The organism is Dysgonomonas sp. UBA7710 (assembly GCF_002482385.1).
Lineage (GTDB): Bacteria > Bacteroidota > Bacteroidia > Bacteroidales > Dysgonomonadaceae > Dysgonomonas.
In genome coordinates, this window is record NZ_DLFW01000035.1 from 57,672 (window position 1) to 115,342 (window position 57,671).

The 57,671-nt window shown below is 39.4% G+C and carries 62 protein-coding genes and 1 pseudogene (2 of these 63 cut by a window edge); 35 read left to right on the forward strand and 28 right to left on the reverse strand.

Going from position 1 to position 57,671, the window contains the following annotated elements; all coding sequences use genetic code 11:
* The 3 genes from B3317_RS10715 to B3317_RS10725 all read left to right on the forward strand — a co-directional run.
* A protein-coding gene (locus B3317_RS10715; protein WP_291111329.1) for an efflux RND transporter periplasmic adaptor subunit crosses the window boundary here: on the forward strand, positions 1 to 31 show its 3' portion. The gene continues 1,073 nt to the left of window position 1, outside the view; 31 of the gene's 1,104 nt are visible here — the last part of the coding sequence; its start codon lies off the left edge, out of view; it ends in the stop codon at positions 29 to 31.
* A 97-nt stretch (positions 32 to 128) separates the two neighbouring features.
* Positions 129 to 3,188, forward strand: coding sequence for an efflux RND transporter permease subunit (locus tag B3317_RS10720; RefSeq protein ID WP_291111331.1), 3,060 nt, complete (start codon positions 129 to 131; stop codon positions 3,186 to 3,188).
* A gap of 21 nt (positions 3,189 to 3,209) precedes the next feature.
* Positions 3,210 to 4,538 carry a TolC family protein gene (locus B3317_RS10725; RefSeq protein ID WP_291111333.1) on the forward strand — a complete coding sequence of 443 codons (1,329 nt, stop codon included), beginning with the start codon at positions 3,210 to 3,212 and terminating at the stop codon, positions 4,536 to 4,538.
* A gap of 48 nt (positions 4,539 to 4,586) precedes the next feature.
* On the opposite strand, the gene B3317_RS10730 is transcribed toward B3317_RS10725, so the two are convergent.
* Positions 4,587 to 5,348, reverse strand: coding sequence for a TIGR03915 family putative DNA repair protein (locus B3317_RS10730; RefSeq protein WP_291111335.1), 762 nt, complete (start codon positions 5,346 to 5,348; stop codon positions 4,587 to 4,589).
* Between the two features lie 35 nt (positions 5,349 to 5,383).
* A complete protein-coding gene (locus B3317_RS10735) occupies positions 5,384 to 6,646 on the reverse strand; it encodes a putative DNA modification/repair radical SAM protein (RefSeq protein WP_291111337.1) in 1,263 nt (420 codons plus the stop codon).
* A 300-nt stretch (positions 6,647 to 6,946) separates the two neighbouring features.
* On the opposite strand from B3317_RS10735, the gene B3317_RS10740 reads away from it, so the two are divergent.
* From B3317_RS10740 to B3317_RS10765, 6 genes are all read left to right on the forward strand, one after another.
* On the forward strand, positions 6,947 to 7,852 hold the full coding sequence (locus tag B3317_RS10740; protein ID WP_291111339.1) for a sugar phosphate nucleotidyltransferase: 906 nt from the start codon (positions 6,947 to 6,949) through the stop codon (positions 7,850 to 7,852).
* Positions 7,853 to 7,970: 118 nt separating this feature from the next.
* Positions 7,971 to 8,966 carry a class II fructose-bisphosphate aldolase gene (locus tag B3317_RS10745; RefSeq protein ID WP_291111341.1) on the forward strand — a complete coding sequence of 332 codons (996 nt, stop codon included), beginning with the start codon at positions 7,971 to 7,973 and terminating at the stop codon, positions 8,964 to 8,966.
* A 945-nt stretch (positions 8,967 to 9,911) separates the two neighbouring features.
* The gene (gene nadA / locus B3317_RS10750) at positions 9,912 to 10,916 is read left to right on the forward strand and encodes a quinolinate synthase NadA (RefSeq protein WP_291111343.1); all 1,005 of its coding nucleotides are present in this window, start codon (positions 9,912 to 9,914) and stop codon (positions 10,914 to 10,916) included.
* A 102-nt stretch (positions 10,917 to 11,018) separates the two neighbouring features.
* Positions 11,019 to 12,599: an L-aspartate oxidase gene (gene nadB, locus B3317_RS10755; protein ID WP_291111345.1), complete on the forward strand. Its 1,581-nt coding sequence runs from the start codon at positions 11,019 to 11,021 to the stop codon at positions 12,597 to 12,599.
* The gene (nadC, locus tag B3317_RS10760) at positions 12,596 to 13,456 is read left to right on the forward strand and encodes a carboxylating nicotinate-nucleotide diphosphorylase (protein WP_291111347.1); all 861 of its coding nucleotides are present in this window, start codon (positions 12,596 to 12,598) and stop codon (positions 13,454 to 13,456) included. The genes nadB and nadC overlap by 4 nt, the downstream gene beginning before the upstream one ends.
* A gap of 234 nt (positions 13,457 to 13,690) precedes the next feature.
* Positions 13,691 to 14,350, forward strand: coding sequence for a hydrolase (locus B3317_RS10765; RefSeq protein WP_291111349.1), 660 nt, complete (start codon positions 13,691 to 13,693; stop codon positions 14,348 to 14,350).
* A 74-nt stretch (positions 14,351 to 14,424) separates the two neighbouring features.
* On the opposite strand, the gene B3317_RS10770 is transcribed toward B3317_RS10765, so the two are convergent.
* Both B3317_RS10770 and B3317_RS10775 read right to left on the reverse strand, forming a co-directional pair.
* Positions 14,425 to 15,111 carry a DUF421 domain-containing protein gene (locus tag B3317_RS10770; RefSeq protein ID WP_291111351.1) on the reverse strand — a complete coding sequence of 229 codons (687 nt, stop codon included), beginning with the start codon at positions 15,109 to 15,111 and terminating at the stop codon, positions 14,425 to 14,427.
* Positions 15,112 to 15,728: 617 nt separating this feature from the next.
* Positions 15,729 to 16,109, reverse strand: coding sequence for a hypothetical protein (locus tag B3317_RS10775; protein ID WP_291111353.1), 381 nt, complete (start codon positions 16,107 to 16,109; stop codon positions 15,729 to 15,731).
* Between the two features lie 347 nt (positions 16,110 to 16,456).
* On the opposite strand from B3317_RS10775, the gene B3317_RS10780 reads away from it, so the two are divergent.
* From B3317_RS10780 to B3317_RS10790, 3 genes are all read left to right on the forward strand, one after another.
* Positions 16,457 to 17,068, forward strand: coding sequence for a metallophosphoesterase (locus tag B3317_RS10780; RefSeq protein ID WP_291111355.1), 612 nt, complete (start codon positions 16,457 to 16,459; stop codon positions 17,066 to 17,068).
* A gap of 84 nt (positions 17,069 to 17,152) precedes the next feature.
* On the forward strand, positions 17,153 to 17,557 hold the full coding sequence (locus tag B3317_RS10785; RefSeq protein ID WP_291111357.1) for a group III truncated hemoglobin: 405 nt from the start codon (positions 17,153 to 17,155) through the stop codon (positions 17,555 to 17,557).
* Between the two features lie 131 nt (positions 17,558 to 17,688).
* Positions 17,689 to 17,934: a hypothetical protein gene (locus B3317_RS10790; protein ID WP_291111359.1), complete on the forward strand. Its 246-nt coding sequence runs from the start codon at positions 17,689 to 17,691 to the stop codon at positions 17,932 to 17,934.
* 142 nt (positions 17,935 to 18,076) lie between these two features.
* On the opposite strand, the pseudogene B3317_RS10795 reads toward B3317_RS10790, so the two are convergent.
* From B3317_RS10795 to B3317_RS10805, 3 genes and pseudogenes are all read right to left on the reverse strand, one after another.
* Positions 18,077 to 19,290 (reverse strand): annotated as a pseudogene (locus B3317_RS10795) (NAD(P)/FAD-dependent oxidoreductase).
* Positions 19,291 to 19,405: 115 nt separating this feature from the next.
* Positions 19,406 to 19,663 (reverse strand): GlsB/YeaQ/YmgE family stress response membrane protein, encoded by a 258-nt coding sequence (locus B3317_RS10800; RefSeq protein ID WP_291111361.1) that lies wholly within the window; start codon positions 19,661 to 19,663, stop codon positions 19,406 to 19,408.
* A gap of 148 nt (positions 19,664 to 19,811) precedes the next feature.
* On the reverse strand, positions 19,812 to 19,985 hold the full coding sequence (locus tag B3317_RS10805) for a DUF3008 family protein (protein ID WP_291111363.1): 174 nt from the start codon (positions 19,983 to 19,985) through the stop codon (positions 19,812 to 19,814).
* A gap of 438 nt (positions 19,986 to 20,423) precedes the next feature.
* On the opposite strand from B3317_RS10805, the gene B3317_RS10810 reads away from it, so the two are divergent.
* From B3317_RS10810 to B3317_RS10870, 13 genes are all read left to right on the forward strand, one after another.
* On the forward strand, positions 20,424 to 21,674 hold the full coding sequence (locus tag B3317_RS10810; RefSeq protein ID WP_109568714.1) for a site-specific integrase: 1,251 nt from the start codon (positions 20,424 to 20,426) through the stop codon (positions 21,672 to 21,674).
* 457 nt (positions 21,675 to 22,131) lie between these two features.
* Complete coding sequence (locus B3317_RS10815) at positions 22,132 to 22,527, forward strand: single-stranded DNA-binding protein (protein WP_291111367.1); 396 nt, start codon at positions 22,132 to 22,134, stop codon at positions 22,525 to 22,527.
* Between the two features lie 45 nt (positions 22,528 to 22,572).
* The gene (locus B3317_RS10820) at positions 22,573 to 23,646 is read left to right on the forward strand and encodes a DUF932 domain-containing protein (protein ID WP_109568716.1); all 1,074 of its coding nucleotides are present in this window, start codon (positions 22,573 to 22,575) and stop codon (positions 23,644 to 23,646) included.
* 52 nt (positions 23,647 to 23,698) lie between these two features.
* Positions 23,699 to 23,905: a DNA-binding protein gene (locus tag B3317_RS10825; protein ID WP_109568717.1), complete on the forward strand. Its 207-nt coding sequence runs from the start codon at positions 23,699 to 23,701 to the stop codon at positions 23,903 to 23,905.
* 10 nt (positions 23,906 to 23,915) lie between these two features.
* The gene (locus B3317_RS10830; RefSeq protein WP_109568718.1) at positions 23,916 to 24,110 is read left to right on the forward strand and encodes a hypothetical protein; all 195 of its coding nucleotides are present in this window, start codon (positions 23,916 to 23,918) and stop codon (positions 24,108 to 24,110) included.
* A 12-nt stretch (positions 24,111 to 24,122) separates the two neighbouring features.
* A complete protein-coding gene (locus B3317_RS10835; RefSeq protein WP_109568719.1) occupies positions 24,123 to 24,734 on the forward strand; it encodes a PRTRC system protein E in 612 nt (203 codons plus the stop codon).
* Between the two features lie 17 nt (positions 24,735 to 24,751).
* Positions 24,752 to 24,970: a PRTRC system protein C gene (locus B3317_RS10840; RefSeq protein ID WP_124986857.1), complete on the forward strand. Its 219-nt coding sequence runs from the start codon at positions 24,752 to 24,754 to the stop codon at positions 24,968 to 24,970.
* Positions 24,971 to 24,987: 17 nt separating this feature from the next.
* Entirely contained in the window at positions 24,988 to 26,154 is a 1,167-nt protein-coding gene (locus tag B3317_RS10845; protein WP_291111373.1) for a hypothetical protein, read from the forward strand.
* Positions 26,154 to 26,876 carry a PRTRC system protein B gene (locus B3317_RS10850; RefSeq protein ID WP_109568721.1) on the forward strand — a complete coding sequence of 241 codons (723 nt, stop codon included), beginning with the start codon at positions 26,154 to 26,156 and terminating at the stop codon, positions 26,874 to 26,876. Before B3317_RS10845 ends, B3317_RS10850 begins: the two co-directional genes overlap by 1 nt.
* Complete coding sequence (locus B3317_RS10855; protein WP_291111375.1) at positions 26,876 to 27,682, forward strand: PRTRC system ThiF family protein; 807 nt, start codon at positions 26,876 to 26,878, stop codon at positions 27,680 to 27,682. Before B3317_RS10850 ends, B3317_RS10855 begins: the two co-directional genes overlap by 1 nt.
* Positions 27,683 to 27,996: 314 nt before the next feature.
* On the forward strand, positions 27,997 to 29,148 hold the full coding sequence (locus tag B3317_RS10860; RefSeq protein WP_291111377.1) for a HEPN-associated N-terminal domain-containing protein: 1,152 nt from the start codon (positions 27,997 to 27,999) through the stop codon (positions 29,146 to 29,148).
* Positions 29,149 to 29,724 carry a hypothetical protein gene (locus B3317_RS10865; RefSeq protein ID WP_109568724.1) on the forward strand — a complete coding sequence of 192 codons (576 nt, stop codon included), beginning with the start codon at positions 29,149 to 29,151 and terminating at the stop codon, positions 29,722 to 29,724. It begins immediately after the preceding gene.
* Between the two features lie 30 nt (positions 29,725 to 29,754).
* On the forward strand, positions 29,755 to 30,735 hold the full coding sequence (locus B3317_RS10870; protein WP_291111381.1) for a bacteriophage abortive infection AbiH family protein: 981 nt from the start codon (positions 29,755 to 29,757) through the stop codon (positions 30,733 to 30,735).
* Here B3317_RS10870 and B3317_RS10875 read toward each other — a convergent pair.
* The 17 genes from B3317_RS10875 to B3317_RS10955 form a co-directional block, all read right to left on the reverse strand.
* The gene (locus tag B3317_RS10875; protein WP_109568726.1) at positions 30,732 to 31,181 is read right to left on the reverse strand and encodes a response regulator transcription factor; all 450 of its coding nucleotides are present in this window, start codon (positions 31,179 to 31,181) and stop codon (positions 30,732 to 30,734) included. The genes B3317_RS10870 and B3317_RS10875 overlap by 4 nt on opposite strands.
* A gap of 277 nt (positions 31,182 to 31,458) precedes the next feature.
* Positions 31,459 to 31,758: a helix-turn-helix domain-containing protein gene (locus tag B3317_RS10880; protein WP_109568727.1), complete on the reverse strand. Its 300-nt coding sequence runs from the start codon at positions 31,756 to 31,758 to the stop codon at positions 31,459 to 31,461.
* Positions 31,739 to 32,050: a helix-turn-helix domain-containing protein gene (locus B3317_RS10885; protein ID WP_291111384.1), complete on the reverse strand. Its 312-nt coding sequence runs from the start codon at positions 32,048 to 32,050 to the stop codon at positions 31,739 to 31,741. Before B3317_RS10885 ends, B3317_RS10880 begins: the two co-directional genes overlap by 20 nt.
* A 170-nt stretch (positions 32,051 to 32,220) precedes the next feature.
* Positions 32,221 to 33,510 carry a hypothetical protein gene (locus B3317_RS10890; RefSeq protein ID WP_291111386.1) on the reverse strand — a complete coding sequence of 430 codons (1,290 nt, stop codon included), beginning with the start codon at positions 33,508 to 33,510 and terminating at the stop codon, positions 32,221 to 32,223.
* 86 nt (positions 33,511 to 33,596) lie between these two features.
* Complete coding sequence (locus tag B3317_RS10895; protein ID WP_109568729.1) at positions 33,597 to 33,869, reverse strand: molybdenum ABC transporter permease; 273 nt, start codon at positions 33,867 to 33,869, stop codon at positions 33,597 to 33,599.
* Between the two features lie 139 nt (positions 33,870 to 34,008).
* Positions 34,009 to 34,458: a DUF3872 domain-containing protein gene (locus B3317_RS10900; RefSeq protein WP_291111388.1), complete on the reverse strand. Its 450-nt coding sequence runs from the start codon at positions 34,456 to 34,458 to the stop codon at positions 34,009 to 34,011.
* Positions 34,459 to 34,469: 11 nt separating this feature from the next.
* Positions 34,470 to 35,030, reverse strand: coding sequence for a conjugal transfer protein TraO (locus B3317_RS10905; protein ID WP_291111390.1), 561 nt, complete (start codon positions 35,028 to 35,030; stop codon positions 34,470 to 34,472).
* Between the two features lie 21 nt (positions 35,031 to 35,051).
* Entirely contained in the window at positions 35,052 to 35,951 is a 900-nt protein-coding gene (traN, locus tag B3317_RS10910) for a conjugative transposon protein TraN (protein ID WP_109568732.1), read from the reverse strand.
* Positions 35,952 to 35,975: 24 nt separating this feature from the next.
* Complete coding sequence (gene traM / locus B3317_RS10915; protein ID WP_291111392.1) at positions 35,976 to 37,316, reverse strand: conjugative transposon protein TraM; 1,341 nt, start codon at positions 37,314 to 37,316, stop codon at positions 35,976 to 35,978.
* Positions 37,303 to 37,590 (reverse strand): nitrogen regulatory IIA protein, encoded by a 288-nt coding sequence (locus B3317_RS10920; RefSeq protein WP_291111393.1) that lies wholly within the window; start codon positions 37,588 to 37,590, stop codon positions 37,303 to 37,305. Before B3317_RS10920 ends, traM begins: the two co-directional genes overlap by 14 nt.
* 19 nt (positions 37,591 to 37,609) lie before the next feature.
* Positions 37,610 to 38,038, reverse strand: coding sequence for a hypothetical protein (locus B3317_RS10925; RefSeq protein ID WP_291111394.1), 429 nt, complete (start codon positions 38,036 to 38,038; stop codon positions 37,610 to 37,612).
* 10 nt (positions 38,039 to 38,048) lie between these two features.
* Positions 38,049 to 38,672, reverse strand: a complete 624-nt coding sequence (traK, locus tag B3317_RS10930) for a conjugative transposon protein TraK (RefSeq protein ID WP_109568736.1) — start codon at positions 38,670 to 38,672, stop codon at positions 38,049 to 38,051.
* A gap of 19 nt (positions 38,673 to 38,691) precedes the next feature.
* Complete coding sequence (gene traJ, locus B3317_RS10935) at positions 38,692 to 39,687, reverse strand: conjugative transposon protein TraJ (protein ID WP_109568737.1); 996 nt, start codon at positions 39,685 to 39,687, stop codon at positions 38,692 to 38,694.
* A gap of 2 nt (positions 39,688 to 39,689) precedes the next feature.
* A complete protein-coding gene (locus tag B3317_RS10940; RefSeq protein ID WP_291111396.1) occupies positions 39,690 to 40,322 on the reverse strand; it encodes a DUF4141 domain-containing protein in 633 nt (210 codons plus the stop codon).
* A 27-nt stretch (positions 40,323 to 40,349) separates the two neighbouring features.
* Positions 40,350 to 42,854, reverse strand: coding sequence for a TraG family conjugative transposon ATPase (locus tag B3317_RS10945; protein ID WP_291111397.1), 2,505 nt, complete (start codon positions 42,852 to 42,854; stop codon positions 40,350 to 40,352).
* Positions 42,851 to 43,183, reverse strand: a complete 333-nt coding sequence (locus B3317_RS10950) for a DUF4133 domain-containing protein (RefSeq protein ID WP_078690881.1) — start codon at positions 43,181 to 43,183, stop codon at positions 42,851 to 42,853. The genes B3317_RS10945 and B3317_RS10950 overlap by 4 nt, the downstream gene beginning before the upstream one ends.
* A gap of 11 nt (positions 43,184 to 43,194) precedes the next feature.
* Positions 43,195 to 43,500 carry a DUF4134 domain-containing protein gene (locus tag B3317_RS10955; RefSeq protein WP_078690882.1) on the reverse strand — a complete coding sequence of 102 codons (306 nt, stop codon included), beginning with the start codon at positions 43,498 to 43,500 and terminating at the stop codon, positions 43,195 to 43,197.
* Positions 43,501 to 43,676: 176 nt separating this feature from the next.
* Between B3317_RS10955 and B3317_RS10960 the strand changes: the two genes are divergently transcribed.
* From B3317_RS10960 to B3317_RS10990, 7 genes are all read left to right on the forward strand, one after another.
* Positions 43,677 to 43,973 (forward strand): helix-turn-helix domain-containing protein, encoded by a 297-nt coding sequence (locus B3317_RS10960; RefSeq protein WP_245896536.1) that lies wholly within the window; start codon positions 43,677 to 43,679, stop codon positions 43,971 to 43,973.
* Between the two features lie 7 nt (positions 43,974 to 43,980).
* Entirely contained in the window at positions 43,981 to 44,877 is an 897-nt protein-coding gene (locus tag B3317_RS10965; RefSeq protein ID WP_124986853.1) for a hypothetical protein, read from the forward strand.
* Complete coding sequence (locus tag B3317_RS10970; RefSeq protein ID WP_124986852.1) at positions 44,874 to 45,164, forward strand: hypothetical protein; 291 nt, start codon at positions 44,874 to 44,876, stop codon at positions 45,162 to 45,164. The genes B3317_RS10965 and B3317_RS10970 overlap by 4 nt, the downstream gene beginning before the upstream one ends.
* Positions 45,154 to 46,929: a DUF2326 domain-containing protein gene (locus B3317_RS10975; RefSeq protein WP_291111406.1), complete on the forward strand. Its 1,776-nt coding sequence runs from the start codon at positions 45,154 to 45,156 to the stop codon at positions 46,927 to 46,929. The genes B3317_RS10970 and B3317_RS10975 overlap by 11 nt, the downstream gene beginning before the upstream one ends.
* Complete coding sequence (locus tag B3317_RS10980; protein ID WP_291111409.1) at positions 46,930 to 47,736, forward strand: endonuclease; 807 nt, start codon at positions 46,930 to 46,932, stop codon at positions 47,734 to 47,736. It abuts the gene before it with no gap.
* Positions 47,737 to 47,763: 27 nt separating this feature from the next.
* Entirely contained in the window at positions 47,764 to 47,886 is a 123-nt protein-coding gene (locus B3317_RS10985) for a DUF5710 domain-containing protein (protein ID WP_291111411.1), read from the forward strand.
* Between the two features lie 132 nt (positions 47,887 to 48,018).
* Positions 48,019 to 48,417, forward strand: coding sequence for a hypothetical protein (locus tag B3317_RS10990; protein ID WP_291111413.1), 399 nt, complete (start codon positions 48,019 to 48,021; stop codon positions 48,415 to 48,417).
* 14 nt (positions 48,418 to 48,431) lie between these two features.
* Here B3317_RS10990 and B3317_RS10995 read toward each other — a convergent pair whose 3' ends face one another.
* Genes B3317_RS10995 through B3317_RS11005 form a run of 3 tightly spaced genes read right to left on the reverse strand, consistent with a single transcriptional unit; the run spans position 48,432 to position 50,280 of the window.
* Positions 48,432 to 49,067, reverse strand: coding sequence for a conjugal transfer protein TraD (locus B3317_RS10995; RefSeq protein ID WP_291111415.1), 636 nt, complete (start codon positions 49,065 to 49,067; stop codon positions 48,432 to 48,434).
* Positions 49,068 to 49,070: 3 nt separating this feature from the next.
* Positions 49,071 to 49,508 (reverse strand): DUF3408 domain-containing protein, encoded by a 438-nt coding sequence (locus tag B3317_RS11000; RefSeq protein ID WP_109568744.1) that lies wholly within the window; start codon positions 49,506 to 49,508, stop codon positions 49,071 to 49,073.
* A 4-nt stretch (positions 49,509 to 49,512) separates the two neighbouring features.
* Positions 49,513 to 50,280, reverse strand: coding sequence for a ParA family protein (locus B3317_RS11005; RefSeq protein ID WP_109568745.1), 768 nt, complete (start codon positions 50,278 to 50,280; stop codon positions 49,513 to 49,515).
* Between the two features lie 724 nt (positions 50,281 to 51,004).
* On the opposite strand from B3317_RS11005, the gene mobA reads away from it, so the two are divergent.
* From mobA to mobC, 3 genes are all read left to right on the forward strand, one after another.
* Positions 51,005 to 51,436, forward strand: a complete 432-nt coding sequence (gene mobA / locus B3317_RS11010) for a conjugal transfer protein MobA (RefSeq protein WP_066440844.1) — start codon at positions 51,005 to 51,007, stop codon at positions 51,434 to 51,436.
* Between the two features lie 8 nt (positions 51,437 to 51,444).
* Positions 51,445 to 52,731 (forward strand): conjugal transfer protein MobB, encoded by a 1,287-nt coding sequence (mobB, locus tag B3317_RS11015; protein WP_291111418.1) that lies wholly within the window; start codon positions 51,445 to 51,447, stop codon positions 52,729 to 52,731.
* Positions 52,732 to 52,832: 101 nt separating this feature from the next.
* Positions 52,833 to 54,830 (forward strand): conjugal transfer protein MobC, encoded by a 1,998-nt coding sequence (mobC, locus tag B3317_RS11020; protein ID WP_109568746.1) that lies wholly within the window; start codon positions 52,833 to 52,835, stop codon positions 54,828 to 54,830.
* 65 nt (positions 54,831 to 54,895) lie between these two features.
* On the opposite strand, the gene B3317_RS11025 is transcribed toward mobC, so the two are convergent.
* Positions 54,896 to 57,671, reverse strand: the 3' portion of a protein-coding gene (locus B3317_RS11025; protein ID WP_291111421.1) for an N-6 DNA methylase. The gene runs 2,663 nt beyond the window's last position; the window shows 2,776 of its 5,439 coding nt (coding positions 2,664-5,439); its start codon lies beyond the right edge, outside the window; its stop codon occupies positions 54,896 to 54,898.

Genomic DNA, 57,671 nt, shown 5'->3' on the forward strand with positions numbered 1-57,671 from the left:
GACAATAGATAATTTTGTGGACAATAATTAATCGGCAAATTTGAGAATTAGCAGATATATAAATGGTGCAAAGCAACAGATACAGGAACATATAAATAATCTGCTAATTTGCTAATTGAATTTAAAATATGACAATATCCGAAATAAGTATCAAACGCCCCGTACTGGCAACAGTATTTGTACTGGTCATCTTCCTCTTGGGGATGATTGGGTACACATATCTGGGCGTACGTGAATATCCTAATATAGACAATCCCATTATCTCGGTTAACGTTACCTATCCCGGAGCGAATGCCGAAATTATAGAGAATCAGATAACTGAACCGCTGGAACAGAATATAAACGGTATTCCGGGTATCAGGTCGCTGACCAGTAGCAGTAGTCAGGGCTCGTGTCGTATTACAGTAGAATTTGAACTTACGGTGGATTTGGAAACGGCGGCTAACGATGTGCGTGACAAAGTATCACGTGCACAGCGTTATCTGCCCCGCGATTGTGATCCGCCTACCGTATCGAAAGCAGATGCCGATGCGAACCCGATTATTCAGATCAGTATCCAGAGTGAAAAACGTTCATTACTGGAACTCAGTGAAATCGCTGAACTTACAGTAAAAGAACGTTTGCAGACAATACCAAATGTGAGTGCCGTGGAAATATGGGGGCAAAACCGTTATTCGATGCGTCTTTGGCTCGATCCTGTAAAGATGGCTGCGTATGGTATTACTCCTATGGATGTAAAAAATGCCGTAGACCGCGAAAACGTGGAATTACCTTCGGGAAGTATAGAGGGCGATGCCCTGGAGCTTACTATCCGTACACTGGGTTTGATGCAGACACCGGAAGAGTTTAATAACATGATTATCAAGGAAGATAATTTTAATGTGGTGCGCTTCAAGGATGTGGGTACTGCCGAACTGGGAACGGAAGATCAGCGCAGCCTCATGCGCCGCAATGGGGTACCGGCTGTGAGCACCGTCATCATACCTCAACCGGGTGCAAATCAGATAGAAATATCTGACGAAGCAATGGTACGTCTCGAACAACTGAAAAAAGACTTGCCTGAAGATGTATTTATCGATGTGGCTTTTGATAATACTAAATTTATACGCGCGTCGATAGCCGAAGTGGAAGAAACCGTATATATCGCTTTTGCCCTTGTGGTTATCATTATCTTCCTCTTTCTGCGCGACTGGCGTGTGACCCTTGTACCATGCGTGGTGATACCCGTATCGCTGGTAGGTGCATTTTTCGTTATGTATATAGCCGGATTTTCCATCAATGTACTATCCATGCTTGCCGTAGTGCTTGCCGTGGGGCTGGTGGTTGACGATGCTATTGTGGTCACGGAGAACATATATCTGAAAATAGAAGAAGGAATGTCCCCTAAAGAGGCCGGGATAGAAGGCTCGAAGGAAATATTCTTTGCTGTGATATCTACGACTATTAGTGTTGTAGCCGTGTTTTTTCCTATCGTATTCCTTGAAGGAATGACAGGGCGGCTTTTCCGTGAATTTAGCTTCGTAATTGCTGGGGCCGTGCTGATTTCAGCATTCGTAGCCCTGACATTTACCCCGATGCTCTCTACCAAATTGTTGAAGAAAGAGGACAAGCCTAATTGGTTTTATCGGAAGACCGAACCGTTTTTCAACGGGTTGATGAACGGATACCATAATGCCCTGCATAAGTTTCTGAGCATCAAAGTTATCATATGGCCTATTATTATCATTACATTGGTGTCAATTGTATATCTGATGAAGGTCATCCCTTCCGAAATGGCTCCTTTGGAAGACCGTTCACAAATAACAATCAGAACCAGCGGGCCGGAAGGCTCTACTTATGAATATATGAGAAACTATACGGAAAAAATAGCTACTATAGCCGATTCCGTAGCACCCGAAAGACTTATAAATACGATGCGTGTATGGACCGGAGGGGGTAACGTGAACCTCAACCTGTCCGGTATCAAAGACAGGGACAGGAGCCAGATGGAAATAGCTGACGAACTCTCCAAAGCTGTAAGGAAGGAAACGGGTGCCCGTACCTTTGTTCAGCAGCAATCTACATTCGGAGGCCGGCGTTCCAGTATGCCTATACAATATGTGCTGCAGGCGCCTAATATTGCCAAACTGGAAGAATTTATCCCTGTATTTATGCAGAAGGTGCAGGAAAGTCCTTTATTCCAAATGGCCGATGTAAACCTCAAATTCACGAAACCCGAAACGCGGATAATCATCGACCGTAATAAAGCTGCCGTATTGGGTGTCAGCACGAGAGATATCGGGCAAACACTCCAGTATGCGCTCAGCGGGCAGCGTATGGGCTATTTCTATATGAATGGAAAACAATACCAGATACTCGGCGAGATAAACCGCCAGCAACGGAATACACCGGTTGATTTGAAATCGATATACCTCAAAAACCTTACGGGCAGTATGATTCAGTTGGGCAATCTGGTAAAATTGGAAGAAAGCGTGGCTCCTCCGCAGCTTTATCGTTACAATCGATTCAACTCGGCCACAATATCCGCCGGACTCTCTCCGGGTGTGACTATAGGTGCCGGACTCAACGAAATGGACCGCATAGCCAAAGAAACACTCGATGATACTTTCCGTACAGCATTGGCCGGAGACTCGAAAGATTTCAGGGAAAGCTCATCCAGTCTGATGTTTGCATTTGTATTGGCTATATTGCTAATATTCCTTATTCTGGCGGCGCAGTTCGAAAGTTTTAAGGACCCGTTTGTTATCATGCTTACAGTTCCGCTGGCTATTGCCGGGGCGCTGCTGTTTATGTATATAAAAGACATATCGATGAATATTTTCAGCCAGATCGGGATCATCATGCTTATTGGTCTGGTAGCCAAAAATGGTATTCTTATCGTTGAGTTTGCTAACCAGCGGCAGGAAGCCGGTATGAGCAAACTGGAAGCTATACAGGGAGCATCTGTGCAGCGTCTCCGTCCGATCCTTATGACTAGTTTTTGTACTGTGCTGGGGCTGTTGCCTCTTGTATTTGCAAGTGCTGAAGGTGCAAACGGGCGTATGGCGATGGGAGTGGCTGTTATCGGCGGGATGTTGGTATCTACGTTGCTAACCATATTTATTGTGCCTGCCATGTATTTGTATATTTCGACAGACAGGGGAAAGAAGAAAGAAAAAGAAGACGCAAAGATTGCTCTTAATGGTTAATGTATTATATTACAATTGTATATGAAAAAATATTTATCTGCTATATTACTGCTATTTATATTGCCTGCTGTATCTGAAGCCCAGAATATATATGATCTGAACAGGTGTATACAGGAGGGGTTGATGAATAACTATGATATCCGTATATCAAGAAATAATCAGGAAGTATCCGATAATAATATGACTATCGGTAATGCCGGATATTTACCCACGGTAGATCTTACAAGCGGCTACTCGGGTACATCGAACAATGTAAAGCAGAAACTGGAGTCGGGAGAGTCGAATACAAACAACGGAGTGAATAATCAGAATCTCAACGCGGGTATAAACCTTAACTGGACTATCTTTGACGGATTTAATATACAGACAAATTACAACCGTCTGAAAGAGTTACAGCAAGTGGGCAAACTTGATACACAGCTCACTATCGAAACTTTTATCGCAGACATTACCTCCGAGTATTATAATTATATACAGCAAACCATCCGCCTGAAAAACCTGAAATCGGCAGTAAAACTATCGAAAGAACGCTTGCGGATAGTAGAAGCCCGTTACGAAATAGGAGCAGGCTCACGGTTGGATATGCAACAGGCGCGTGTAGACTTCAACAGTGACAGTTCTCAGCTTATCAAGCAATATGAGGTGCTATACACATCCCGTGTATTGCTGAATAAATTGATGGCTCAGGAAAAGATAGACCAGATGATAGAGACCAAAGATTCAGTCATTATATACAACGAGTTTCTCGATCAGAACGATATAATGCAGGGTATGCTTTCGAACAATACATTCCTGCTGCTATCCGACAAAAATAAGAAACTAAGTGTATTGGATTTGAAGACTGCCCGGAGCGAGAATTATCCATATCTGAAGTTCAACGCCGGGTATGGGATTACAAAGAATATTTACAATACGGGAACCATTGATAATCAGCGGATATTAGGCCTTAATTATGGATTTACTGTAGGGCTTAACTTATTCAGTGGTTTCAACCGCAAGAGAAAGCAGCGAAATGCCAAAATCGAAATAGAAAACAGGCAATTGGAATACGAACAAACGACCCTTTCACTGAAGGCTGATCTGGCTAATATGTGGATGGCTTACCGTAACAATATAGAGTTGACCAATCTGGAAAAGGAGAATGTAGAAACCGCCCGTGAGAACCACGAGATAGCAATAGAACGCTATAAGCTTGGAGACTTGTCCGGGATAGAACTCCGGGAGGCGCAAAACAGTTTGCTGGAAGCTGAAGAACGTTTGGTTCAGGCTGAATTCAATACGAAACTGTGTGAAATTTCCCTGATGCAAATCAGTGGTCAGGTTTTGAAGTATATGGATTCTGGTAATTGACCTTAAATTTGAGCGCTTTAGAATAGATAGGGTTTGCGAATGTGCAGATCATTGTTTTTCGGTCAGATATTTCCAAAAACGCTTTGGCATATGCTGACGTTGCAGTTTCAGGTTGATCCGTTCTTTTATTGTCATTGATTTGAAGTATCCTTTCCATAATTCCTGAAACATCTTCTCATCTTCTGCCATTAAGTTTTCATCCAGTTTGCCGCTTAACAGATGTTCGTCATTATCGAGAGTCATTTCCACTACTGTGTGCAGATCGTAGTAAAAACCATATCTGCGTTTCAGATCGTAAATAACCCATTTCTGGTCCGAAAAACGGTCTCTGAAATGTTCTATCGCCAGAGGCAGTGCATTATGACGGGGCGATATAGCAGAGAAGAAAATATCGTCAGCTGCCTTCTGAAAGCGTACGAATTGTTTTATATACAATTGTTCATGAGAGACCTTTCTGGCCAGTTGATGCAGTTTGAGGACATCCTCATCCCCAAAATTGGTTTCGATTGATATTTTACTGTCAAATGATTTTCGGATAAACCGGAACAGTAGTTCGTCACTTCCTTCTTCTTCCGATAACCAGGCATATGTGACCATATTCTGCGCTCCTTTACTCAGTTTATTTTGCAGGGAAGTCCATACGCGGGTAGCTTTATCTTCCTGAGTGGTTATGGTATGACAGTCTTCCGTAAACATAGGTGCAATCTCTCCTTCACCTAATAGTCTGTCGGGAAAAGTTTTCCGGCTATAGGCGTCGAAGATTGCGGTAAGCAAACCTTCAAATGTTTTATCGTAAAAAAAAACGAGCAATTTTTTAATTAAGAATTAAGATTGTTAGTATGATCCTAATCCGGAAAAAGAATTGACAACTGTTTATCATCTATTTTCTTTTTCTTCGGTTCTGTAAGGATTTTGCGAATATATTCCGGTGTCGCTTCATTGACAGTGTACATTGGCAGTTCATTGCATGTAATAAAATATTGTGCCTTCTTCATTACCACACCTATCTTTTTCAGTTGCGATGCATTTATCCGGCCATGCCTGCGCGACATCACGATAAATTGCGCGGACTTTACGCCGATACCCGGCACACGCAGAATCATTGCATAATCCGCCTTATTTATATCTATCGGGAATGCTTCGGGATGCCGGAGCGCCCAAGACAGTTTAGGATCGATTTCTAAGTCGAGGTCGGGATAAGCATCATCTACAATTTCATCGGCACGGTATTGATAAAACCGCATAAGCCAGTCGGCCTGATAGAGACGGTTTTCTCTCACCAGGGGAGCCTGTTTCAGGGCAGGTAAACGGCTGTCGTAGCTATTCACCGGAATGAACCCCGAATAATAAACCCTCCGCATCTGCGTCTGCTGATAGAGGATGGACGATACACGCAGAATGTCCTTATCCTTTTCGTTTGTGGCACCCACAATCATCTGTGTGCTTTGTCCTGCCGGAACAAAACGGGGTGCAGAACGGAATTTGCGACGGTCTTCAATACTTTGCTGCATACCTATTTGTATATAACGCATCGGTTTATATACGCTACGGTGGTCTTTTTCGGGAGCCAGCAGTTTCAGGTTTGCTTCGGTGGGTATTTCCAGATTCACACTCATACGATCGGCATAAAGCCCGGCTTCACTTATCAGCTCCTGGCTTGCTCCGGGGATACTTTTCATATGTATGTACCCGTTGAAGCGGTGTACTGTGCGCAGGTCTTTGACCACCCGCACCATACGCTCCATTGTATAGTCGGGATTATTGATGACGCCCGAACTAAGGAAAAGCCCCTCTATATAATTGCGACGGTAGAATTCGATGGTGAGTTCCACCAATTCCTGTACGGTAAACGTTGCCCGGCGAATGTCGTTTGTCCTGCGGTTTATGCAGTATGCACAATCATAGATACAAAAGTTTGTAAGCATGATTTTGAGCAGGGAAACACATCGTCCATCTTCTGTAAAACTATGACAAATACCCATTCCGCCAACAGTATTTCCCAGCCCGCCCGCTTTGTTTTTGCGGACAGTGCCACTGGAAGAACAGGAAACATCGTACTTCGCCGATTCTGCCAATACTTTTAGTTTTTCGAGTACATTATCATTCATCTTATTACAAAGAAAAGCATTTAAGATGACAGATTTGTATCAAATAATATTAAAAATTAATGTGATGTTGAAAAGTAAACAGGCTTATATTATTGTCATTATTTTATCTATGCGGATCAACTGTTAAATAATAAAAGTAGTTATACCCGCAAAAGCGTAAAAGACAGTTTTATCAATATTTTATAAGAATAATATTTACCTTTTTGACAGATGAAAGTTCAATAATTGTGGAAATTTATCAGATTTAAACCTTAAAAGTTTATCTTTGTGACTTCAAAAATTTAACTGAAAATATTTATTATGAAACCTACTTTGTATGTACTAGCTGCCGGTATGGGAAGCCGCTATGGCAGCCTTAAACAAATGGACGGGCTCGGGCCTAACGGCGAAACGATCATGGATTATTCCATTTATGACGCCCTTAGAGCGGGATTCGGGAAAGTTGTTTTTGTCATCCGTAAATCATTTGACAAGGACTTCCGTGAAAAAATCGTTTCTAAATATGAAAACCATATTCCGGTAGAAGTAGTTTATCAGGAACTGGACAATCTGCCGGAAGGATTTGAACTGCATCCCGACAGACAAAAGCCATGGGGTACGAATCATGCCGTAATGATGGCTAAAGATGTTATCAAAGAACCATTTGCTGTGATTAATGCCGACGACTTTTACGGCCGTGAGAGTTATGCTATTCTGGCTGAGCAGTTAAATAAAATGAACGGTACCGAAAACCATTATTGCATGGTAGGCTATCGTTTGAGCAATACATTGTCTGAAAGCGGGGCAGTAGCCAGAGGTGTTTGTGAAACAGATGACAATCATTTTCTGAAAAGCGTGGTTGAACGTACGCATATCGAACGTAAAGACGGAAAGATTCAATATAAAGATGCCGAAAATTATTGGTTCGAACTGCCTGAAAATGCTCCTGTATCGATGAATATGTGGGGATTCACACCGGATTATTTCGAACATTCCGAAAAATATTTTATCAAATTCCTCGAACAAAACGCCGGTAATCACAAGGCTGAATATTTTATCCCGTTGATGGTGGACCACCTTATAGTAAATAAGACAGCCGATGTGAAGGTTTTGGATACTCCTTCCAAATGGTTTGGTGTCACATATGCCGAAGACAGGGCAGGGGTAGTGGAAAAATTACAAAAGCTGGTAGAAAAAGGAGAGTATCCAAGCCCATTGTGGAAATAATGCGGATTAGGTTATTTTATCTTTTTTAGGTACTTAATATCGTATAAATTTGTTACTTTTGTAACGATTAAAGGATTTATTCTATTCATAATTATTATAAATAAAAAATTCAAAAACAATGGTAAGTTACAAAGACTTGGGATTAGTGAACACTAAAGAAATGTTTGCTAAAGCAGTAAAAGGCGGATATGCAATTCCTGCGTTCAATGTTAACAACATGGAGCAGTTGCAGGCTATCGTACAGGCTGCTGCTGAAACAAAGTCACCGGTTATCGTACAGGCATCTAAAGGTGCCCGTCAATATGCAAATCCTATCTTGTTGCGTTATATGCTTCAAGGTGCTGTAGAATATGCAAAAAGCTTAGGTTGGGAAAAACCGCAAATCGTACTTCACTTAGACCATGGCGATACTTTCGAAACTTGTAAAGACTGTATCGATTCAGGATTTTCTTCTGTGATGATCGACGGTTCTCACCTTCCATATGATGAAAATGTAGCACTTACTAAAAAAGTAGTGGAATACGCTCATCAGTTCGATGTAACAGTTGAAGGTGAACTAGGAGTATTAGCCGGTGTAGAAGACGAAGTGTCTGCAGAACACCACACCTATACAAAACCTGAAGAAGTAGTAGACTTCGTTACAAAAACAGGATGTGATTCATTGGCTATTTCTATCGGTACTTCTCATGGAGCAAACAAATTTACTCCGGAACAATGTACAAGAGACGCTAACGGTCACCTTGTTCCGCCTCCATTGCGTTTCGACGTATTGGAAGAATGCGAAAAAGAACTTCCGGGATTCCCTATCGTACTTCACGGAGCATCTTCTGTACCACAAGAGGAAGTTGAAACTATCAACAAATATGGTGGTGCACTTAAAGATGCAATCGGTATCCCTGAAGAACAACTTCGCAAAGCTGCAAAATCAGCAGTATGCAAAATCAATATCGACTCTGACAGCCGTCTGGCTATGACTGCTGCTGTACGTGAAGTATTTGCTACTAAACCTGCTGAGTTTGATCCTCGTAAATATCTTGGACCAGCTCGTGATAATATGAAAAAACTATACAAGCACAAAATCGAAGCAGTGCTTGGCAGTGCAGGAAAAGCTTAATATCAATAAGCCTAAATAAAAGAAGGAAGCTGTCCCGATGGGGCAGCTTCTTTTTTTATAATAAGTAATCGTTTCAATTTGTAGCTGAAATAATTAATCAAGGCTGCATCCCCCGGCGACCCGAAACCGCAGCTTCGGTGGGGCAAAATAATACGGAATCATCTTTAGCCGGATTATCCCCCGCTGGCGCGGATTTCCAGTCCGTGTCTTGTTGACAGGGCAAAATGTTTGCTACGCAACACACAGACGGGACGTCTGCGCGAGCGGGCGCTTTACGGATTGGGTACCCCGCCTGCGGGACGAGGCCGGAATCGCGACGCGGCGACAAGACAAAGGCTCTTCAGGCTTTAGCCATATGTGCATCAGCCAACTCGTAACTTGTAACTGCCCGCAGGGCGTAGTAACTTGTAACTAAAAACAGAACGTTTAAATACAACTATTTAATCTCTATAATAACCCACAGAATGATTTATAATATTTCTTTTTGTTTATCTATACATAGAAGCTATATACAGGAAGGTTCTTTGAAATGATTTGAAATTTTATTGTGGTGTTTTAATAATGGAGAAAGTAACAGGTAAGAAAGTTAGGAAAAACTGTTACATTTGTTACCTTTTAACTATATATCTAAAATAAAGGTTAATTCAATGGGGCTTTTTATCGTATTTTAGTTAAAATTTAATTGCGGATATATTAGAGATGTTACTTTTTGCGAGTAATAGTAACAGGTACTAAGACACAAGTCTTTCATTTATATACCCGATTTTCGGATAAATCAGTTTTTATAAGTATTTTTGCTTGCGGAATTTGGAAATTAAGGTCGCGGGCCTGGTTGTTATTTTGTAAGTGTAACAACAATAGTTGGTTATGGCTAAATAGCTTTATAATAAATATTTTACAATACTTATTTACTAAAAAAACGAGTAATTCTATTTCACGAAAGATATGACAACATTCGATAAAGCGGTTGAATTGCTACCTGCCAAAGGTTATCTGAATATGGAGATACCAAAAGGAATCAATCTGATAGAGGAGATCAACCGTATGCGGAAAGAGAAGAATGCTATTATTCTCGCGCACTACTATCAGACAGGCGATATTCAGGATATTGCTGACTTTTTAGGCGATAGCCTGCAACTGGCGCGTGCAGCCGAAAAAACGGATGCAGACATGATTGTATTTTGCGGTGTTCATTTCATGGCAGAGACTGCGAAAATTCTTAATCCAACCAAGAAAGTCGTATTACCCGATTTACTGGCTGGCTGTTCTTTGGCCGATTCCTGTTCGGGCGAAGGCTTGAGAGAATTGAAAAAGAAGCATCCCGGAGCTATTGTGGTAAGCTATATTAATTGCGATTCGGGAGTAAAAGCCGAAAGCGACATCATAGTAACTTCATCCAACGCCGAGCATATCATCAATTCGCTCCCCGAAGAGCAAAAAATAATATTTGCTCCGGATAAGAACCTCGGGCGATATATCAATCAGGTGACAGGTCGTAATATGATACTTTGGGATGGTGCCTGTATTGTGCATGAAGCATTTTCACTGGAACGGATAGCAGAGCAAATGCTCAATCATCCGAAAGCGAAGTTGATAGCGCATCCGGAGGCTCAGAAACCGGTATTGCAGGTTGCTCACTATATTGGTTCCACAGCTAACCTGTTGAACTATGTTGTAAATGATGCGGCAGAAGAGTTTATAGTAGCCACCGAAGAAGGTATATTGCACGAGATGCGTAAACGGGCACCCGGAAAGAAACTTATTCCGGCACTTACTATCGATGATAAATGTAATTGCAGTGAATGCCATTTCATGAAATTGAATACAATGGAAAAATTGTATCTGTGTATGAAATACGAGCTTCCTGAAATCCTGATGGATGAAGAAATACGAATTAAAGCCCTGCGTCCGATAAATAAGATGCTGGAACTTTCGAAAGCAATTAAATAGATAATAGGAAATTAAGAATTAAGAATTAAGAATGAAAAATGGCACAGATGCTTAGTAATTCATAATTCATAATTCTTCATTCATAATTTTTTAATTTATAGAATGATATATACAGATGTTCTGGTAATCGGCTCTGGCATATCCGGACTTTCTTATGCAATGAAAATAGCGCAGCAGAAGCCCGGAGCCAAAGTTACGGTTATAACCAAATCGGATGATGAAGAGTCGAATACAAAGTATGCCCAGGGAGGTGTAGCTGTAGTAACAGACTTTACAAAAGACAGTTTCGAAAAACATATTGAAGATACCCTGCGTGCCGGAGACGGATTATGCAAGAGAGAAGCTGTGGAAGTAGTGGTAACGGAAGGCCCTGAACGTATCCGCGAAATAGTCGAGTGGGGGGCTAACTTCGATAAAAATGAGTTTCAGACGTATGATCTGGGGCGTGAAGGCGGTCACACTGAAAACCGTGTAGTGCATTATAAAGATATTACCGGAGCAGAAATAGAGAGGGCCTTATTGAAAGCTATCGAGCGGCTGCCGAACGTGGAACTACTCAATCACCACTATGTGATAGACCTTATTACGGAACATCATATACCCGGTGAATCATTCGATAAATACAATCTGAATTGTTATGGGGCCTACGTTCTCGACCTGAAGACGCAACGCATAAAGAAGATGTCGGCCAAAATAACACTTATGGCAACAGGCGGATGCGGGCATGTATATAAGAATACAACCAATCCGATAATTGCTACGGGAGATGGTATTGGTCTGGCACACAGGGCAAAGGCAAGGATCAGCAATATGCAGTTCATCCAGTTTCACCCGACAGCGTTTTACAGTCTCACCACCGGGCAACTGCCGTTGATATCGGAAGCTGTAAGAGGATTCGGGGCAAAGTTGTGTACAGCATCCGGCGAACCGTTTATGCACAAATACGATAACCGGGAAGAACTTGCTTCGCGCGATATTGTGGCCCGTGCTATCGATAGCGAAATGAAGCTGAGGGGAGATGATTATGTATGCCTCGATTGCCGCCATCTCGATCAGCGAAAGTTTATGGAACATTTCCCCAATATTTACAAGCAGTGCAAAGATGCGGGACTGGATATGTTCAGGGATCTGATTCCGGTTGTTCCTGCCAGTCATTACCTGTGCGGAGGTATTGATGTAGACTTATTCGGACAAAGCACAATCAAAAATATGTTTGCCGTGGGCGAATGTTCCAATACGGGATTGCACGGAGCAAACCGCCTGGCATCAAATTCCCTGCTCGAAGCATTGGTTTTTGGTCATCGTGCAGCCGTAAAAACGTTGGAACGACTCAGTGAAGACAATTTTAACTATGAACAGCTTCTTAAAATTCCGGAATGGGATCAGGAAGGAATGAAGGTAAACGAAGAAATGGTTCTGCTGAATTATCTGCGCAAGGAATTGCAAACACTGATGAGCGATCTGGTGGGTATAGTTCGCAGTAACAGACGCCTAAAACTGGCGAAGCAAAAGGAAGAGGAAATATATAAGTCGGTGAAAGAAATATATAACTTTTCCATCTTGTCGCCTCAGTTATCAGAATTGCGGAATCTGGTTAGTGTCGCATTCCTGATAATAACCCAAAGTATGGAACAAACAGAAAACAGAGGTACATTTTATAATAAAGATTTGGATAAGAAATGAATAGACCGCCTTATGTTACAGATGAAAGGCTATATCATTTTATAGATGAAGCTATAAAAGAAGATATAGGCGACGGTGACCACTCTACTTTAGCCAGTGTTCCGGCCGATCTACAGCGAAAAGCCCGCCTGCTTATCAAGCATGATTGCATTTTGGCAGGGGTAGACCTTGCTCAGGAAATATTCCATTATTATGATAAGAGCCTGGAAATAGAAGTATATAAAAATGATGGAGATAGCGTAAAAGAAGGCGATATTGCTTTCATAGTATCCGGTTCGGCCCGTTCCATTCTTACAATGGAGCGATTGGTACTGAATTGTATGCAACGGATGAGCGGTATAGCCACTTATACGCACGAAATGGTGGAGCTATTGGCCGATACCGATACCCGCATACTCGACACCCGCAAAACATCGCCTATTTTCCGCATGTGCGAGAAATGGGCTGTGTATATCGGCGGGGGAAAGAATCACCGTTACGGGCTTTTTGATATGATAATGCTGAAAGACAATCATAACGATTATGCCGGAAGTATTACCAAAGCCGTGGAAGCTACAGTGAAATATCTGAAAGAGATAGGAAAAGATCTGCAAATAGAAGTGGAGACCCGTAACCTGAAAGAAGTGGAAGAAGCGTTGGCAACCAAAGCCGTGGATGTGATTATGCTCGACAATATGTCTATCTTTGAAATGGCAGCCGCTGTGCAACTCATCAATGGCGCTGTTAAAGTAGAAGCATCAGGCGGTATTACGAAAGAATCCGTGCATGCAATAGCTGAGACGGGCGTGGACTATATCTCTTCGGGTGCAATAATATATGCTGCTCCGAATATTGATCTGAGTCTGAAAGCCTTTTAAGAAAAGAATTTATGAATTAATTCCAGACACTTTGTTTGATAATAGCTGATTAAAGGAACTTATTGCTGGAAAGCCCCTGTAAGACTGGCTTTCATATCTAAATTTAGTGAAAATATCTATATAAAAAGTAACAAGTAGTCTTTATTGACTGTCTGAATAAACTTCTCTCGCTACATTGGGGTTTTATCTTTATAAAGGATTTTAAAAAGATAATACTTATGCTTTATGAACAAAATGCCTATCCCAATAATTGAATCGGCACTGCGTAAGAAGCCGATCAAAATGCCTGAAGAAATATATAATGCGAGTGGTATTAATATTTTTGGTAAACGATTGAAGTCATTGGTCTTTTCTACCGACTTGGCTATTATTAAAAATAATAATGCAGACGGAGTGATTGCTGTTTATCCTTTTACTCCTCAGATTGCGATTAATCAAGCAATTATAGAAATCTCTCCCACGCCGGTGTTTTGTGGTGTAGGAGGGGGGATTACCAGTGGGCAGCGCTCGATTGATATTGCAATTAATGCAGAATTAAACGGGGCTTATGGTGTAGTTCTGAACGCGCCCGCACCCAACAATCTTATATCCGAAATGAAAGCGAGACTGGACATCCCTATTGTTATAACGGTGGTATCTGGAAAAGAAGACATCGAATCGAGAATTGAGGCAGGGGTATCGATATTTAATGTTTCAGGAGGCTCGAACACTGCAAATATTGTTCGTAATATCAGGAAGAAACATCCCGAGTTTCCCATAATAGCAACAGGAGGACCTACTGCGGAAAGTATTCTCAGCACGATAGAAGCCGGAGCGAATTTGATAACGTATACACCGCCTACAACCGGAAAGTTATTTTCCGCGATTATGGATGACTATAGAGAGAGATTATGACTAAAAAGAGAGGGTGTTCTTATACGACACCCTCTTTATCCCACTCTTTTTATTGGCAATTATTTCTTATAGACTTATTTTTCACGATTTCCGGTTTCGGCTTCCACCCATTCGTCATTGCAATTACAGTATTGGCATATATTCTTTTCTCCTGCATTTATTATTCCTGTATATCCACAATAAGTGCAGGCATATATACCGGAGTGTTTTATGTGCTTGGTCTTCTTCTCCAGATAGTCCGGCCATATAGGTAATCCGGCTTTAATATCCGGAGAATTATAGAATAAAATGCTTAGTTCTCCACTTGTTTCCAATATGGCGCTTTCCACTTGCCCCAAATGAAAAATATGCTGGTGTCGAAGTATTGAAAAGAATTCATCCATTGCCAGTTCTTTATGTTTTAATGATTCTTTTGATGCTTTCCCCTCATGGATAATGCAAAACGGTTTCCCTTCAAGGATTGTTTCCATTTTTTCTGAATGCTCAATCAGTTTGGTAATGAGCCAGTAGGAAAGGAAAACAATAATGAAAACGATTAGAGCATACAGAATTCCGACTTCTTTATATATCATGGGATCACCCGCGGCAGAGCCAAGTGCGATAATAATCAGTAATTCAAAAATAGAGAGCTGCTTCACAGCCCGTTTTCCGGTGAGGCGCAGGCCAGCGAAAAGAAGGAGAAACATTATCATGGAGCGGATGGCTATTTCCGCAAGAAAAATAAAGTTTTCAGTACCGAAAAAAATATTTTGCCAATTCATAGTTCCTTCATTTTTAATTTAAGTCCGTTGATTATCCACTGCATTTTATTTCTAACAATAGATAATAAATTATTGTTTAATATTGAGCTATATAGATATGATTATTGCTAAACTAAGCTGTATTCATAAAACAAACACACAGAGGTAAAAGGAAATAAAATAAGGTTTTCTTTTAAAGGGAAGAAAGGTATCTACCACGATATAAGTCTGCGAAATTCGAAATTAGCAAGAATTATCCAATAATGTAAGGAAATTCCCGGTAAAGAGCTATTCCAGTATTATGATGAGGGCGGGAAGCATAAAACCATTGATTTTTAGAAAAAGGATAATCCGCCAATTTACTTCACCTTATATCCGACCCTCAGGAACGTGAAAAATCCTCTTTATAGAAATATAAAGGGGATTTTCCTAAACATTAATTGTATATAGATTGACCAATTAATATTTCAAAGAATCGTTACCACTTTTATTTATCAAAGTAGAATCTTTTACTTCTACAGGATCACTAGGCGTCTCTACTTTTTTGTTATTAGTACAACTCAAAGAGAAAATCGCTATAACTACGGGTAAGAGAATTAATATTTTCTTCATAACGTTAAAAATTTAGTATGATATTATTACTCAGGTAATTCCTCTTTTGGAACTTTTTGTTTAATGATATTTAGCCAGTCATTTTTCTTTTCACTCCATATTGTATATTGTTCATCATTGAGTACTCCTTTTAAATTGGTATCCAATGTCGAATCAAACTCTTTCACCATATCATCGGATAATGGTGTGGTAGTGAAGAGAACCATAGTGTAGGCTGTATTATAATTCGCAACAGCCTCTTTCTGGTCCTGAGTGAGATCAAGACTCTCTGCCATTGTATTCGTTAGTAGAGTTGCAGCTTCTTTTGCCGCTTCCGTTCGCTTGTCGTTCTGGGCGAACCCCACCGTTGTAGATAGTAATATCGTGAATACTAACACGATACTTTTTCTAAAATAGATTGCTTTCATGATGGATATTTATTTAGTTAATAAAAAAACACTCAATGCCGGCTTATAGTTAAAAAACATGTCAAACATCTAAGCTGTTGCAATAAAGATGATTAATTAATTTATATTATAAATCCTACACAGAATTATACATACTCAAACCATATAGGTATAAATGGTTAATAGATACAGTAAAAATGAAAAATCACTCTATATTTGTATGTGTGATGATTCACTTTATTTAGCCTGAACAGAATATCTACAAAAGGTCAAGTATGAGTAGCAAGAACTTTGAGAAGACAGGGCATGAATAGAGTAGGGTAGTGGAATAAATAAAAGATAAGAAAAGTGTAATAGATCAATTTTAAATGAGAAAAATAAGCCAGACATCAGATAAGATATTTTTTACTTCAGATCACCATTTCGGACATGATGGAATTATAAAGTTTGCTAACCGGCCATTTAAAAGTCTCAAAGAAATGGATGAAACCCTTATTCATAACTGGAATAAAATTGTTCCATCAGATGGATTAACCTTTGTATTAGGGGACATTGGTTTTTGTGATAAGACCTGTATTGTAGATATCTTCACCCGGCTAAACGGCCGTAAAATATTAATAAGAGGAAATCACGACAGCAATTATTCTGAGAATATATTATTATCTATTTTCGACGAGGTTCATGACTTACTATACGTCAGAATACAGGATAGTATTACTTTGAAATATTTGTATATGGTATTATGTCATTATCCTTTACTGGACTGGCAAGGATCTTTTAAAGGTTCGTGGCAGCTTTTCGGTCATTTACATACAAGAGATTTGGTTGAGTTTACCACATTAAAGACCAGATTATTTGCTTCACAATATGATGTTGGAGTGGATAATAATAATTTCGAACCAATATCTTTCCTTGAACTGAAAGATATAATGAGAATTCAGTCTGAAAACCCAATTTTTAAGAAAACTAATTACTACTAAAGCCAGATGTAAACATCCGGCTATTTCTTTTTTGTATCTTTGATATGATGAATTATTTAACTCTCACATAATAGACAAACAGATATGGCTTCTACTAAAGATATTGAAAACATAAATGATATTAAGAGAATGGTTAATACATTTTATGGTAAAGTCCGTAAAGATAATTTGATAGGACCTATATTTAATGATAAAATACAAAACCATTGGGATGAGCATCTCAATAAATTACATTCTTTTTGGCAAAGTATTTTGCTCAAGGAACAGACGTATTTCGGATACCCATTTCCCCCTCATGCGCAACTGCCTATCAATAAAACGCACTTTGACAGATGGCTATCTCTTTTCACAGAGACAGTGGATGATCTGTTTTCCGGACCTGTGGCAGATGAAGCTAAGAATAGAGCCTATAATATCGCTGATATATTTCAAGGCAAACTCGATTATCTTCATAAAAAGTCTGGAAATAAGTTTCGTAGTACAGAATAAATGAAGAGGACAACATTATGTCCCAGAACAGGCTATACTAGCTAATATTAACTTCTCGGGTGAAGTATAAAAATACATTTTAACTATTTGCTAAGCGATTATTTCATAGCTTTACATCAAAATTAAATATAGTGGAGCAAGTTAGTATTAAGATAAAAGCTTTAAATCCTGTAATTAAAACCAAAACGTCTCTCATCATTGAAGAAATTTCAAAATTTGCAGGTATTTCGTTAATTGAACTGAATGATGAAGATCCATATTCTTTCGTATTTACCTTTACTGCCGAAGCAGACTCTGACATTACGGATTTGACTGATAAAATAAGGGCATTACTCCGGTTTCATGGTTCTACCATTCTCTCATTAAGCAAAGGATAAGTAGTAGTAAATTAAAATTTTACTATTCTAAAATTTTTATATATTTTCCCCGCAGGATTGATCGTAAAGAGTTTTCCTATTTATTTGACGTCCGGGTCTTAATGCCTTCTTTATGATCCGGATTGGTGAAAAACTGCAATCTTTATTTCCGTTTTCGGTTGAAACCGAAGACATTTTCTCTTTCGTCCCTGATGCCTTTCAATTTATTTTTTATAAGTTGGGCCGCTATCATGCTGAATGTAATTCCATTTCCGCCATAGCCCAATGCATAAAACATTCTATCTGCTCCCGGCCATGTACCTATATATGGCAGGCCATCGTCGGTAGAACTAAAGGTACCACACCAGGCCATATCTGTTTTGAAAGGAATATCAGGGAATAATTTTTTAAATTTCTTTTCAAGGATGGATACTTTCTTTCTCAATAAACTATCCCTTTTTACAGGGTCTTTGAAGTCTTCGTCTTCTCCTCCTACAATAATACGGTTCTCATTATCGGTACGGATGTATATATATGGTTCTTTTGTTTCCCATATAAGGCTCTTTTTATGCCATATATATTTTTCATCGACAGGTTCTGATACTAATGCATAAGTAGAAGTCAGTTTCATAACCTGTTTTGGCAGGAATTTACCAGCTTCAAATCCGGCTGCAATTATTACATACTTGGAGCTTATCTTATATCCGTTGGTTGTTTGTAATTCATAACCGGCGGATTTTTCCTTAATTTTGGTAACTTCGGTATTCGTAAAAACCTTTAAACCACTTTTATGAATATGGAAATCGATTAAATGAGTAGCAGCCTTATAAGCATCTATCTGTGCCGATTCGTTATTTTCAAGTGCACAGGATGCCCGAAAACCATATTTATCAGACAATACTTTTTTATCTAAAAGGGTTACCGGCAATTTATATTTTTCCCTTATTTCATATTCTCTTTCTATAAGTTTTACACCCTTCTTATCACTCGCAAAAAAAACGCTGGGTACTCTTTCAAAATCAGGATCAAAGCCAATACCTTTAAATACATTTTCTATATCCGTTATTGATTGAAGGCAGGATCGGTAAGCCTGTACAGCTAAATCTTCATCAATAATTTTCACCATATCGCACAAAGGCGTATCTATTTCATACTGTAGCAGGGCTGTGCTGGCAGTAGAACTGCCCGTGGTTATACTTCGTTTATCTACTATAGCACATTTTATCCCGGCATTGCATAATTCATGAACAACTAAGCACCGGTAATCCCGGCGCCTATAATTATAACATCTGTATTGAAATCCGATTCTAAAGGATTGAAATAGTTGTAAAGTGGATTTTTAGCGATCCAATACGGTAAGCCCGAATATAAGTCCATAAATATGTATTTGATTTATAAGATTATTTATATGTAGCTAATCCTTTTTTACTGAATAGGTTTTCCTTCTGTTGTCAGTCTTATAAAGAGACAAATATATTTAAGTTATAACGCACTAATCCGCTGATTTTTTGAATAATGATATTATCCAAAGTAAAACAACAGCTCCTATGACAGACATTAATAGCACGCCTAATATTCCACCGGTGGTTATACCTAACAACCCATAAATCCATCCGCCCAAGAAACTTCCCACTAATCCGACTATAAGGTTTATTATCAGGCCAAAACCTCTGCCTTTCATTATCCATCCGGCGATTGCTCCGGCTGCGATACCAATAATAATGGTCCAAAGAATTCCTAATCCTTCCATAATATTTCAATTTTTAATTATACATCAACTGTTACTGTTTTATTAGATCAGTATAAAATTATACCGTATAGCAAAGGTGCTTTTTACTTTTTGGATTTTATTACGTTATGACGCAAACAGATTCTCAGATAATAAACTGAGAGTATCTCTACTTTTTCCCTTTCTTGTTCGATATAGGTTTAGAGGCAAAGTCTTCCAGCTCCTTTTCAGTCATACTATCTGCGACTTTTTTCACTTCATCACTCACATTTTTGGTTTCTCCCCTTTTATAGGCAAGGGCAGCACCCATTAATCGTCTCTGTTTTTCACTTTTTGCAGGCATAAAATATTTTTTTTAATTAGATATTCTATGTATTATAAACAGTAAGTGAAAACTAATTGTTCGTGAGATAGTGTTATGGATCTCTTCAATACCTTCTTTTGAGTCCTCTTACATATCTTCTGGTAGAGGACAAAATACAATTCCTTGTTTGTATATCGAAATTTAATTTTTTTTACAAAAAAAGGTTAGTAAAAAGCAAAAATAAGCAAAACGGTTAAAACCGTTGTTATACAAAGCTTTGTAAAATTGTAGTCTTAGTTTGGAACTCGGTGTCTGATAGGTTTTGTGCTTAAAATGACAAGGTTAGGTTACTAATTCGTTACCGATTGACAACGGTAACAATACAACTTAACTGATTATACTTCAGTCTTTTGCTCTGTTTTCTCTATTTCCTTGTAACTCAATGTAATTTAATTTTAAACATTAAACATTCGAGTTATGGAGCAGACAAAAAAATCGACGTTCAAACTGCTTTTCTATCTGAAAAAGAACGAACTGAAAAAGAATGGTAACGCCCCAATTATGGCACGTATTACCATTGATGGAACACCTAAAACTTTGGGAACAAAGTTAGAAATTGACCCTAATAATTGGGATTTAAAATACGGAAGAGTTGAGGGCAAAAGTGCCACAGCTTTGAGCATTAACAAAAAACTGGACAATATACGAGGGCGTATTGACAAGATATATGAAGATATGCTGAAGCACGAGGGCTTTGCTACTGCCCAAAAAGTAAAATTATCTTTTTTGGGTGTAGGTGTAATGGATGATGCAATACTAAAAGTCTTTAACGACCAAAATGAAGATTTTAAAAAATTGGTTGAAAAGGAAGAACGCTCCCAGAGTACCTATAATAAATATATCACTGTTTACAATCATCTTACCACATTTATAAAAGAGCGTTATCATCGTGATGATATGGCTTTTCGGGAATTGACTGCCGACTTTATTCGTGAGTTTGATTTTTATCTTCGATATGATTTACAGTCCTCTCATAATACGGTCTGGGTTTACACAATGCCTGTATTAAGTCTGGTTGAATTGGCTATTAAGAAAGGTTTGATACGTGATAATCCGTTTCAGGATTATGAAATTAGTATGGAAGAAACCGACAGAGGGTACATTCTTAAAGAAGATGTTGAAAGATTTATGCTATGCGTACCATCGCACCCACGCTATGAACTTGTAAAAGACCTTTTTATTTTCAGTTGCTTTACCGGACTTGCATACGCAGATATTAAAAAATTGACAAGAAACAATATTCAATCATTCTTTGATGGACATCAGTGGATTATCAGCAAGAGGAAAAAATCAGATGTTGCATCCAATGTTCGACTAATGGAAATACCAAAACGCATCATTGAAAAATATCAGGGCACAACAAGAAATGAATTTATCTTCCCCGTTCCGACCAATGCAACCTGTAATACCCACGTAGGTAAATTGATTGGAAAAGCAGAAATTATTACAGAACAAAAAGTAACCTTTCATACGGCAAGACATACTTTTGGAACAATGTTCTTGACCGAGGGTGTACCACTTGAAAGCCTTAGCAAAATGATGGGACATAAAAATATTGCTACTACTCAGATTTATGCTAAAATCACAAGCCAGAAAATCAGTAAGGATATGGACTTAGTTGCCCCAAAATTTCAAGCTATGGAAGAAGCATTTTTAACAGCAATCTGATTAATCTTTATTACTTCATAAGCGAGCAGAACTTAACGGTTCTGCTTTTTTTATGCCCTCATTAATCCATTTTCAAATCTCTATCACAGGCTTTCATAGCCTGGTCATTTATTCTAAAAGGTTTATTAGATAATAAATTTTCCACAATCAACCGGTAAAAAGGCAGCTAAGTTATAGCGGGCTGCCATCGCACCTCCCCAACCAAAAGACTACGGCATAATGGCAAGGCAAAATGATGGCTTCGCCGGTTGTAGTGTGTTGCCTTGCCACCCTCCGGGACTTATTCCGTTTCCTTTTGGTTTTTCCGCATAGCCCGCTTGGATTATCTGCTTTCTTTTTTCCGGTTTTTCTTTTGGAAAAATGATTTGCGAAGCGAAGCGGAGAAAGCCACTAACAGGGAGCAGGAAGCGAAGAAAGCGAACGTAACAAAATGTAAAACTTTTAAAACAGGACGATTATGAACATCATTGGAAGACTGACAAAAGATGCGGAAGTACGCACATTGTCGAACGAAAAACAGGTAGTAAACTTCTCAGTTGCGACCAACGAAAGCTACCGTAACAAACAGGGCGAACGTGTAGAGCAAACAACCTATTTCGATTGTGCCTACTGGCTATCGGCAAAAGTAGCAAACCTGCTTACAAAAGGCACATTGGTAGAACTCACGGGCAGGGTAAGCACAAGGGCGTGGATAGGCAAAGACGGCGAAGCACGTTCGGGGCTAAACTTCAATACCTCACAAATCAAATTACACGGAGGTAGCAAGAAAGTAGAAACCGTACAGGCTACTGCTGCACAATCTGAAAGCAACGGATTTACATCGCAGGGAGTAAATGACGACCTCCCATTTTAACAACTAACATTCAATCATTTTTTAACTATCAAAATTTCAAACATTATGGCACATAATATCAATTTCAACGAGAGAACAGGACGTTATTCATTCTTTAGCGTTCAACAAAAAGCGTGGCACGGTTTAGGGCAAATCGTGGAGCAATACCCAACAAGCGAAGAAGCTATTATACACGCAGGGTTAGATTATGAGGTCGAAAAATCCCCTCTATTTACCAAAGGTTCGGGCATTATCGAAACTGCCAACGGCATAGAGATAGGCAGTAGCGAATTAGCTGTACCTAACTATTTCGCCAACATACGCACCGATAACAATGCAGTATTGGGCGTAGTCGGCAAGGATTACCACATTGTACAAAACCGTGAAGCCTTTAATTTCTTTGATGCTATTGTAGGTGGTGGCGAGGGCATTCTATATGAAACCGCAGGAGCGTTAGGCAACGGAGAACGCATTTTTATCACAGCGAAACTACCCGACTATATCCGTGTAGGCAATGGCGATGATGTAACGGAAAAGTACATTTTCTTAACCACTTCGCACGATGGTAGCGGAAGTATCACAGCCGCATTTACTCCTATCAGGATTGTATGCCAAAACACACTGAATGCCTCACTACGCAGTATGACCAATGTAGTTCGTATCAAACACACTTCGGGAGCAAAACAACGTATCGAGAACGCCCACAAGATTATGGGACTTGCCAATACTTTGAGCAACCAATTAGAGGGTATTTTCAACGAGTGGACAAAAGTAAAAGTGAATGACCGAGAAGTAAGAAAGCTAATCCAGTTGGCACTTTGCCCAAACAAGGAAACGCTTGACCTTATCAAAAAAGGTGCAGACGATGAAATTTCCACCGTGTTCAAAAACACCGTTGAGGACGCATTTGCATACGCTATGATAAGCGACACACAGCAAATGGATACCACCAAAGGTACATTGTTCGGAGCTTATAACGCTGTTACAGGCTACTATCAGAACGTAAGAAATTATAAGAATGATGAAGCCAAATTACAGAGCATTGTATTGGGTGGAACTGCACAACTCAAATCACAGAAAGCATTTGAATTATGTACTGCATTTGCTTTGGACGGTGCGGAAATCCTAAACCTTAATTAAATAATAACAGGCTACCGCCTTAAACGGTGGTAGCCTACTATAAAAAATCAATATGGAAGCGAATACAATAGAAGAAGCAAAAAATCTGGCTAAAGCACAGAGCCTTGAAAAGAAGCACATAGACGAAACCATACACATTATTTACTGCAATAGAACAGAAAAATTCTATGTAGATACTAACGGTTTAATACGCCTTTGGGAACAATCATTCGGCTACTATGTAAATGGGATTTATACCTCCGAAAAATTAAACTCTTAACAGCAAAGCAATGTACATCACAGATTTAAACGGTTGCCTAATTGAAGTAACAGACCTTGACGAAGCCATAAGAATAACGGCAGACTACAAGGAATACAGGCATAAGGATAAAAGTTTTTCGGAGTTTGACAAAAGGCAAAAAGCCTATTGGGTGGATATGTACGAGAAACTGACAGCAATCAAAGAACAAGTAACAACACATTAAAATTTAAGAGCAATGAACACAAATTTTTTCAATCAGATACAGCAATTGGATTTTACAGGAGTATTGCAACTGAACATTTCTAAGGGAGTAGAAAATAACCTAATTGTATCGATTATTCTCAACAATGAGCAATGCGGAGATAGTGCCAAAAACCTCATTCCCCCATTGACATTTAACGCCACGCCCCAAGAGTTTGACGAGGGATTTTTTCAGCAGATAACCGCACCTATACAAACCGTTTCGGGTTTAATGGTCGATATGGAAGCCTTTATGAAGCAAATGGAAGCAGTCAAAATGCAATCCGAAATGGAGAAGCAGAAAGCCGAGAAAGCCAAAAAGGAAAAAGAAGCCAAAGACAAGAAATACAAAGACGGTATGGCAAAGGTGGACGAGCTGGAGAAAGAGGGCAAATTCCGTGAAGCGTGGATGAAAGTACCTGACATTACGGAGTTTCCCGAAAAAGCAGATGAGATACGCAAACGCAAAACATCATTGTCCGACAAGTTTGCAACACCGAGCCTTTTCGGAGCAATGGAAGAACCAACCGCAGAGCCACTACAAACGGTAGAAGCTACTGCCGATTATCCCATTGATGAAGCAGACGAGAACGAAGAACAGTATTAACCCTTAAAATCGAATTTATGTTATTAGCAACAGTATTACCGAGAGTTTTTATACTCAAAGATAAAGGACAGGAAATCACATTGACCGACCCCGAAACAGGTTGGAGCGTGGAAGCAGTAATGAATTTTTACGCCAATATGTACCCGATTTTGACAACTGCAAAGGTATCAGCACCGAAGATTAAGGACGATGCAGTCGAGTACAGATTTGAAAGCGTAATGGGGACAAAAGGATAATTTAAAACCGTAAAGCAATGAACTATGCAACGCAACAAAATATCGGGAACAATCCATATACCCGAACAGCAAAGGCAACAGAAGTTGCACCAACAGTTGGGCGAGTTCGCACAATGGATGCAAAGACCAAAAGACGCAGACCAAGTACAAAAAGACAAACGGAAATCCGTACCGATAGCAATGCTACCAATGGTTTTTTAAAATGTACGTTTCTGCCTAAATTGAAAACAGCACAATCTGTACAGGCTTGTAAGAAATCGGAAAGGGATTTTTATCAGTCCCTTTCCAAACTTGCCGCGCATTACAGCATTGAGCCAATGCCAACCCAACAGGATTACGGTTATCCCTACAATATGGTACTGGCTATGTGGGATATGGACACTAAAATGAAACGAAGCCTTAGAAATTGGGACGGTTTTAAATTGATACTGGACAGTAAGAAAACCTTTTTAACGAGTGAGGAAAGATACGACACAGGTACAACGCTGTTTTACATTCCTATTGTTCCACTCTTTGAAATGTTGCACGACAAACAGCGAAAACACACCGCACATTTACTGACTTCGGTTTGCAGTTATCTGTACCATATTGCCCGAATACCGTATTACAGACAGGAGGACAGTTATTTGTATTGGCTGTATGAAACGCATAAAGATTGGATAGATAATGACGATGAAACGGAAGAAACCGAAAGTTATAAAAATGAATTGAGGAAAGCGGAAACCATTGGCGACAAGATTGAGCAGAAGTTATACAACCGTATCAATCTAACGGTATTTGAACAGCGTTTAAGCCGTTTTAAAAGCCGTGATACATTTGACCACGAATGTTGGAAAGTGGCTTGTAATGCCTTTGCTCTTTACACGGAATACCCGACAGCAAGTATTTTCCGAAACGAACCAATGCCCGAACAAGACCCCTATACCGATGATTGCGAAAACGAAGTTATCGGAATGGAAAAGTATATTTCCTTTATCGCAGATACTAAAGGTTGGTTGTATGAAAGCGTTAAAGACTGCATCAACAACGAGTTTAACGAGTGCGGAGTATTGGAAGAACCGACCATTAGCAAAGCCTTTGACGGCAAGAAAATATCGGTTGGAAACCTTGATTTTGAGAACCGAATGTTTGAACTATTGGACGACCTTTCATACCTATTGAATAATTATAAAACCACAGAATAATGAACAATGCAACCGACATAACAGCAAATTTCGGAACGCTTTATTTTCCTAAATCAGCATTGGTTTTTTACGAAACCAACAGCACAGAGAAAGAAACCTATGTAGAGCATTTCGATATGGATAAGGATGGCAACCCTATCAATGCCCACCCATTGACCGTAAAAGAAGCCAATGTTTTGGCAAAGTGTTTACAGACCGATGAAGAAAAGAACACCGCCTTTTTAAAGTCAAAAGGAATTTTGCCTACCAATGTTCTGCATATCAATCCGAACCTTGATAAAGGCACTGTGCTATGGTACACCAAAGCACAGCAAAGGCAACTGTATTTTGTGGACGGTTTGGACATTCCCAACGGAATGGCACAAGTACCTGCAATGCTTTGGTTAGCGAGTAAAAGCAGTCTGACTGTATTTGCTTTGGCAAACGACAGAAGACCCACCGAGAAAACACCTTTGCATTACGCCCCATTTTTCAATATCTACGAAAAAGGCAACGTATGTATGGGAACAGTAAGCATTGACATTAAAAATTCGGCTTCGGTTGAAGAATTTATACAGGCTTGGGAGCATTATTTTTTCAATTCTTATTTCAGCCATTCATTGTGCGAGAACTTGACCAAAAAGAACATCGTAACCCTTTGGAAAGACCTTGTTCATACAAACAAACCCTTTCCGAAAGAAGCATTAAAAAAGAACAGTAAAACCCTTAAAAATCTATTGTGATGAATAACGAGAAAACAAAAATACATTTCACAGATAACTATCTGTTAAACCCAACCAACCCGATTACAGTAAACCTTATCGGAGCAGGTGGCACAGGCTCAAAAGTATTGACAGCCTTGTTAGAGATAAACGAAAGTCTGACGGCTTTGGGACACGCAGGATTGTCCGTAAGGTTGTGGGATGATGATATTATCACGACTGCAAATTTAGGCAGACAGCGTTTTTTTGAAAGTGAAACAGGATTGTATAAATCCGTTGCTTTAATTAACCGTGTAAACCGTTGTATCGGTACGAATTGGAAAGCCGAGAACCGAAAATTTGAAAAGGATAATTTCGGACAGATACCCGAAGAAGCACAGGCGACCATTACAATTACTTGCGTAGATAATGTACAGGCAAGGTTTGGTGTTGCTGAAATACTGAAAGCATTAAGCAACCGCAGAAATTACCGAGATACCCCAAAGTATTGGCTGGATTTCGGCAATAGCCAAAATACAGGACAAGTGCTGTTATCTACAATCGGGGAAATTAAACAACCCAACTCAGAAAAGTACCAAACGGTGGCAAGCCTGCCATTTGTTACAGAAGAATTTGGCGAATTGCTGATGCAATCCGAACAAGAGGACAACACACCAAGTTGCTCACTTGCCGAAGCATTGGAACATCAAGATTTGTTTATCAATTCATCATTGACACAAATGGGTTGCTCCTTATTGTGGAATTTGTTTCGCAGGGGAATGACCGAATACAAAGGTTTTTTTCACAATCTGAAAGACTTCCGAACCCACCCGATAAAAATCGCCTGACCCGAAAAGTCGGGCGGCAAAAAGACAGATCCTCCCGATGGTCGGGCAGTCTTTTTGCTTTAGATAGGTGCAACTCCATTGCCAAAATGCACCACACACAATTCCTTCTTCTTCATTTTAGCAAACAGGTTGCAGCATTATTGCGTGGGATATTCTTTATCCCATTTTTTGTATCATAACAACTTCTTTTCTTTCTACATAAGCGACCAAAGAAAAGAAGCAAAAGAACGTCGCTATATTGGTTTTGATTTCGATTATGGGAGTAGAAGCACTTTTTTAAATTCACTAAATTTGTATTCTAACAAATCAGATATATGGGAGGTGTAAAACAGAGGTGGCTTGAATTGGAAAGTAGAAATTTAAGTAGTATTCCAGATAAGAACATTTGTATCAAGCATTTTGAATACAAAAGTATTAACCGTTTCATTAAAAAAAACTATCAAGATGGCTTTTGCGATTATTGTGGCAAGGAATTAAAAGTCGTTCCCCTTGAAGATTTAATGGAATTTATTATGGATGGCATTTCAAATTTCTACGAAGATGCTGCCAATTTTATGAGTTACAATTCAAGAGAGGGCGGTTATCTTGGAGAAATTTATACTCCTGACGAACTCATTCAAGAACACATCGAATTAAACGCTGAGCCGTTTGAAGTTATAGAAGACATCGTTAACTCAATTGAAGATATTGCTTGGGCTCAACCGGACTTGTATTATGACAATATTAAAGATGATTTAGAATTTCAGTGGAAATACTTTAAGGATATTATTAAACATAAATCCCGTTATCTTTTTTCGTCTGGAGATAGTGACCAACCTAAAGCATTACACATATTACAAGAGGTTGGCAAGCTAATATCAAAATTAAATATAATAAGGGAAATCCCGGCAGGAACAAAACTTTATCGTTGCAGACAGCACGACTTCAAAACACATTTTACTGAATTTGACGAAATTTCGGCTCCACCAAATAAAAAAGCAATTTATCCGAATAGGTTTAGTCCTTCAGGAATATCAATGTTTTATTCTGCGTTTGATATTGATACAGCAATTTTGGAAACAATAAGCAGGACAGATAAATACAAAAAGTATGTTACGATTGCAGAATTTGAAACATTAGAAAATCAGATTGTTGTTGATTTTAATAAGTTGCCTAAAATCCCAAGCATTTTCGGAATTAGAGATAAGAAACGATACTACCTTATCTTATTCCTTTACTCATTTGTAAGAGATATAACTCAACAAATTACTAAAGATGGAAAAGAGCATACCGAATATGTTCCAACGCAAGTTGTTACTGAATTTTTAAGGTATCCATTTAATAAAAATAGAAAGAATAAAATATCGGGAATTATTTACCCCTCTTCACAAAATAGAAATCAGAAATCGGCAGTGTTTTTTTGGGATGACGAATTAAGTAAAGAAAAGGTAAAATTGAATAAATTAGAACGGAGGAAAATCATTTAAATGAAAATTGACACAAAAGACATCGTAAAGCAATCTGAAAAATTCGCATTAAATGTAGCTGACCAAATTTCTAAAATTACGGTTCAACCATTTTGTGAAATATCTTTTCATTCCTTGCAGTTTAGAGATAAAGCAACACTAAAAAAGCACATAGATAAAATACCCAAAAGTGATAATCCACTTATCTATATATTACGAGTTCAGTCCCCAAAAAAGGTAAAAAGATTAATTGAATATTTTGAAAACTATCATTCTGCAAACAAGCTAAAAACAAAGAATAAAGATAGAGTTAATCTTTCCCGATACAACAAAACTTCATCGGATGTATTATACGTTGGAAGCTCAACAACAGATTTCAGGACAAGAATTAAAAATCATCTTGGTACAGAGGGAACGAGAGTTTATAGTTTACATTTATGCAAGTGGGACAATTGTTTAGAATATGATTTGAATATTTTTGCATACGAAGTCATTTCGGAAAGTAATGAAACTATCGAGCGTTTCATTGTCGAAATTCTTGAACAGCAGTTTTGGGATAAACTAAGCCCAATATTTGGCAAACGCAGTGGTTTATAAACCTACAAGAATAAATTGAGCAACTGAATTATGAAAACATTATACATTATCGGTAATGGATTTGACATCCATCATAGATTAGACACAAGATATCAAAGTTTTGCAAACTACTTGGCTGGAAATGACAGCGAAGTCTATGACCTTTTATTAAATTATTATGGACTTCCTGATATTACAAACCCCGAATTGACAGATGAAGAATATGCGTTATGGTCAAGATTTGAGCAAGCGTTAGCTGATTTAGATTACTTAACAGTATTGGACGATAATTCTGACCTAATTGCTCGCCCTGGTGCTGAGGATTTTCGAGATAGAGATTGGCATAGTTATCAGATAGAGATGGAAGAAATCATCAAAGATTTAACTACAACTCTGATTAACGACTTTAATAATTTTATCCTTGAAGTTGAATACGAAAATATTCCAAAAGACATACTAATTGACTTGGAAGATGATAGTCATTTTTTAAACTTCAATTACACTGAAACATTACAAGAAAGCTACAATATTCCCGAGGAGCGAATAACCTATATTCATAACAGAGCCAATGCAGACAACTGTACACTAATTTTAGGACACGGAACCGACCCATCGAATTTTATTGAGAAAGAAGAAGAACCGCCACAAGGTTTAAGCGAAGAAGAACTCTATGAATGGCGTGAGCAAAAGGCTGATGAATATGACTTTTCTTATGAAAGTGCTAAACAAGAAATACTATCTTATTATACAAAGGCATTTAAAAATACAACTTCAATTATAGAACACAATATTGATTTTTTTACAAATCTTACGGAGGTTGAAAAAGTTATTGTTTTGGGACATTCCATTTCAGAAGTTGATTTAAAATATTTTGAAATATTAAAAGCCAAACTAAATGAAAATGTAATTTGGAATGTTTCATATTATAGTGAGCTTGAAAAGCAAGCACACAAGGAAACATTGTTGCAACTTGGAATAAATGATAACAATATTATTCAAATAAAAATTACAGATTTAAAAAAGCAGCTTTAATTATCAGTAAAGTATTCTTGTGCAATTTTTGCTATTCCCACACTAAAATATCTACCGCCATTGATAATAACTTCAATGGCTTTTTTAAAATCGTCTGTATCGCTACCGATAAGCAGATAACTTTCAAAGCCAATTTCTAAGACGGCTTTTACCGTTTTATCTACATCAATATCACTATAGGCAATAAGTTTAATGTTTGGATATTTTGTCCTTAATTCCCGAAGCTGGGTAAGCACAATCATATCGTGAAAATCAAGGTCAATAATAAAGACTTTGGGAAGTGTCTTTAAAGAGGATAATTGAGATATTCCGTCCTCAATGTTTTCCGAACGAAACAATACATTAATTCCTGAAGCAACGAGGTCGTTGTTGGTCAAATCCAAAATTGGGCTTTTATCATTGATAAAGGCAATGCTGGTTTGGTCGAGATTGTTTACAGTTTCCATAACTATCAATTTTTAAAGTTAGTGGCAGACTGCACTAAAAAAGAAGGCGCAGGCAACTACACTTATTGGCATTAAGGCACTGGTACGCCTGACCCCCAAATAAGCGAGCGCCCACGCCTGTGACGTGAGCGTTCTTACTTATCTGTTCCGGGGTTTTAAAAATTACCAGTTTCTAATGCGGAACCTAAAGCAAAAACACTTTAAGATTTTCTATATTTTCAGATGCAAAGATACTAAACTCGTTCCGATGCCGGAACATAATAAGTGTAAAAAATGGTTATACTGTGTTGGGCTTATTGGATATATAGTTCTGTTCCAAAATTTTCAGAATATCACTTTCCTTATAGATTATTTTGCCCCCAATCTGGATAAATGGCAGGATATTATCATCACGGTATTGTTGTAAAGTTCGTTTGCTGATATGTAGCAATCCGCACATATCTTCGCCCGAAAGGTAAATTTCTCCGTTCATTACAGGACGGTAGTTTTTCAATATTTCTTCAATACGGCTTCGCAACCGTGTTATCATTTCCTGATAGGCGATGATTTCTTCGGCTTCATTCGTAAGTAAATCCATTGTCATTTGTATTGTACGGCTGTCCGGCTTCGAGCAAAGCCTGCACATCCGAAAGTTTATAGTAATTCTTGCGGTTCAGTTTGGAGTAAGGCAGTATGCCTTTATCCTTGTAGCTTTGTAAAGTCCGTTTAGTAATGTTCATCATCAGGCACACCTCCTGGTTATCGAGCCATTGTTCTTCTTTGAAAATCGAGGTATATTTATGAGTAGCATTTTCGGTCAGTTCCAAAAGCTCCTTTATATCATTCTTCATTCCGTCCAATGCGGATTTTTGCAGTGCAATAACTTCCATAGTTTGCATTATTTTTCTGTGGAAGTCGAATTTATAAAGGCTTTTTGTGCGGTTGGGAAAGGTTGCGCCCGTTGGCTTTGAAAGGCAGTATTTGGCAGTTTACTTTTGTCTTAAATAAAAAAATCGGATAGTTATTTAAGCTATCCGATTTGATATTGTTCATTCACAATTTAAGGAAAATACTTTTTTAATTTCTCCGGTATTTCTACATTATTAGATTGTAAAATACTTTTATATTCATTGGTAATGGTACTTCCTTCAATAAATATATTATTAAATCTTTCCAATAACCAATCAGAATTATCTCGTTGATTATAATGCTCAACCAATCTGTTAATTATATCATTGTCAGGGGGATAATTTTTAATTACTCCGGAAATAATATCGGCTCTATCATTTACCCATAAATATGACTTATATCCCACAAAACTGCTATTGTTTAAAACCTCTTCTTTAAACGTATTTAAGAAGCCATTTCCTAACAATATTTGATGTTCATTGATAGTTGGAGAATACTCTCGTATAGCACTTATTATAGTCCTATTTGCTTCAGCTATTTCATTTTGTGGAATTAAACCATTTCTTAAAAAAGAGGTATATAATCCTAAAATATTATTACAGGATGGCAATTGAGTTTTCCAAAATTTTCTGACTTCTTCTTCGTTAAAATTAAATCTTAAAATCTTATCCGTATGGTTCGATAGAAAATCTTTTAAATAAAATTTATTGGCTTTGACAATTGCAATTAAACTATCGTTTACGAAATCTTTATTTACCTCTAAACTTTTACTAATTAGTTCCTGTTTCCTTTTAGATAAGTCAAAATCCCACTCTCCATTATTTAGCAATGTTTCCCAAAAATGTTTCAATTTTGACCTTTCTACGGAATATTCAACCTCTTGAATTAATGGAGTAATATCTTTATCCGGTGGAGTAATAGTTGGGTCAAAGTGCTTATAAATTTTATTTATCAAAGATTGCATTCCGCCCTCTATCGTTATTTTTGACATATTACTCTCCATAAATGCCCAGAAGTTTTCGATATGGAAAGTGTCTATAATGTTATCTTTATAATGAGCGCAATCATTCCTCCTGTCTTTCCAATATTTTATTTGCAATCGTAGATTGTCATTAAGGCTAAAAATTGGGTCTTTAATACGTTGCTTTGTAGCCTGGTCAATTTTTTCTTGTTGTTGTGTAGCATCAAATACATTTGCTTCCCACAGGTCTTCATTTTGTAATTTAGAGATTAGTTTATCCCATTCTCCTTGCGGAAATAGGTTTGGTTTAGTTCCTTCTATTATTCTTTCCTTCAGTATTGTCAGAAAAGCCAAATATGAAAACAATAATGATGCTCTGTTCGCTCTTGCTTTATAACAAGTAACGGCATCAGTAAATAGTACGTTTACATCTTCTGAAAAATTATTATTCTCAATCCAATTTTCAATTCGTAATTTCATTCAAATTATATTTTGCCAATTTTGCTGTTTAACATACTACAAAATTATGCAAATTTATTAGGCGGGAGGTTGAATAAACAGATTGATTATCGAGGATTTTGAATTTCCACTTCTGTTTTTTCTTTATCTTTTTTCTCACGGGAATAAACCCACAATGACAACAGCCCGAAAATAATCAGTGCATAAGCTATCCATTTACCAACTCGTTCAATAAACTTAATGGCGACCTGCTTTTCATAGGACGAAAAGCCCTCTGCTCCGGTGTCGCTTCGTCTGTAAAACTTCCGACGGTTAATCCAATAACGAAGACCCAACCCCAAAACCAAGAATATTATTCCTATAACCAATGATGCCACCATAGCCCTTACTTTTAATTTTTACCGATGATAAATTTAAAAAATATTGATTAACCTCTAAAATTATTCCTATGCGAATACGCTGAATGCTAAAACGGCTTATCGAAAAGATAAGCCGTTCGCTCTGAATACATACATTGTCCTAATCACTACTGTTAAACTGAAAACTTACCTGCTTCTCGTTTCCAAAACTGTCCGAAATCCAAACGTCAAAAGATTGCGATACGGCAGAAGTCGAGTTATAATACAATCTGAATTGCTCTGTGGGTAATGGGTACAAGTCATTTGGCAAATACGGTGGTTCATCATAATACTGTAATGTGCCTTGTCCGTCAAATTGGAAATAACGAAGAAAATACTGCGTGTTGCTGTAATTTCCAGTGCGCTGTATAGTAATGCGTATCTCAACGGTCTGTCCGTTGGCAACATCTTTAGGTACTGGCATCACTTTAACCTCGAAAGGAAAATCATTCTGTATTTCGAGTTCATCATCTTTGCTACAAGATACCAGCGAAACCGAAGCTGTGAGGATTGCCAAGAGTACATATACAGGCAGTAGCCCCATTCTGAATTTATTAAATATTGCTATCATTGTTCTACGTTTTAAAAGTTAAACCTTAATCCTATGCCTGCGGATGGTCGAAACTGCTCCAGGTCTGTACCCCAAAGAACTTTTGTTCGCCCTTGCAGGATTAACACAAATCGGTCTGACAGGTAGGTTTCAAAAGTCAGCCGACCACCAGCACCATAAACGAAATTGTCCTCGTCTAATATTTTCGCCCCGTCATACAACATCGTTTCGCCCCGGTTGATGCTTTCATAACCGACTACACTTGTTATTCCGAAGTTCAATGTGATGTTCTTACGGGTATCGCCCAGCAGGAAGAAACTATAACCGCCCTCTGCGGTATAGGTTTCCTGTGGTATGCGGAGGTCTTTATAATCGTGATATTGATGCGTATATTCCAACGCCCAAAGCTGGTAATTACCGTTCTTACCGTTTACGGTCATTGCTATATTGATATAATAATCATTCCCGATTTTATCATCGGATAGTACACCTGTACTCACTTCCAATCCTTTCTGCTTAGGCAGCATTCTTTGTGCCTGTGTAACCGTGATGGCCATAAAGATGAGCATCACGGTATAGATATACTTTTTCATATTATTTGCTTTAAGAGGTTATTAAAATTTCAGGTGCATATCGTTAATCAAACGGGCTTTAATTAAGTCGGAATTTTCTACCTGAAGTGTTTGATGTCTGCCGCCGTTTTTCTCGAAAATCTCAATCAGCAGTACCTTATCATCGGCAATGGTAAATTGGTCAAGCAGGAACACATTTTGTTCGGTCGCTTTTCCGGCAATGCCGTCCAATGGTTTGTAAGTCCTAAGTGGTATCATCGGGCGTTCCTGTACTACGGTGCGTTTGGCTACTTTCTTATCTACCACCTTGAAATTCACAAAATCAATCTCGAAAGGTACATTGGTACGGTTTCTCAATTCCGTATGGAAATAGTATTTGCCATTGTGAATGTAAATACCTTTCAGAATGAATTGTATTCCGAAACTCTTAGCCCCGATATGTTTTACTATACGTTTATCCTTTTTATAAATGGTTTCCAAAAGCAAGCCTGCCAATGACGGGGAATTGTTGCCCAATTCTTCAAAAAGCACATCGTTTCCGTTTGCTTTATCTACCGCTTTTTGCATCGTTAGCAGGTCATAGCTTATCGCCTCCGGATAGGAACTATAATATACATTGAAGCTGTAAAAACGTCCGTCATTAGTAATCACAGAGAAATTGGTTTCCGGCTCAAAGTTTCTCACAGATGCTTTTACACGCAAAACATTTTCCGCATCTTCCGCTTTCCCTGCAATCAGGTATTCGCTGCCCAAATCCACGTAACGAATGGCAGTTGGGAAAATCAGGTGCGAAGTTTTATCATAGGTAACTTCCATATGGTACGGTTCTATCTTGCCCAAGGCAAGCGGTGTTTTTGCCTTTGCACTATCCTGTGCAAAAGAGGTTGCGGCAATGCCGACAGTCAGAGCGAATGCCCAAAAGGTTTTAAAAAGATTTTTCATTATTTTATTTATTTGAGTTCAACATTATTGTTTGGAAACAAGGAAGACCTGATGCCCTGTCTTCAGGGTAACTTTTGGAGTTCTTACTTTTTTGGCGAAATAACCCGAAATACCCTGTACCACGCCACGGCTTAAATCAGCAGCAACCTGTTGTCCGGCATTCTGCGTAAGCATTATACTTGTTCCTGAAGTCTGGCTCATATTACCCGCCATTTCGGTTAGGGCGTTCATTTCGGGCGAATATGGAACGTATAAACCTTGCTGTCCGTCCAAATCGTAAATGGTAATGTCAACCGGGATGATGTTGCCCTCTAATTCAATGGATGTTATTTTTAGCTGTAAACGTCCTCCGTGAAATTTGGCATTCGCCGTTACAATCGTCCCTTTGGGAATGGTTCGGTTAGGTGTTTTAGCAGGTTCCAATAAACGCAGCCTTACGCCTGTTTCCCCGATAACAGTCTGCGTTTCGTGAACGCAGGCTTTAATACTGTTTTTCGGCTGCACTGTTTGCTCAGTAGAACCAGCAGTATAAAACCCACGATTTTTTGTTTCGCTCCAATCGGCTAAAAAAGCACTGTCGCTTGGCTCACGGTACAGGGCTGATACGGTGTTTTTCTTTGTAGGGGTAAAAGCTACAAAATGCTCTTTTTGATTAGCACCCGAAGCCTTTGATGCTGTACCATTAGTTTGAGGTGCTTCTCCTGTGTTCGCAGTACCTTGTGGAAGATACTTTGCCGCCATCTGATAGGATTTCTCCATCAGGGCAAGCTGGTCATTAACAGTAACGGGTTTAGGTACATCTTTCTCTGCTAATCGTTCTTTCAATTCGTCCAATTGCCTGCGTAGTTCCGTTGTTTCCGAATTTTCACTCTGATAAAATGACCCTAATGTACTTTGCGCATTTCTGTAGCTGCTCAACGCTGGACTACCGTTTCTTACCGAACTTTTACTATTACCATAGCCGTTATTTTCATCTTCGTCAGAAAATTGTTCGTCAGTCGGCTCATCTTTATCTTCCGTATCCCAATAGTGAGAAAGCGTAGCTAAAGAATTTCGCTTTTCCTGTTCTTTTCGTTCGAGCATTTCCTGTTCGTAAGCCTTGCCCTTGTCGGCAGGCATTCCTGCACCCGTTGCCTGTGGAACTGCATCGTTAAGCCCTACGTTTTCAATTGCCTTTTTATCTTCAGACGGTTTAAATATGAGGTACATACAACCTAAGAAGACAACTGCCATTAAGCCAAAAATGAGTGGCTTTTTGAGCTTTTCGGCTTTGTTCTGTGTACCATCTTGCAGTACATCAGCAGTTGATGTCGGGTTTCCCTCTGTTACCCGAACAACCGATTTTTTGTTCTCATTTTCTTTCATAAATCCTATTTTTTAAAATTGTTGATACTGTGTCCTGCAACCTTGCTGGACTTTCATTTTTTTTGAGAATAGGGTTTTCGATATGCCTGATGTTGATGGCATCATTGGGCTTACCTGTATCGTACACTACTTTGCCGATAACCCCTGCGGTAAGCAAGAGATAACCCACAAAAAAATACAGGGTATATTGATGCTGTTTACGAACTGGCAATGCCTGCCAATGTTCGTCCAGCTTATCGAAATACCTATCCATATTTGCTCTTAATTTTTTCATAGCCTTACTATTTCTGTTGTTATAGCTTGAAACGCTTAGGACTTTTCCCTGCTTTTTGCTTCGGCTCATCCTTGACCAATGCGACCGCTTCAACTGCTTTGGGTACGGATATTATAGACAGGTTTGTCAGCTCCGACTTTTTCAGCAGTTGCCCAAAACCGTCCGTCTTTATTACGTCCATTCTGTTAAGAGAGAATTTGCCGTTCAGGTATTTTACCCACATATTGCATTCTACACGAGGCTTATTTTCTCCCGACCATTGCAGGTAGCCAGTCAATAACAAGTCCTGCTTAGGCAGGCTGTCTGCACCTTTTTGGCAGTTTTCAAGATATTCGCTGATGCTATCTTTTAGCTTTCCAGCATACGCACCCTGCGTATGGAAATAGCCGTTGTATCCTTTTTCAGTAAGGATTTTTGCGAATGTGTTTAAATCTGATAATGCTTCCATAAGATTTGTTTTAGCGTTCGATAACTTCGATATCCCTGTTTTCTACGACTGCAAACTTTTCGATATTGAAACCCTGCGGGTTGTTGTCTGAGCGAACAGAGTTCACGAGATAGCAAGAGGTAATCAGATTACGCTTGGTTACATTGCTCGAACGAATGATGAATTGTTTGGCATAGGTTCGCACCGCATACGGATAGTTATCGAAATTGCACACAACACTATCCACCTCTATGCGTTGTTGTACGTTCCCCGAAATAATACGACTGTAGTAACCCTTTTCCGTTAAATCTTTGTAATAATCAAAAGCACTTTTGTCTGCAAGGTTAAAAGCCCTGCTCATATTGCTTTCGATGGCGTTCTTATCGGGAGCGAGCGTAAAGAATAGTTCGTGAAAACGTCTGACGTGTTCCCTCGCCTCAACCGGGCGGTTGATGCTTGCATCCTGGGATAAAGCAAGCATTAAAGATTTACCGTTATCCAGTACATAAATTTTTTGGCGTTGTTCTTCTGCAAAGCGGTAGGACTGCCATACGGCATATCCTACCACGCCAATGCAGAGAACCGCAAACACAATGGCATACAAACGTATCTGCCTAAAGCTGTTTTCGATATTTCTTAGCGTTTTAAATTCCATTTTTTTAATGATTAATTGTTTATTTGTTCATTAGCTTTCCGCCAATATTTCCAACCGTAGAACCCGCACCAGCTCCGGCGATGTTTCCGGTTTTCATTGCAGCTTGATTTACATTTCGGGTAAAGTTTCCTGCGCCTCCGGCTTGGATTACCCAACCTGTTACGGTCGGTATCGTGAAGTACCCGATGATGCCTATAATCATAAAAATGATGTACACCGTATTGCTGGTATCGGGAATGAAGGTGGGGTCAGCCAGCATTGCTATATCCCTTTCCAATATGAGAGATTGTATTCTTGCCAACATCGAGCTGAACAAATCCGAAACGGGAAGCCACAGGTAAACACTAACATATCGGGTCAGCCATTGCGTGAGCGTGGACTGAAAACCATCCCATACGCTTATCGCAAAGGCTATCGGCCCGAGTATGGATAAGACTATGAGGAAAAATGTTCGTATGGTATCAATAACCAAAGCAGCCGCCTGAAAAAGTATTTCCAGCAAATTGCGGAACCAATCTTTTATGGCTTTTTCTATCTTGTAGGCTTGCCTGTCCATATACATTCCCGCCATTGTTCCAATGTCGGAGGGCGACCAGCCCAATTCGTCCAGCTTTTTATCAAACTCTTCATCTGATACCATATAAGCGGTTTCGGGATTTCTGACCATTGCCTCGTATTCCAATTGGTCTTTCTGCTGTTGGAGCTTATTCAGGTCAAGCACCTGGTCTTCAAGTATGGCGTGTGTTCCTGTAACCACCGGACTTAATACCGCATTGATAGTTCCTAATACTATAGTTGGGAAAAACATAATGCAAAGCCCCAAAGCGAATGGACGTAACAGCGGGAACATATCAATAGGTTCGGCACGGCTTAACGCCTGCCAAACCTTTAATGCCACATAGAACAACGCACCCAATCCCGCAAGACCTTTAGCCACTGCCGCCATATCTCCGGCAAGTGGCATCATATCATCATAGAGTGAACGTAAGAGTTCGTGAAGATTATCCCATTCCATTTTTACCAGTATTTTTGGTTAGCAGTTCCATAGAGTTCAAGCACTCTTTTGGCATCATTTTTCTTTTTCGCTCTCAGGTAGCTGACAGAAATATTCTTATTGGTGTAATAGCGTACAAGGCTATGGTAGTCCTTTACTTCTTTGTACACACGGTCAATAATATCCATACGCTCCTTGTCGTTCAGAGAAAGGCTTGATGCTGTTACAATCTGTTTGAGTTCTTTCAGCAGTTCTGTACTTTCATTCAGCAACGCTGAATAACCGTTACCGATAGCTACCAATTCCTGCGGCGAAAAATTGGGGTCGTTCATCATCTTGCCGAAATTTTGCACATACATTTCGGACACATCGCCTACCAGCAAAACCGTTTGCTGTACTTTGCGGGCATCTTTCACAAGGTTGTTGATGGCTTTAAGCTTGTCGTAGTATTCTTTACCTTGCTCATACACTTTCTTTACCTCGTTGAAGTTCTTAATCACATTACTCACGGTAGAGGAAGTCTGTACGATTTCGTTTGCACTATTGAGAATACCCGATGCCAGGTTTGTAGGGTCGGTTACTACCCATTGGGCTTTTGCTGACGGTACTACGGCAAGCATTAGTGCCGTACACACCAGATACAATACTTTTTTCATTGTTTCTGAATTTTAAATTGTTAATGACTATTGATTTGCCTTGTCACGCCTTTGCATAGAGATATGCTTGATGGCGAGTTCGACGTTACCGTCCAGCTCTTGGGCGAGCTGCATCACTTCCATTTTTTCGGTTTCTTCAGTGGTGTAGGCTAAGTATTCTTCGAGACTTACTTCGGTGGCATAGACTGCCGAGTTCGTACCACCTAAACCTATCCACACTTCTTTGTAAAGCCGTGAAGCGTCGTTGTTCATATTGATGGAAAGCACCTGACCTTTTTCTTTATCTGTAAGTCCCAACATTGCCTGTATATCATCAAACTTGTTCATATACTTGCGTTGGTCTAATAGGATTTTACAGTCGGAATTATTGATGATACTTTCTTTGACAATGGGCGACTGGATGATGTCGTCAACCTCCTGCGTTACGACAATTGCTTCTCCAAAAAACTTCCTTACAGTTTTAAATAGGTACTTGATGTATTCAGCCATACCTTCTTTGGCAATCGCTTTCCACGCTTCTTCAATCAGAATGAGCTTTCGGATACCTTTAAGTCGCCTCATCTTGTTGATGAAGACTTCCATAATGATGATGGTAACTATAGGAAAGAGGATTTTGTGGTCTTTAATTGCATCAATTTCAAACACAATAAAGCGTTTGGAAAGCAGGTCTAACTGCTTATCGGAGTTCAACAGATAATCGTACTCGCCACCTTTGTAGTAGGGTTCGAGAACGTTTAAAAAATTGGCGATGTCAAAGTCTTTTTCCCTTACCTGTTTTTCTTCGAGTACCTTACGGTAGTCGCCTTTTACATACTCATAGAAACCATTGAATGACGGATAAATATCGTCCTGTTTGATACGTTCGATGTAACCGCTTACAGCATTTGACAATGCTACTTCTTCCGAACGGGTTGGCGGTTCATCGTCACGCTTCCAAAGCGTAAGTATCAAGGTCTTGATACTTTCACGCTTTTCGATGTCGAAAACACCATCGTCCGTATAGAAAGGATTAAAGGCAATCGGGTTGTCTTCAGTATAAGTGAAGTAAACGCCGTCTTCGCCTCTGGTCTTTCCTTTGATAAGTTCGCACAAACCCTGATAGGAATTACCTGTATCTACGAGCAGAACGTGAGCGCCCTGCTCGTAATATTGTCTTACCATATGGTTTGTGAAGAACGATTTTCCCGAACCAGATGGCCCCAAAATAAATTTGTTGCGGTTCGTGATAATCCCACGTTTCATTGGCAAATCCGATATATCCAAATGGATAGGCTTTCCGGTCAAGCGGTCAGCCATTTTAATGCCGAACGGAGAGGGCGAATTATGGTAGTTGGTTTCTTCCGTGAAGAAGCACAAAGCAGGTTCGATAAAAGTGTAAAAACTTTCCTCACTCGGAAAATCGCCAGCATTGCCCGGCATTCCTGCCCAATACAAAGTGGCTACGTCCGTAGTGTTGTGTCTGGGCTTACACTCCATTAGTGCCAACGCACTACCGCAATCGTTCTTCAACTGTTTCAATTCGGCAGGGTCTTCCGACCACGCCATAATGTTGAAGTGCGCCCTTATGGAAGACAGCCCGAAGCTGTGGGCTTCGTTCAGGTACTTTTCTATCCACTCTTTGTTGATTTGGTTAGCCCTGCTATACCTTGCCAGCGAGTGCATATTCCTTGCGGACTTTTCAAACTTTTGCAGGTTGTCTTCGCTGTTATCTAAAAACAAATATTGGTTGTAGATATGGTTACAGCTAAGGAGTAGTCCCACAGGAGCGGCGAACGATAAACGGCAATCGCTCCGGTCGGTAGATAGTTTTTCAAAACGGGTATCAGCCGATACCGTTCCAGGCAAATCGTCCGTATCGGACAAAGTGTGCAGGCTCAATCTTTTGTTCCCTATACGGACTTCTTCTGTTCCGAGTGCGATGTCCTGCATCGGTGTTCCGCTTTCCCTTGACAGGGTTAGGTATTGTTCCAACAATCCCTGCTTTTCGTCTGTTCCGATAATGTCGTCTTCAGTAAGGCGTTGCAGGGTTATGAAACCACTATCGTTCACGATACGCTCAAATTGAGCGACTGCCTCCATAAAACGGTGTATCGTTTCCTTGTTCCTGATTTCCTTTGGTATCAGCGTACCTTTGCAAAGCGAACTGAAGTTGCTTTGCATACGCATTCTTTCCTTTGTGGTCTTGGTAAGGAACAGGTAACAATAATGGTTAAGGAATGGTCGCTCATTAAAATGGCGTTGGTAGGATTTAGCCAAAAAACTTTGGTCTTCCTTTGCTAAATCGGGAGCGTAGCTTTCCTTGATGTACCAATCCTGTTTATGGATAACCGTAAAATCGGGCAAAGTTTTGATAGCCTTGTGCCAGGCGGAATGAATGGCTTCATATTCCGCAGAAGCTACCGTAAACAGTTCCGGCAAACGCACTTCAAAGCAGGCAGTAATGTCTGCATCTTTGGAAAGGATGCAGTTGTTTTCTACTGCCAACAAAGGAAATTTGTTTTCCAGCGTTGTTGTCTTTGAAACGTTTCTCATAGGGCATTCGATTTAGGAGTGAATTTTAAATAGCGGTGTACAGGCTTGCGACAAATGATGTATCGGGGATGTCTTTTATTTGCCCCGATTTTCATTAGCCCGTGTTCACCATACTTCCTGTTGAGTGAAAAGGTCTGCCACACAATAAGCGAAGCACCGCCTGCTCCGAGGAACAGGCAGATGTAGGAGTTTACGCCTGCCATATACAGTATCATCACAAGGATGAGCGTACCGAGCAGTCCGCCAGCGAAGATGAACAGGTATTGTGCCTTCAGCCCTTTAAATTCCACTGTTCTGCCAATGCCTTTGTTTATGTTGTAACTGTTCATAAAGCAAAGGATTAAAGGAAGAATGAACGCAGGATGGTAGCCGCTACGATTAAGAAGATACACGCACCGAACCAGCTTGCCGCAGTCTTCGATGTGTCAGGGTCGCCACTACTGAATTTGTTGTACACCTTAACACCTCCGATTAACCCCACGACCGCACCGATGGCGTAAATTAATTGGGTTGCGGGGTCGAAATAAGACGTTACCATTTGGGTAGCCTCGTTGATGCCTGCCGAGCCGTTTCCCTGTGCAAACACACCAATTGCTGACAGCATAGCCGCTGCCGTCAGCAAAACTTTTTTTCTTTGTTTTTCCATAATTGAAACACATTAATTTGTTACTGTTTATCCCGCACCTTGCGAGTTTTCGGGACAAATGTCTTATGGAAAAAGAGGTGTTATAAGAATGTGGCAGTCAAAGGAAGTGTTTGGCTGTGAGTGGCTTTTGGGGTGGAAATCTTTAGGGCAGAAGCACTAATAACCAGATGCTTTTTATGCAATTAACAGTTGGTTCAATGCAACTTTTAAATTACATTTGTACATTCATAATAAAGTTAATTTTAATCATTTTTGAGATGAAGATATCAGGCAGACATATTGGAGAAATGCTGAAGGAAGCCAGAGAACAAAGGCAATTAACTCAAGAACAATTAGCTCAAAAAGTAGGTAAGAAAAGGAGTTATATTTCTAAGGTCGAAACTGATTATGGAAATAATATCAAACTTCAAACCCTTAAAGAGATAGTAGAAAAAGGATTTGACGGTACGGTTAAAATTAATTTGGAACTCTGATTTGTATATGGATAAATTATTAAAGAATGCTTTTAAAATGCAAATTCAATCCAAAGAAGGATTTGAGTTCGAAGAATTTATTGATGAACTGTTTCTTTTGAAATATGGCGTCGATAACTATACGCCCATCAGAAGGAATAAGGATAAAGGCAATGACGGTACTATTTTACCCGAACAAAAAATATTGGCTTGTTACGCACCAAGAAAATATAACAAAACTGATTTTGAAACGAAAGTTTTAGGGGCAACAAACAAAGAAGGAGATTTTGAAAAATATCAGAAAAACTGGAAAGACAAATTTCCAAATTGGGAAATGTATGTAAATCACGAAGTATCGCCGGAGCAGTTTACGTTAATTCAGGATTTGGACGGTAATACTTCGATAAAGGGCATAGACCAAATCCTTTCAACTATTGATGAGCTTGTATCAAGTAAAAAGCGAAAACTTGCAGCCTATTTGGGTATTGAAAACTTCTTTATTCAGGACTATATTCAAGACATCATTAACGATTTGTTGAATGCTTCCAGTGAAGAAGATAAGGCTTTGCATTTTGACAGAAAATCATTAGTTCCCCCTCAACAGAAAATTGAACTCAATTTTGCGCAGGAAGATTGGGACGGGATGAACTCGGAAATGGTATTGGTTATGGAGGAATTTAATACAATTACCAATATACTTTCGGGGTATAATGACGATGAAATCAATACGCTGAAAAGAAGGATTATAAACGATTACAATAAACTTTCAGGAAGTTTTAAGGAGAGGTTATATAATCTGACTGACCAATATACAACGGCATATGGAAACATTAAAGACGATGAATATGTGAAATGCGTAAAATCTATTCTGCTGTATATGTTTGAACAGTGTTTAATAGGTAGAAAAACAGAAAATGAACTATGATATTACCACAGCCGGAAAGCAATCTTAAAACCAACCTTATGGTATTGGGGGCGGATATTATAAGTATTATGGGCAATTCTCCATTTAAAAACAAATATGCCATCGTTGATGATATAATGAATAAGTTTTTAAACAGGGATAAAGATAGAACGCCCGACCTTTTTCTATATGCTTTGACATTTTTGCATACGATTGGTAGTATTGAGAAAAAAGGGTATAAAATCAAATTAGTGAAGAAGGAAATCCAAGAGGAAAATCAAACAAGTTTATTCGACAATGTTAATTAAAATATATTCAGAAACGAACCTTATAGATACTGTTCCATTTCACAATGGAATAAACATCATATTGGGTAAATACTCTGGGGATAAAGAAGCAAGAGGTATTAATGGTATTGGCAAGTCCACGTTGGTTAGGCTTGTTGATTTTACCTTATTAAGTGGTAAAGCAGAGAAAAGATTTGCTCAAAAAAAGTATGATTTTTTACGGGATGATGACCACACCATTACTTTAGAATTTGACATACAGGGACAAAAGTATTTTATTAAGAGGGGTTTTTCCGATACAAAAAAAATCTTTTTTGGAAAACGACCAGATGCTCTTGATGAATATGAAAAACCTGAAATGCCCAAAGTACTGGAAGGGATATTTTTCCCGACAGAGAACAACGAAGTGTTCTTTGAAGGAAAAAGGTATGGAACGTTAATGGAATTTTTTGTTAAGGATGATTTGCAAAGCCAGCAAAGGGCTGACCCTTTAAATTTTGTTTCCTACAATGCCAATGCAAGAGAAAAGGCATTATATAATTTTTATTTGCTTAACCTTCCAACTAAAACGCTTTTAAAATATAATGAGGTTTCTTCGGAATACGAAAGGTATAATAATACAGTAAAATCCCTTTCAGAAAAGGTCAAAGCAGATACAGGTAAAGATATTCAGGAGTTTAGAACCGAGCGCCTAAAAATTGAAAAAGATATTGCAGCACTCGAAAGCAGTCTGAAGGAGTATAATTTTCTTGCCAATCATAAAGAGATAGAGCAAAAATTAAATCAGGTCATTTCTGAAATTAATGAGCAATCTATCATATATCATAATACAAATCGGAAATTAGATAAACTAAAATCCTCTTATAACGAGGTGTCATCTATTGACCTGGACAAAATTCGTAAACTCTACAATGAAACGGTAGCAACGTTTGGCAACTTTGTAAAAAGAAGTTTAGATGAAGTTATAGACTTTAAAAAGCAACTTTTGGCGAATAGGAATAAATATTTGTTAGAGGAAGAAAAGAAATTACAATCCTCAATAGACCAAAGTTTAATACAACTTGAAAAATTAGAAAAAAATAGGAGCCAATTATTTTCATTGTTGAAAGAGAGAGGTGCGTTGGATAGGATTGAGAGTACCTATGAAAGATTAGTGAATGAAAAAACGCTTTTAGAACGAAACACCTCTATTGTAAGAGAAATTGACGAAATCGAAGAAATATTAGGGAACTCAAATATTGTAATAGCTGAATTAAAGAGGGATATTGTTAGCGAACTAAACAAGCAACAAACCTATCTTGATGAGTTGCGATTGTTATTTCAACAAATTCTTGAAAATGCTATCTATTTGGATGAAGAATTTGATAATTCTTATTTTAATATCACATTAAACTCTACTTCGCCAAGAAATCAATTGCCTTTTAAAATAAGTCTGGAAATTCCCAAAGCGGATGCTTTAGGACAAGAACGTTTAAAAATTGTAGCATATGATTTAATGGTATTCTTAAAAAGCAGGATTGACAAACGGAACATCCCGGATTTTCTTGTACACGATGGTGTATTTCACGCCATATCATACAGAACAATATCCAATGTCCTGAACTATATGTACCATAAATCAAATGAGCTACATAACTTTCAATATATCGTTACTTTCAATGAGGATGAAATTGATTTAAACGGGGACGAAAGTAAGTTCGGAAAGTTTGATTTTGATTGGTCTAAACAAGTAATTGCTGAATATTCAGATACAGAGCAGGAAACAATTTTTAAACGTTTTTTTTAAATGGCGAAATATCAATTACCCCCTTTAAAAGATGAAAGGTTATTCGAGGAACTCACTTGTGATTTATTCAATTTTGTAGAGAATACTTCGTCATATGAAAATACAGACTTTCAGACATTTGGCGTGAAAGGGCAAAATCAGAAAGGTATTGATGTCTTTTCTACTAAAACCAAAACGGTAATACAATGCAAATTGAAAAGCATTGGAAGAAAAGACGAAACTATCAGGAAAAATCTAATTCAGGATATAAATGCAGACTTAGAAAAAGCAAGGGATTTAGCAATTGATTTTGACAAATTTGTTTTTGCTTCTACATTTCGTGACGATGCTCAAATACAGGAATACCTAAATCAAATTAAAAGAGAACAGGGACTACCATTTCATTTGTATTATTGGGGATGGGATACTATAACAAAACATATTGAGCAATCAGAGGCTTTATTACATAAATATTTTCCAAAATTTGTAAAAAAGTCTAAGCCTGTAAAGCCAAAAATTGAATTACCGGACGGAGCATTGGGAAAAGAGCTTTCTAAGAAGAACTATATTGACTATTTAAAAAAACGGTATGGCGATTGGAAACAGATTGAATTAAACAAAAAAGGAGAAAAATTTAATTGGGCTGCTTTCACCATTTCATTATCCAAAAGATATAAAGCATCAGGAATGAATTATATTGATGTTCGACACTTTGATGATTTGGCATCATATCTAAAAAGCCGGATTGATGGTACAATAATGGGAAAAGTAAACAAGTCTAAAGGAATAAAAAACTATTCTGTGTTTGAAGAGTTCTCGGAAACTTAAATCTAAAATATCTGAAGATTTAACACTATGCCATTAAAAATAAATGTACCCTATAGCGATAAAGATGTTGCCAAATCAAAAGGCGCTTTTTGGGATGTGGAACAAAAAACTTGGTTTGTTCCTGACCATAAGGATATTAATGATTTCTAACAATGGATAGACAAATCAAAAGCATCGGTTATTATAAAATCGCCTGTATCAATTGCTTTAAATAGTAGTGATTGTTATAAATGTGCAAACAAAACTGCTGTCATATCCTTAGCTTCAAATAATTTTTATTATTTGAGTACTGACGACAATGAGGATGAAAAATGGTTTCGAGCGGATGGGTTGTCTTTTTTTAGTATGCCGATATTTATCGAAAATGAACTTGCAGGCAAAATCAATAGATTATTTCCAAATTATAAAATTGCGTATTCTAAGACGGCGGAAAGTAGTTATTGGGCAAATCATTGTGAGAATTGTGGAGCTTTGCAAGGCGACTTTTTTCTACATTCAGAACCTGGCGGTGCTTTCTTTCCTTTAGAAATAGAAGAATATGAACAATTAACTTTCATTACTGTTCCCTCCAAATTTGATGTAGAAATAGATGCTGATTATTCTTGGTTGAGCAATGCTGATGACATTCCTGACTATGCTAAATCAATAACCTACGAAGAATTTTTAGAACAGAAAAAATAAAAAGGGGAATTTGCCTAAACAAACTCCCCAATGTCAAAATCACCCAAATCACTTTTCCGCAAGGTGGAAGAACTGGCTTCAGCTTCAGATGAGAGCGTACTATCCAAAAGCTCGGCAATTTTTCGGGATGCACCCTCAATGGAATTTTCCAGCAGGCTGAATAATTCAGTACCTTGTAATCTTTGAACTATCGCTACCGCTGTTTCTTTTTGGGATTGTTCCAAATTTTCCTTTTGGAGCAACGCCCCTATAGAGCTTAGTTCATCATAGGTAACCCCCTGGGCAAGACTGTTATCGCCACTGGATATTCCATACCTATTCCATTCTTCTTCCTCTTCCTCCCAATCAGGTATATTACTGAAAACTTCGTCCAGCTCTTCCTGCGGAACCTGAATACCTACGTTTTCATTTTCGTCGTATTCTATGTCTAAATTATCGGGGTTTATCTCCTGTTCCATTATTTGGCTTTCGTTGGCACTGTTTGGCACTGAAAGGCTTCTTACAGGCTTGGGCTGCCCCATAATATTCGGCAGGTTTGGGTTCACTTTTTCCTGCTTTTGCTTTTGTTCCGACCTTTTTTTAATGACAATCTTGTCCTGCAAAAGCAGAGCAATGACTATCAGCAAGCATATCACAATTACTGTTTCCATAGCTTATAAAATGGGTTTGTACTTATCATTAAAACTCTTGGTAATTTGCTCGCCAAATTCCTGAAAATGGTAATCAAGCAAATTGTCTAAGTAGGCGTAAATGGTTATTTTATCTTCGCCTATTACCTGTACGATACGTGTTAGTTTTTCGTGAAAGTCTGGTCGGATATAAACCGTTTTTCCATCACGGGCATTGGTGTCCGGTCTTCTGAAAAAGATACTTTCATAATCGGTTTCGTTTGCCTTTTTAACCCTGCTTTTTTCTTTAACCACAGGTTTCTCCTTTGGCAATTCATCGGGCTTTATATCTTGTTTCTCCGGTTTTTCCGCAGGTTCCGGAGGAAGCTGTAACCCGTCCTTTTTAATGCCGTCCACCATCAGGTTCATCATCAGTTCCTCGTTAATATCCGGCGTGGCTTTTCTTTTATTATCTTTCTCCATAAGGCTACAATTGAATGATTTTTAAAAACTCGTCTATGAACAGGTCTAACTGACAGGCTTTCATCAAACGTTCATCGGGAGGCATCACGGTAGAGCGGAAAACGGTTTTGCTATCTGCTTCACTCTCTTTACGAAAACGGGTGCTGTTCTTGATTTGGCTTTGCATCAGGCTTAACCCCAATTGTTCGATAAGTTGGTTATACACATCATATAAGGGTGTGCTTTCCCTGCCGTCCACCTGGTTCCAAAACAGGTTAATGGTTTCTATGGAAGTTTCCCCTTTTTTCATAATCACATCCTGTAAAAGCTGTGTGAAAATGAGCGTACTTTCCATTACCACACGGTCTGCGGTAATGGGCGTGAAAATGTGGTGCATCCCTGCCAGTGCTTTCAGGATGCCTGGTGTGTTCACAGTTCCGGGCAGGTCAAAGAATATCACATCAACCGGAACCGAAGAAGTGTTTACAAATTCGTGAGCCGCATCCAATACACTATCCGCTTTATGCTGCATAATCGGGTAGGCTTTTTTGTTGATGGTGGTAAATTGCTTATACGCCAGCTTTTTCAAAGCCTCATTTTCCATTACCATTGCCAAATCCCTCGTCTTCATTTTCATCAGGCTGTGCTGCGGAAAATCCGCATCAAATACGGCTACATTGTAGCCTAACCGATAGTGCATAGTACTCGCAACAAGCGTTGTAAATGTGCTTTTGCCTACACCGCCTTTTTGAGAAGAAAAGGCGATAAATGTTGTTTTGTGTTTTGCGTTCATATTTCTACTTATTTAATTATTTATATATCCAAATACCTATGTCCGTTTATCCGCAGTTGGTTATGCACCATTGTATATAGGTTCATAGTCGTGTACAGCAATAGTCAGGTAAGCGAGTATGCGGCGAGTTATCTATATACCCCAATACGCATTTATGTCCGTAGGCAGGTACGCAGGTTCTTACCAATATACCTGCTTGCTTAGGTGCTTAAAACTCTATGTACCTAACCCCATAAACAGGTGCTTCCGTCTGTACTTTTTCACATCTGCACAACTGCACTTTTTTATATCGGTACTTGCGTAGTTACGCTGTTACCTGCATAGCTATCTATGCCCTTATATCTGTTGATAGGCACAAAGAAATGCAGATATATAGGTGCTTTCATTAACGTGGCACTGTTTGGCGTTCAAAGGCAGTGTTTGGCACTGCCATACATTACAATCCTTTCGTAAAGAGGGGGTTACTTTGTAAAATGATTTTTATTAACGGATTTATGCAAAAGTCTTTTCACAAATCGGAGGGTAACGGGAACGGCATCGAGCCGTTTTTCCCTGCTACTTTTAATCCGTCCCGCAGGGCGGATTTTTGTGTTCACCGGAACACGGCAAGTTGTGTTTTGAGCATCTCGGAATGATTTCCGATGCTCAAAACAACTTGCCCTTTGCAGGGGCAGAAAACACCTTCCGAAGTCAGGGTTTTGTATGGATTTAAAATGGATTAGTGATGAATGATAATAACAATAAGCAACAGAAGAAGACCGGACGCCGCCCGAAAAAAGACCCGGCGAACATCCGATACACGATTTCCTTTAACGAGCAGGAACACGCCCGTTTTCTTGCTCTTTTTGACAAATCAGGTATGCAGGTAAAGGCGCATTTTATTACGTCCTGCATCTTTGACAAGACCATAAAGACCATTCAGATTGACAAAGGAACAGTTGATTTTTATATGCGGCTGACCTCTTTTCACAGCCAGTTCCGTTCCATAGGCGTGAACTACAACCAAATTGTAAAGCTGTTGTACAAGAATTTTTCGGAGAAAAAAGCCGCAGCATTCCTGTACAAACTGGAAAAACAAACGGCTGAAATGGCGATGCTCTGTCAAAAAATCATTCAGATGAGCGAGGAATTTGATGCAAAATACCTCAAAAAATAGCGGTAGAAATGATAGCAAAGATTGGCAGAAGCGGGAATTTATACGGAGCATTGGCGTACAATCAGCTCAAAGTAGAAAATGAAAACGGACAAATTTTGTTCGCCAATAAGATAATTGAAACCGCTAACGGGCATTATTCCGTTGCACAATTAGCCCAATCTTTTGCGCCCTATCTGATTGCCAACCGAAATACCGAGAAACATACTTTGCATATTTCGCTCAACCCCGACCCGAATGACAAGGTAAGCGATGATAAATTTCGGGAAATAGCAGAGGAATATATGCGTGAAATGGGTTACGGCGAACAGCCTTTTGTAGTATTCAAACACACCGATATTGACCGCAGCCACATCCATATTGTATCGGTTTGTGTTGATGAGCAGGGCAAAAAAATTTCGGATAAGTTCGAGAAAATGCGGTCTATGAACCTGTGCCGGGAGTTGGAAAAAAAACACGGGTTGATACCCGCAACAGATAAAGAGCGCAATCAGAATGATAAGGTTTTCCGTCCGGTAGATTATAGGGCAGGCGATGTAAAAAGCCAAATCGCTTCGGTAGTCCGACACCTGCCGAACTATTACCAGTACCAAAGTTTGGGCGAATACAATGCCTTGCTATCTCTTTTCAATATTACCGCCGAGAAAATCGAAGGAGAATTGCAGGGAAAAATGCAGCAGGGTTTATTGTACATTCCATTAAATGAAAAAGGCGAAAGAGCCGGGCATCCGTTTAAGGCTTCCCTCTTCGGCAAGGGCGCAGGGCTACCTGCTTTGGAATTGCATTTTGCGAAATGCAAAACAGCTTTAAAAGACCACCCAAGCAAGCAAACCCTAAAAGCTGCCGCTACCATTGCCCTGAAAACAACGAGCGATGAGCAGGCTTTCAAAAAGCAATTGGCTGAACAGGGCATTAACGTAGTGGTACGCCGGAATGATACAGGTCGCATTTACGGAATGACTTTTATAGACCATAATTCTAAAACGGTTTGGAACGGTTCACGCTTAGCAAAGGAACTTTCTGCCAATGTCTTTAATGATTATTGGAACAATAACATCAAACCGGAGATAAAAGAACCTGCTTTACAGCAACCCAAAATATCCATATCAAATGATGCGGATCTTCCTGCGGAAGAACCACACCATTTGTTCGATTTCTTAACTACGGAAAAACACGAAGACGGTTTGATTGAAGCATTGGGCGGTTTGCTACCCGAAGCCCAGGGCGAGGATTATGAAGAATTGGATTTTGCTAACAAGATGAAGAAGAAACGCAAACGCCAAAGAGGTCAGAAATAGTAATCAGCCAAATACTGCCACACAACGCCACTGGCTGCCACTTTCTTATAGCCACTCCATAGAGCCTTTAAATTCACGCCCGAACATTAAAACTTAAAATAATGCAGGGAGAAGACGATTTAAGAGGGCTTGCCAAGATAATGGCTTTTATGCGGGCAGTCAGTATTCTTTTGGTACTGATGCACCTTTATTGGTTCTGCTACGGTTTCTTTTTAGAACGTGGGTGGACGTTGGAAGTAATCAACAAAATACTGGGCAATTTCGACAGAACGGCAGGTTTGTTCTCACATACCTTATACACCAAAGCATTTGCTTTGGTTTTGTTGGCTTTGAGTTGCTTAGGAACGAAAGGCGTAAAAAATGAGAAGATAACCTGGTCTAAAATTTATGTGGCTTTGGGGGTAGGCTTTGTGCTGTTTTTTCTTAATACCTCATTATTAAAGCTATCTCCGGCAACAGGCACATTTCTGTATATCCTTACCATCTCTTTAGGTTATATCTCCTTATTGATGGCAGGTGTATGGATGAGCCGTTTGCTCCGTACTAACCTTATGGACGACGTTTTCAATAATGAAAACGAGAGCTTCCAACAGGAAACCAAGCTGATGGAAAATGAATACTCCGTCAACTTGCCCACCAAATTTTACTACAAGGGCAAATGGAACAACGGTTGGATAAACATCGTAAATCCTTTCAGGGCATCTATCGTGTTGGGTACTCCGGGTTCAGGAAAATCCTATGCTATCGTAAATAACTACATCAAGCAGCAGATTGAGAAAGGCTTTAGTATGTATATCTACGATTTCAAATTCGACGACCTTTCTACCATTGCCTACAATCACTTACTGAAGCATCGCGACAAGTATAAAATTCAGCCGAAATTCTATGTGATAAATTTTGACGACCCACGCAAGAGCCATCGTTGCAATCCACTCAATCCCGACTTTATGACGGATATTTCCGATGCTTACGAAGCAGCTTATACCATAATGCTGAACCTCAACAGGTCCTGGATACAGAAGCAAGGGGATTTTTTCGTGGAAAGCCCAATTATCTTGCTTGCAGCTATTATTTGGTATCTGAAAATCTATGAAAACGGCAAGTATTGCACATTCCCGCACGCCATTGAATTACTGAATAAAAAGTATTCGGACGTATTCACAATTCTTACCTCATACCCTGATTTAGAGAATTATTTATCGCCCTTTATGGATGCTTGGCAAGGCGGCGCACAAGACCAGTTACAGGGGCAAATTGCTTCTGCAAAAATTCCTTTATCAAGAATGATAAGCCCGCAGCTTTATTGGGTAATGACTGGCGACGACTTCACGCTCGACATCAACAACCCGAACGAGCCGAAGATTTTATGCGTTGGTAACAATCCTGACCGTCAAAATATTTACTCCGCAGCTTTGGGTTTGTACAATTCAAGGATTGTAAAACTCATCAATAAAAAAGGGCAGTTAAAGAGTTCGGTTATCATAGATGAGTTGCCCACAATTTATTTTAGGGGACTGGATAACCTTATCGCAACGGCGAGAAGTAATAAGGTAGCCGTTTGCCTGGGCTTTCAGGACTTTTCGCAATTAACGAGGGATTACGGCGACAAAGAGAGCAAGGTAATACAGAACACGGTTGGTAATATATTCAGTGGTCAGGTGGTTGGAGAAACGGCAAAAAGTTTATCTGAACGCTTCGGCAAGGTGTTGCAGAAACGCCAAAGTATGACCATTAACAGAAATGATAAATCTACTTCGATATCCACACAGTTAGACAGCCTCATACCTGCATCAAAAATCTCAACTTTGACACAAGGTATGTTTGTAGGTTCTGTATCGGATAACTTTGATGAACGTATCGAGCAAAAAATATTTCACGCCGAAATTGTGGTAGATAATGAAACAGTTGCTGCCGAAACAAAAGCCTATCAGAAAATACCGGAAATCCTGTCCTTTGTTGATAAGCAGGGTGAAGATAAAATGAAGCAGGAAATTGAAGCCAATTACAAACAGATAAAATCAGATATACTAAATATTGTTGTAAGTGAAATGGAACGCATCAAGAATGACCCCGATTTACAGCATTTGGTACAGGAGTGATAAAATAAAAGGGAAGTCTAACACCGTCTAACACCTCCCTTTTATTTTGCCCGTATGCTATATTACTACAATATACCACGAGGTATATGAATACCTTTTGCCCGTACAATGCTTTCCTGAACCATTGGGGTTTCTTTCTGCTTTTCCACTTGTTCCGGAGTATCTGCTTTTGTTTCCGGTGTAATGGATAGCTGTATTTTCCTCTCAACAGCAGCCAGTTCCGTTTTAAGTTCGCTCAATCGGCTTTCCCTAGCCCACGTACCGTTAACCACTTCCTGAAGTATGGGCAGGTCTTTTTGTATTTCAGAAATTTTCTCCTGCTCCTGCTTAATAAAGCCCGGCAGCTTTTCTAAAGCCCTCAAAAAATTCATTGCTGCGGTTTCAGGGTCTTTCGCCATTATGCCGTTGTTGTAGGTGTATTTGATGTTGCCCTCGCCCTGAACCAAAAAACGGTTTACCCTAATATCTGCCCCTTCTTTTTCAGAGATTTCAGTTTTAACCAACAGCGTAAAACCATACAAGCTGCCGATTTCTTCATATCGCCCTGCGGTACGAGCTTTATCCGCAATCTGGTTGAGTTTCGTACCGATTTGTTTCGGGTTTGCATTCGGCGGTAAGCCATCCAACAGCACCGGATTTGCGATTGTTCCGTCTGAATGATTTTGTAGGCGTTGCTGCAAGTTTTCCCAGTCTGTACTCATCCGGTTCAAACGGGATTGGGTACTTTGCAACATTTCCGTATAATCCTGCACCTTAAATTTGGCACTGGATTTAGAACGGTTGAACGCCTGCTTTTCACTTTCCAGTCCGGCAATCTGTTTCTCCAGTTTGGCTTTATACAACAGGTCTGTATTTCCTGACAGGATTGCCACATATTCCGAGAAGTTCATTCCCGATTTTTCGTCCATACTTCCCTCGTCAATCGTTCTTTTACTTAGGTTATTAGTCTTTAACTGGTCGATGAAAAGTTGCTTGTTATACAGCAGGTTGAACTTATAACTATCCAAAGATTTTTCAACGGCATAGATAATCACAGCAACTTTATTGTCGGCGAAGAATTTGGCTATCTCGTTGCCTTTTCGGATAGCCCGCCCGTCCCTTTGTGCAAGGTCTGACGGTCGCCACGGCGTATCTAAATGATGAACTGCAACGGCTCTTTTCTGTGCATTAACACCAGTTCCCAACATACTGGTAGAACCGAACAGCACACGGATTTTACCCTCGTTCATTCCATTGATAAGGTCTTTACGCTGCTTATCATTTTTGGCTTCCTGAATAAACCGCACTTCGTTTGCAGGTATGCCGTGCTCTTCTACGAGCTTGCGTTTGATTTCGGAGTACACATTCCATTCGCCGGGCTTGTAGGTTCCTAAATCGGAAAACACGAACTGTGTTCCTTTTTGTGCATTGAACTGGTTGTAATATTTGGCAATATTTGCCGCACAATGCGAAGCCTTGTTGTCGGGATGGTCATCATATATTCCGCTTACCATTCGCATATCAAGCGACATCTTACGGGCATAGTCCGTTGCAATGAGCATCTTTGCTTTTTCTTCCCTTTGCGATAGTGGTAATCTTCCGAGCAAAGTAGCATCGCCCGTTTTAGCAAACTGCATCAAGCTTTGTATAAAATCTTCCTGGTCAGGCGTAGGCGGTATATTGTACAATACCTCGTTCTTATTGGGGCGGTCGATACCAATATCCTTAGCCGTCCTGTAATCCGTAATTTCTGAATAGAACTGCGCCAGTTCCGGCACTTTGATAAAATAGCGGAAACGCTCTTTGGCGACAATATTGTTAGCTACCGAAAATTCATAATCGGTCGTTTTCCTTGCATAGATAGCTGCCCACGCATCAAATGAATGGATGCCCTGCTTTTCCAATGCACGGGGGCGCAAGTATTTAAACAGCAGGTATAGCTCCGTTAATGAATTGCTGATAGTTGTACCCGAAAGAAAGGTTGCGCCCATATCTGCATTGGTACGCTCCTGAATGGTGCGGATTGCAAAAAGTAGGTTCAGTGCCTTTTGACTACCGTCCACGTTGCCCAGTCCGGCTACCCGTGTATGACGGGTGTTGAACATCAGGTTTTTGAACTGGTGGCTTTCGTCCACAAACAAATGGTCTATGCCCATCATCTTAAAGTCCACAATATCATCTTTGCGATTTTCAATATCGTGTTGCAGCGTTTTCAGCTTTACTTCAAGATTTTCTTTGCGTTTAATTACCCCGGCGAGCATTCCCTTTGTAACTTCCTTGCCTTGCGATTTCAGGGCATCGAGGTTACGCTCTACGCTGTCTAATTCTATTTCGAGGATTTCCTTTTGTATTTCGGGCGATTGCGGTATCATTCCGAACTGGTCGTGTGTGAGTATCACGCAATCCCAATCGTTATTTTTAATATCCCCGAAAATCCGCAGGCGTTTTTTCGGCGTAAAGTCATCAATACCTGGATAAAGGATTTTAGCGTGTGGATAGGCTTTTCGATAGTCTTCTGCAATGGCGGGTATATTTGCTTTCAGCCCTATAATCATCGGCTTATGGGCTAATCCCAAACGCTTTATTTCCTGCGCTGCGGTACACATTATCAGCGTTTTTCCTGCGCCTACTTCGTGGTCGCAGATAGCACCGTTGTTCAGCTTTATCATCCAAACGGTGTCCTTTTGGCTTGAATACAGGTCTTCAATGCCTGCTCCCTTACGGTCTAATCCCGGAAATTCCTGATGTCTTCCGTCGTAGTTCGGGCGAACGAAACAGTTAAAGGTATCGTTGTACTGGTCGGTCAGCCTGTTTTTAAACTCATCGTTCTGTGCGTGTAGCCAGTCGGTAAAGGCGGTACGG

Coding starts and splice junctions, on each gene's coding strand:
- B3317_RS10720 (WP_291111331.1), top strand. CDS start 129: ATGACAATATCCGAAATAAGTATCAAACGCCCCGTACTGGCAACAGTA.
- B3317_RS10725 (WP_291111333.1), top strand. CDS start 3,210: ATGAAAAAATATTTATCTGCTATATTACTGCTATTTATATTGCCTGCT.
- B3317_RS10735 (WP_291111337.1), bottom strand. CDS start 6,646: ATGAATGATAATGTACTCGAAAAACTAAAAGTATTGGCAGAATCGGCG.
- B3317_RS10740 (WP_291111339.1), top strand. CDS start 6,947: ATGAAACCTACTTTGTATGTACTAGCTGCCGGTATGGGAAGCCGCTAT.
- B3317_RS10745 (WP_291111341.1), top strand. CDS start 7,971: ATGGTAAGTTACAAAGACTTGGGATTAGTGAACACTAAAGAAATGTTT.
- nadA (WP_291111343.1), top strand. CDS start 9,912: ATGACAACATTCGATAAAGCGGTTGAATTGCTACCTGCCAAAGGTTAT.
- nadB (WP_291111345.1), top strand. CDS start 11,019: ATGATATATACAGATGTTCTGGTAATCGGCTCTGGCATATCCGGACTT.
- nadC (WP_291111347.1), top strand. CDS start 12,596: ATGAATAGACCGCCTTATGTTACAGATGAAAGGCTATATCATTTTATA.
- B3317_RS10765 (WP_291111349.1), top strand. CDS start 13,691: ATGCCTATCCCAATAATTGAATCGGCACTGCGTAAGAAGCCGATCAAA.
- B3317_RS10770 (WP_291111351.1), bottom strand. CDS start 15,111: ATGAATTGGCAAAATATTTTTTTCGGTACTGAAAACTTTATTTTTCTT.
- B3317_RS10775 (WP_291111353.1), bottom strand. CDS start 16,109: ATGAAAGCAATCTATTTTAGAAAAAGTATCGTGTTAGTATTCACGATA.
- B3317_RS10780 (WP_291111355.1), top strand. CDS start 16,457: ATGAGAAAAATAAGCCAGACATCAGATAAGATATTTTTTACTTCAGAT.
- B3317_RS10785 (WP_291111357.1), top strand. CDS start 17,153: ATGGCTTCTACTAAAGATATTGAAAACATAAATGATATTAAGAGAATG.
- B3317_RS10800 (WP_291111361.1), bottom strand. CDS start 19,663: ATGGAAGGATTAGGAATTCTTTGGACCATTATTATTGGTATCGCAGCC.
- B3317_RS10805 (WP_291111363.1), bottom strand. CDS start 19,985: ATGCCTGCAAAAAGTGAAAAACAGAGACGATTAATGGGTGCTGCCCTT.
- B3317_RS10810 (WP_109568714.1), top strand. CDS start 20,424: ATGGAGCAGACAAAAAAATCGACGTTCAAACTGCTTTTCTATCTGAAA.
- B3317_RS10815 (WP_291111367.1), top strand. CDS start 22,132: ATGAACATCATTGGAAGACTGACAAAAGATGCGGAAGTACGCACATTG.
- B3317_RS10820 (WP_109568716.1), top strand. CDS start 22,573: ATGGCACATAATATCAATTTCAACGAGAGAACAGGACGTTATTCATTC.
- B3317_RS10825 (WP_109568717.1), top strand. CDS start 23,699: ATGGAAGCGAATACAATAGAAGAAGCAAAAAATCTGGCTAAAGCACAG.
- B3317_RS10830 (WP_109568718.1), top strand. CDS start 23,916: ATGTACATCACAGATTTAAACGGTTGCCTAATTGAAGTAACAGACCTT.
- B3317_RS10835 (WP_109568719.1), top strand. CDS start 24,123: ATGAACACAAATTTTTTCAATCAGATACAGCAATTGGATTTTACAGGA.
- B3317_RS10840 (WP_124986857.1), top strand. CDS start 24,752: ATGTTATTAGCAACAGTATTACCGAGAGTTTTTATACTCAAAGATAAA.
- B3317_RS10845 (WP_291111373.1), top strand. CDS start 24,988: ATGAACTATGCAACGCAACAAAATATCGGGAACAATCCATATACCCGA.
- B3317_RS10850 (WP_109568721.1), top strand. CDS start 26,154: ATGAACAATGCAACCGACATAACAGCAAATTTCGGAACGCTTTATTTT.
- B3317_RS10855 (WP_291111375.1), top strand. CDS start 26,876: ATGAATAACGAGAAAACAAAAATACATTTCACAGATAACTATCTGTTA.
- B3317_RS10860 (WP_291111377.1), top strand. CDS start 27,997: ATGGGAGGTGTAAAACAGAGGTGGCTTGAATTGGAAAGTAGAAATTTA.
- B3317_RS10865 (WP_109568724.1), top strand. CDS start 29,149: ATGAAAATTGACACAAAAGACATCGTAAAGCAATCTGAAAAATTCGCA.
- B3317_RS10870 (WP_291111381.1), top strand. CDS start 29,755: ATGAAAACATTATACATTATCGGTAATGGATTTGACATCCATCATAGA.
- B3317_RS10875 (WP_109568726.1), bottom strand. CDS start 31,181: ATGGAAACTGTAAACAATCTCGACCAAACCAGCATTGCCTTTATCAAT.
- B3317_RS10880 (WP_109568727.1), bottom strand. CDS start 31,758: ATGGATTTACTTACGAATGAAGCCGAAGAAATCATCGCCTATCAGGAA.
- B3317_RS10885 (WP_291111384.1), bottom strand. CDS start 32,050: ATGGAAGTTATTGCACTGCAAAAATCCGCATTGGACGGAATGAAGAAT.
- B3317_RS10890 (WP_291111386.1), bottom strand. CDS start 33,510: ATGAAATTACGAATTGAAAATTGGATTGAGAATAATAATTTTTCAGAA.
- B3317_RS10895 (WP_109568729.1), bottom strand. CDS start 33,869: ATGGTGGCATCATTGGTTATAGGAATAATATTCTTGGTTTTGGGGTTG.
- B3317_RS10900 (WP_291111388.1), bottom strand. CDS start 34,458: ATGATAGCAATATTTAATAAATTCAGAATGGGGCTACTGCCTGTATAT.
- B3317_RS10905 (WP_291111390.1), bottom strand. CDS start 35,030: ATGAAAAAGTATATCTATACCGTGATGCTCATCTTTATGGCCATCACG.
- traN (WP_109568732.1), bottom strand. CDS start 35,951: ATGAAAAATCTTTTTAAAACCTTTTGGGCATTCGCTCTGACTGTCGGC.
- traM (WP_291111392.1), bottom strand. CDS start 37,316: ATGAAAGAAAATGAGAACAAAAAATCGGTTGTTCGGGTAACAGAGGGA.
- B3317_RS10920 (WP_291111393.1), bottom strand. CDS start 37,590: ATGAAAAAATTAAGAGCAAATATGGATAGGTATTTCGATAAGCTGGAC.
- B3317_RS10925 (WP_291111394.1), bottom strand. CDS start 38,038: ATGGAAGCATTATCAGATTTAAACACATTCGCAAAAATCCTTACTGAA.
- traK (WP_109568736.1), bottom strand. CDS start 38,672: ATGGAATTTAAAACGCTAAGAAATATCGAAAACAGCTTTAGGCAGATA.
- traJ (WP_109568737.1), bottom strand. CDS start 39,687: ATGGAATGGGATAATCTTCACGAACTCTTACGTTCACTCTATGATGAT.
- B3317_RS10940 (WP_291111396.1), bottom strand. CDS start 40,322: ATGAAAAAAGTATTGTATCTGGTGTGTACGGCACTAATGCTTGCCGTA.
- B3317_RS10945 (WP_291111397.1), bottom strand. CDS start 42,854: ATGAGAAACGTTTCAAAGACAACAACGCTGGAAAACAAATTTCCTTTG.
- B3317_RS10950 (WP_078690881.1), bottom strand. CDS start 43,183: ATGAACAGTTACAACATAAACAAAGGCATTGGCAGAACAGTGGAATTT.
- B3317_RS10955 (WP_078690882.1), bottom strand. CDS start 43,500: ATGGAAAAACAAAGAAAAAAAGTTTTGCTGACGGCAGCGGCTATGCTG.
- B3317_RS10960 (WP_245896536.1), top strand. CDS start 43,677: ATGCAATTAACAGTTGGTTCAATGCAACTTTTAAATTACATTTGTACA.
- B3317_RS10965 (WP_124986853.1), top strand. CDS start 43,981: ATGGATAAATTATTAAAGAATGCTTTTAAAATGCAAATTCAATCCAAA.
- B3317_RS10970 (WP_124986852.1), top strand. CDS start 44,874: ATGATATTACCACAGCCGGAAAGCAATCTTAAAACCAACCTTATGGTA.
- B3317_RS10975 (WP_291111406.1), top strand. CDS start 45,154: ATGTTAATTAAAATATATTCAGAAACGAACCTTATAGATACTGTTCCA.
- B3317_RS10980 (WP_291111409.1), top strand. CDS start 46,930: ATGGCGAAATATCAATTACCCCCTTTAAAAGATGAAAGGTTATTCGAG.
- B3317_RS10985 (WP_291111411.1), top strand. CDS start 47,764: ATGCCATTAAAAATAAATGTACCCTATAGCGATAAAGATGTTGCCAAA.
- B3317_RS10995 (WP_291111415.1), bottom strand. CDS start 49,067: ATGGAAACAGTAATTGTGATATGCTTGCTGATAGTCATTGCTCTGCTT.
- B3317_RS11000 (WP_109568744.1), bottom strand. CDS start 49,508: ATGGAGAAAGATAATAAAAGAAAAGCCACGCCGGATATTAACGAGGAA.
- B3317_RS11005 (WP_109568745.1), bottom strand. CDS start 50,280: ATGAACGCAAAACACAAAACAACATTTATCGCCTTTTCTTCTCAAAAA.
- mobA (WP_066440844.1), top strand. CDS start 51,005: ATGAATGATAATAACAATAAGCAACAGAAGAAGACCGGACGCCGCCCG.
- mobB (WP_291111418.1), top strand. CDS start 51,445: ATGATAGCAAAGATTGGCAGAAGCGGGAATTTATACGGAGCATTGGCG.
- mobC (WP_109568746.1), top strand. CDS start 52,833: ATGCAGGGAGAAGACGATTTAAGAGGGCTTGCCAAGATAATGGCTTTT.